This is a genomic window from Sphingobium sp. IP1 (assembly GCF_002708645.1).
In the GTDB taxonomy this organism is placed as follows: Bacteria; Pseudomonadota; Alphaproteobacteria; order Sphingomonadales; family Sphingomonadaceae; genus Sphingobium; species Sphingobium yanoikuyae.
The window spans coordinates 1-54861 of record NZ_NOIW01000019.1; the positions used below are offsets into that span (position 1 = coordinate 1).

Annotated in this window: 59 protein-coding genes (1 of these 59 only partly in view); 29 read left to right on the forward strand and 30 right to left on the reverse strand. The window is 65.8% G+C overall.

From position 1 onward, the window contains the following. Window positions 1-143: 143 nt before the first annotated feature. The 5 genes from CG471_RS08790 to CG471_RS31210 all read left to right on the forward strand — a co-directional run bounded on the left by CG471_RS08790 (window position 144) and on the right by CG471_RS31210 (window position 4352). Window positions 144-473 carry an SMR family transporter gene (locus CG471_RS08790; RefSeq protein ID WP_066675293.1) on the forward strand — a complete coding sequence of 110 codons (330 nt, stop codon included), beginning with the start codon at window positions 144-146 and terminating at the stop codon, window positions 471-473. Window positions 474-974: 501 nt separating this feature from the next. After that, the gene (gene typA, locus CG471_RS08795) at window positions 975-2792 is read left to right on the forward strand and encodes a translational GTPase TypA (protein ID WP_004210140.1); all 1818 of its coding nucleotides are present in this window, start codon (window positions 975-977) and stop codon (window positions 2790-2792) included. 107 nt (window positions 2793-2899) lie between these two features. Then, window positions 2900-3070, forward strand: a complete 171-nt coding sequence (locus tag CG471_RS30580) for a hypothetical protein (protein ID WP_004210141.1) — start codon at window positions 2900-2902, stop codon at window positions 3068-3070. 107 nt (window positions 3071-3177) lie between these two features. After that, window positions 3178-3960, forward strand: coding sequence for a hypothetical protein (locus tag CG471_RS31205; protein ID WP_257211479.1), 783 nt, complete (start codon window positions 3178-3180; stop codon window positions 3958-3960). Further along, complete coding sequence (locus CG471_RS31210; protein WP_257211480.1) at window positions 3957-4352, forward strand: hypothetical protein; 396 nt, start codon at window positions 3957-3959, stop codon at window positions 4350-4352. Before CG471_RS31205 ends, CG471_RS31210 begins: the two co-directional genes overlap by 4 nt. Here the strand turns inward: CG471_RS31210 and CG471_RS08805 are convergent. The 4 genes from CG471_RS08805 to CG471_RS08820 form a co-directional block, all read right to left on the reverse strand. Next, complete coding sequence (locus tag CG471_RS08805; protein ID WP_099231656.1) at window positions 4349-5701, reverse strand: cell wall metabolism sensor histidine kinase WalK; 1353 nt, start codon at window positions 5699-5701, stop codon at window positions 4349-4351. The two genes, CG471_RS31210 and CG471_RS08805, sit on opposite strands and share 4 nt — an antisense overlap. Before the next feature lie 8 nt (window positions 5702-5709). Further along, complete coding sequence (locus CG471_RS08810; protein WP_257211481.1) at window positions 5710-6471, reverse strand: response regulator; 762 nt, start codon at window positions 6469-6471, stop codon at window positions 5710-5712. A 14-nt stretch (window positions 6472-6485) separates the two neighbouring features. Next, window positions 6486-7388 (reverse strand): intradiol ring-cleavage dioxygenase, encoded by a 903-nt coding sequence (locus tag CG471_RS08815; protein WP_099231613.1) that lies wholly within the window; start codon window positions 7386-7388, stop codon window positions 6486-6488. A gap of 114 nt (window positions 7389-7502) precedes the next feature. Further along, window positions 7503-8783: an MFS transporter gene (locus tag CG471_RS08820; protein ID WP_257211482.1), complete on the reverse strand. Its 1281-nt coding sequence runs from the start codon at window positions 8781-8783 to the stop codon at window positions 7503-7505. A 128-nt stretch (window positions 8784-8911) separates the two neighbouring features. Between CG471_RS08820 and CG471_RS08825 the strand changes: the two genes are divergently transcribed. The 3 genes from CG471_RS08825 to CG471_RS08835 all read left to right on the forward strand — a co-directional run bounded on the left by CG471_RS08825 (window position 8912) and on the right by CG471_RS08835 (window position 12141). After that, window positions 8912-10225 (forward strand): NupC/NupG family nucleoside CNT transporter, encoded by a 1314-nt coding sequence (locus CG471_RS08825; protein ID WP_004210148.1) that lies wholly within the window; start codon window positions 8912-8914, stop codon window positions 10223-10225. 66 nt (window positions 10226-10291) lie between these two features. Continuing rightward, complete coding sequence (locus tag CG471_RS08830) at window positions 10292-11347, forward strand: DUF1176 domain-containing protein (RefSeq protein ID WP_099231615.1); 1056 nt, start codon at window positions 10292-10294, stop codon at window positions 11345-11347. A gap of 83 nt (window positions 11348-11430) precedes the next feature. Beyond that, a complete protein-coding gene (locus CG471_RS08835; RefSeq protein WP_010339284.1) occupies window positions 11431-12141 on the forward strand; it encodes an HAD family phosphatase in 711 nt (236 codons plus the stop codon). 18 nt (window positions 12142-12159) lie between these two features. Here the strand turns inward: CG471_RS08835 and CG471_RS08840 are convergent, their stop codons facing one another. The 8 genes from CG471_RS08840 to gluQRS form a co-directional block, all read right to left on the reverse strand. Beyond that, window positions 12160-12465 (reverse strand): type II toxin-antitoxin system RelE/ParE family toxin, encoded by a 306-nt coding sequence (locus tag CG471_RS08840; protein WP_099231617.1) that lies wholly within the window; start codon window positions 12463-12465, stop codon window positions 12160-12162. Further along, window positions 12462-12710 (reverse strand): type II toxin-antitoxin system ParD family antitoxin, encoded by a 249-nt coding sequence (locus tag CG471_RS08845; protein ID WP_099231618.1) that lies wholly within the window; start codon window positions 12708-12710, stop codon window positions 12462-12464. The genes CG471_RS08840 and CG471_RS08845 overlap by 4 nt, the downstream gene beginning before the upstream one ends. A gap of 357 nt (window positions 12711-13067) precedes the next feature. Beyond that, entirely contained in the window at window positions 13068-14024 is a 957-nt protein-coding gene (gene egtD / locus CG471_RS08850; RefSeq protein WP_099231619.1) for an L-histidine N(alpha)-methyltransferase, read from the reverse strand. Between the two features lie 5 nt (window positions 14025-14029). Beyond that, a complete protein-coding gene (gene egtB, locus CG471_RS08855; protein ID WP_099231620.1) occupies window positions 14030-15298 on the reverse strand; it encodes an ergothioneine biosynthesis protein EgtB in 1269 nt (422 codons plus the stop codon). 93 nt (window positions 15299-15391) lie between these two features. Further along, window positions 15392-16246 carry a GGDEF domain-containing protein gene (locus tag CG471_RS08860; protein WP_099231621.1) on the reverse strand — a complete coding sequence of 285 codons (855 nt, stop codon included), beginning with the start codon at window positions 16244-16246 and terminating at the stop codon, window positions 15392-15394. A 126-nt stretch (window positions 16247-16372) separates the two neighbouring features. Beyond that, complete coding sequence (locus tag CG471_RS08865) at window positions 16373-16948, reverse strand: cob(I)yrinic acid a,c-diamide adenosyltransferase (protein WP_099231622.1); 576 nt, start codon at window positions 16946-16948, stop codon at window positions 16373-16375. Between the two features lie 6 nt (window positions 16949-16954). Continuing rightward, window positions 16955-17188, reverse strand: a complete 234-nt coding sequence (locus tag CG471_RS08870; RefSeq protein WP_004210155.1) for a twin transmembrane helix small protein — start codon at window positions 17186-17188, stop codon at window positions 16955-16957. Between the two features lie 9 nt (window positions 17189-17197). Continuing rightward, complete coding sequence (gene gluQRS, locus CG471_RS08875; protein WP_180275652.1) at window positions 17198-18103, reverse strand: tRNA glutamyl-Q(34) synthetase GluQRS; 906 nt, start codon at window positions 18101-18103, stop codon at window positions 17198-17200. A gap of 93 nt (window positions 18104-18196) precedes the next feature. On the opposite strand from gluQRS, the gene CG471_RS08880 reads away from it, so the two are divergent. Beyond that, complete coding sequence (locus CG471_RS08880) at window positions 18197-18763, forward strand: HNH endonuclease (RefSeq protein WP_037506283.1); 567 nt, start codon at window positions 18197-18199, stop codon at window positions 18761-18763. Window positions 18764-18774: 11 nt separating this feature from the next. Here the strand turns inward: CG471_RS08880 and CG471_RS08885 are convergent, their stop codons facing one another. After that, window positions 18775-19512 carry a Crp/Fnr family transcriptional regulator gene (locus CG471_RS08885; protein WP_004210159.1) on the reverse strand — a complete coding sequence of 246 codons (738 nt, stop codon included), beginning with the start codon at window positions 19510-19512 and terminating at the stop codon, window positions 18775-18777. A 208-nt stretch (window positions 19513-19720) separates the two neighbouring features. Between CG471_RS08885 and murA the strand changes: the two genes are divergently transcribed. Then, window positions 19721-21004, forward strand: a complete 1284-nt coding sequence (gene murA / locus CG471_RS08890; protein WP_004210161.1) for a UDP-N-acetylglucosamine 1-carboxyvinyltransferase — start codon at window positions 19721-19723, stop codon at window positions 21002-21004. Then, window positions 20997-22514: a PAS domain-containing protein gene (locus CG471_RS08895; RefSeq protein ID WP_099231623.1), complete on the forward strand. Its 1518-nt coding sequence runs from the start codon at window positions 20997-20999 to the stop codon at window positions 22512-22514. Before murA ends, CG471_RS08895 begins: the two co-directional genes overlap by 8 nt. Here the strand turns inward: CG471_RS08895 and CG471_RS08900 are convergent. From CG471_RS08900 to CG471_RS08930, 7 genes are all read right to left on the reverse strand, one after another. Then, window positions 22459-22896, reverse strand: coding sequence for a response regulator (locus CG471_RS08900; RefSeq protein WP_037515798.1), 438 nt, complete (start codon window positions 22894-22896; stop codon window positions 22459-22461). The two genes, CG471_RS08895 and CG471_RS08900, sit on opposite strands and share 56 nt — an antisense overlap. A 69-nt stretch (window positions 22897-22965) precedes the next feature. Beyond that, window positions 22966-23196 (reverse strand): DUF2188 domain-containing protein, encoded by a 231-nt coding sequence (locus tag CG471_RS08905; protein WP_004210167.1) that lies wholly within the window; start codon window positions 23194-23196, stop codon window positions 22966-22968. Between the two features lie 25 nt (window positions 23197-23221). After that, the gene (gene ruvC / locus CG471_RS08910; protein WP_004210168.1) at window positions 23222-23713 is read right to left on the reverse strand and encodes a crossover junction endodeoxyribonuclease RuvC; all 492 of its coding nucleotides are present in this window, start codon (window positions 23711-23713) and stop codon (window positions 23222-23224) included. 84 nt (window positions 23714-23797) lie between these two features. Next, complete coding sequence (locus CG471_RS08915; protein WP_004210169.1) at window positions 23798-24541, reverse strand: YebC/PmpR family DNA-binding transcriptional regulator; 744 nt, start codon at window positions 24539-24541, stop codon at window positions 23798-23800. A 94-nt stretch (window positions 24542-24635) separates the two neighbouring features. Beyond that, complete coding sequence (locus CG471_RS08920; RefSeq protein ID WP_004210170.1) at window positions 24636-24962, reverse strand: heavy metal-binding domain-containing protein; 327 nt, start codon at window positions 24960-24962, stop codon at window positions 24636-24638. A gap of 123 nt (window positions 24963-25085) precedes the next feature. After that, window positions 25086-25328 carry a DUF2312 domain-containing protein gene (locus CG471_RS08925; RefSeq protein WP_004210171.1) on the reverse strand — a complete coding sequence of 81 codons (243 nt, stop codon included), beginning with the start codon at window positions 25326-25328 and terminating at the stop codon, window positions 25086-25088. Window positions 25329-25493: 165 nt separating this feature from the next. Further along, window positions 25494-25793: a DUF1244 domain-containing protein gene (locus tag CG471_RS08930; RefSeq protein ID WP_099231624.1), complete on the reverse strand. Its 300-nt coding sequence runs from the start codon at window positions 25791-25793 to the stop codon at window positions 25494-25496. Window positions 25794-25897: 104 nt separating this feature from the next. Here CG471_RS08930 and pyk point away from each other — a divergent pair, with 104 nt between their 5' ends. Beyond that, the gene (gene pyk, locus CG471_RS08935; RefSeq protein WP_080726918.1) at window positions 25898-27370 is read left to right on the forward strand and encodes a pyruvate kinase; all 1473 of its coding nucleotides are present in this window, start codon (window positions 25898-25900) and stop codon (window positions 27368-27370) included. 184 nt (window positions 27371-27554) lie between these two features. Here the strand turns inward: pyk and ykgO are convergent, their stop codons facing one another. After that, window positions 27555-27680, reverse strand: coding sequence for a type B 50S ribosomal protein L36 (ykgO, locus tag CG471_RS08940; RefSeq protein WP_004210176.1), 126 nt, complete (start codon window positions 27678-27680; stop codon window positions 27555-27557). Between the two features lie 196 nt (window positions 27681-27876). Here ykgO and CG471_RS08945 point away from each other — a divergent pair, with 196 nt between their 5' ends. From CG471_RS08945 to CG471_RS08955, 3 genes are read left to right on the forward strand one after another with little or no spacing between them, the layout of a single operon-like run. Further along, window positions 27877-28467, forward strand: coding sequence for a DUF4136 domain-containing protein (locus CG471_RS08945; RefSeq protein WP_004210178.1), 591 nt, complete (start codon window positions 27877-27879; stop codon window positions 28465-28467). Then, window positions 28464-29594 (forward strand): M14-type cytosolic carboxypeptidase, encoded by a 1131-nt coding sequence (locus CG471_RS08950; protein WP_017499327.1) that lies wholly within the window; start codon window positions 28464-28466, stop codon window positions 29592-29594. Before CG471_RS08945 ends, CG471_RS08950 begins: the two co-directional genes overlap by 4 nt. Window positions 29595-29632: 38 nt before the next feature. After that, window positions 29633-30997, forward strand: a complete 1365-nt coding sequence (locus tag CG471_RS08955; protein WP_257211483.1) for an amidase — start codon at window positions 29633-29635, stop codon at window positions 30995-30997. Here CG471_RS08955 and CG471_RS08960 read toward each other — a convergent pair. From CG471_RS08960 to CG471_RS08970, 3 genes are all read right to left on the reverse strand, one after another. Continuing rightward, complete coding sequence (locus CG471_RS08960) at window positions 30994-31713, reverse strand: dienelactone hydrolase family protein (RefSeq protein ID WP_099231626.1); 720 nt, start codon at window positions 31711-31713, stop codon at window positions 30994-30996. The two genes, CG471_RS08955 and CG471_RS08960, sit on opposite strands and share 4 nt — an antisense overlap. Before the next feature lie 32 nt (window positions 31714-31745). After that, entirely contained in the window at window positions 31746-32744 is a 999-nt protein-coding gene (locus CG471_RS08965; protein ID WP_004210185.1) for a 50S ribosomal protein L11 methyltransferase, read from the reverse strand. A gap of 196 nt (window positions 32745-32940) precedes the next feature. Beyond that, on the reverse strand, window positions 32941-34272 hold the full coding sequence (locus tag CG471_RS08970) for a methyl-accepting chemotaxis protein (RefSeq protein WP_180275653.1): 1332 nt from the start codon (window positions 34270-34272) through the stop codon (window positions 32941-32943). Window positions 34273-34507: 235 nt separating this feature from the next. Here CG471_RS08970 and sdhC point away from each other — a divergent pair, with 235 nt between their 5' ends. The 4 genes from sdhC to CG471_RS08990 all read left to right on the forward strand — a co-directional run bounded on the left by sdhC (window position 34508) and on the right by CG471_RS08990 (window position 37794). Next, window positions 34508-34840, forward strand: coding sequence for a succinate dehydrogenase, cytochrome b556 subunit (gene sdhC / locus CG471_RS08975; protein WP_004210189.1), 333 nt, complete (start codon window positions 34508-34510; stop codon window positions 34838-34840). Then, a complete protein-coding gene (gene sdhD / locus CG471_RS08980; RefSeq protein WP_004210192.1) occupies window positions 34840-35229 on the forward strand; it encodes a succinate dehydrogenase, hydrophobic membrane anchor protein in 390 nt (129 codons plus the stop codon). The genes sdhC and sdhD overlap by 1 nt, the downstream gene beginning before the upstream one ends. Beyond that, window positions 35229-37043, forward strand: a complete 1815-nt coding sequence (gene sdhA / locus CG471_RS08985; RefSeq protein WP_010339302.1) for a succinate dehydrogenase flavoprotein subunit — start codon at window positions 35229-35231, stop codon at window positions 37041-37043. Before sdhD ends, sdhA begins: the two co-directional genes overlap by 1 nt. Window positions 37044-37167: 124 nt before the next feature. Continuing rightward, window positions 37168-37794: a hypothetical protein gene (locus CG471_RS08990; protein WP_099231628.1), complete on the forward strand. Its 627-nt coding sequence runs from the start codon at window positions 37168-37170 to the stop codon at window positions 37792-37794. A 9-nt stretch (window positions 37795-37803) separates the two neighbouring features. On the opposite strand, the gene CG471_RS08995 is transcribed toward CG471_RS08990, so the two are convergent. Together CG471_RS08995 and CG471_RS09000 are read right to left on the reverse strand one after the other, a co-directional pair. Further along, window positions 37804-38268, reverse strand: a complete 465-nt coding sequence (locus tag CG471_RS08995) for a vgr related protein (protein ID WP_099231629.1) — start codon at window positions 38266-38268, stop codon at window positions 37804-37806. Continuing rightward, window positions 38265-38750, reverse strand: a complete 486-nt coding sequence (locus tag CG471_RS09000; RefSeq protein ID WP_037506266.1) for a copper chaperone PCu(A)C — start codon at window positions 38748-38750, stop codon at window positions 38265-38267. Before CG471_RS09000 ends, CG471_RS08995 begins: the two co-directional genes overlap by 4 nt. A gap of 177 nt (window positions 38751-38927) precedes the next feature. Here CG471_RS09000 and dnaK point away from each other — a divergent pair, with 177 nt between their 5' ends. Next, the gene (gene dnaK / locus CG471_RS09005; RefSeq protein ID WP_004210200.1) at window positions 38928-40826 is read left to right on the forward strand and encodes a molecular chaperone DnaK; all 1899 of its coding nucleotides are present in this window, start codon (window positions 38928-38930) and stop codon (window positions 40824-40826) included. A 103-nt stretch (window positions 40827-40929) separates the two neighbouring features. After that, entirely contained in the window at window positions 40930-42066 is a 1137-nt protein-coding gene (gene dnaJ, locus CG471_RS09010; RefSeq protein WP_010339306.1) for a molecular chaperone DnaJ, read from the forward strand. Window positions 42067-42084: 18 nt separating this feature from the next. Here the strand turns inward: dnaJ and CG471_RS09015 are convergent, their stop codons facing one another. Continuing rightward, window positions 42085-43383 (reverse strand): amino acid permease, encoded by a 1299-nt coding sequence (locus CG471_RS09015; protein ID WP_099231630.1) that lies wholly within the window; start codon window positions 43381-43383, stop codon window positions 42085-42087. 122 nt (window positions 43384-43505) lie between these two features. Here CG471_RS09015 and CG471_RS09020 point away from each other — a divergent pair, with 122 nt between their 5' ends. Continuing rightward, window positions 43506-44390, forward strand: a complete 885-nt coding sequence (locus CG471_RS09020; protein ID WP_099231631.1) for a DUF3617 family protein — start codon at window positions 43506-43508, stop codon at window positions 44388-44390. A 6-nt stretch (window positions 44391-44396) separates the two neighbouring features. On the opposite strand, the gene CG471_RS09025 is transcribed toward CG471_RS09020, so the two are convergent. Then, window positions 44397-46199 (reverse strand): acyl-CoA dehydrogenase C-terminal domain-containing protein, encoded by a 1803-nt coding sequence (locus CG471_RS09025; RefSeq protein ID WP_048936367.1) that lies wholly within the window; start codon window positions 46197-46199, stop codon window positions 44397-44399. Window positions 46200-46256: 57 nt separating this feature from the next. Further along, window positions 46257-46664 (reverse strand): MerR family DNA-binding transcriptional regulator, encoded by a 408-nt coding sequence (locus tag CG471_RS09030; RefSeq protein WP_004210206.1) that lies wholly within the window; start codon window positions 46662-46664, stop codon window positions 46257-46259. 118 nt (window positions 46665-46782) lie between these two features. Between CG471_RS09030 and CG471_RS09035 the strand changes: the two genes are divergently transcribed. From CG471_RS09035 to CG471_RS09055, 5 genes are all read left to right on the forward strand, one after another. Beyond that, complete coding sequence (locus CG471_RS09035) at window positions 46783-48405, forward strand: NAD(P)/FAD-dependent oxidoreductase (RefSeq protein ID WP_099231659.1); 1623 nt, start codon at window positions 46783-46785, stop codon at window positions 48403-48405. Window positions 48406-48523: 118 nt separating this feature from the next. Further along, complete coding sequence (locus CG471_RS09040; protein WP_099231632.1) at window positions 48524-49555, forward strand: phosphoribosylglycinamide synthetase; 1032 nt, start codon at window positions 48524-48526, stop codon at window positions 49553-49555. Beyond that, window positions 49555-50361, forward strand: coding sequence for an NTP transferase domain-containing protein (locus CG471_RS09045; protein WP_099231633.1), 807 nt, complete (start codon window positions 49555-49557; stop codon window positions 50359-50361). The genes CG471_RS09040 and CG471_RS09045 overlap by 1 nt, the downstream gene beginning before the upstream one ends. A 3-nt stretch (window positions 50362-50364) precedes the next feature. Then, a complete protein-coding gene (locus CG471_RS09050; RefSeq protein WP_099231634.1) occupies window positions 50365-51456 on the forward strand; it encodes a sugar-transfer associated ATP-grasp domain-containing protein in 1092 nt (363 codons plus the stop codon). After that, the gene (locus tag CG471_RS09055) at window positions 51453-52550 is read left to right on the forward strand and encodes a glycosyltransferase (RefSeq protein WP_099231635.1); all 1098 of its coding nucleotides are present in this window, start codon (window positions 51453-51455) and stop codon (window positions 52548-52550) included. Before CG471_RS09050 ends, CG471_RS09055 begins: the two co-directional genes overlap by 4 nt. Here CG471_RS09055 and CG471_RS09060 read toward each other — a convergent pair. Further along, window positions 52547-53596, reverse strand: coding sequence for an AraC family transcriptional regulator (locus tag CG471_RS09060; RefSeq protein ID WP_099231636.1), 1050 nt, complete (start codon window positions 53594-53596; stop codon window positions 52547-52549). The genes CG471_RS09055 and CG471_RS09060 overlap by 4 nt on opposite strands. A 125-nt stretch (window positions 53597-53721) precedes the next feature. Here CG471_RS09060 and CG471_RS09065 point away from each other — a divergent pair, with 125 nt between their 5' ends. Together CG471_RS09065 and CG471_RS09070 are read left to right on the forward strand one after the other, a co-directional pair. Further along, window positions 53722-54699, forward strand: a complete 978-nt coding sequence (locus CG471_RS09065) for an enoyl-CoA hydratase/isomerase family protein (RefSeq protein ID WP_099231637.1) — start codon at window positions 53722-53724, stop codon at window positions 54697-54699. 14 nt (window positions 54700-54713) lie between these two features. Continuing rightward, window positions 54714-54861 carry the 5' portion of an AraC family transcriptional regulator gene (locus tag CG471_RS09070; protein WP_099231660.1) on the forward strand. The gene runs 836 nt beyond the window's last position, so the window shows 148 of its 984 coding nt (coding positions 1-148); it begins with the start codon at window positions 54714-54716; the stop codon falls past the right edge of the window.

A 54861-nucleotide genomic window follows, 5' to 3' on the forward strand; every position in this document is an offset into this window, starting at 1 on the left:
GACCGGCACGAACGAAATAACAACAGACGTAGCCAGCACGGCCCTGTCTCCGGGGGGGCGACATCATCTCGGAACGAAGGGGCGCAATCATCTCGGAAACGAGGGGCGGCTTCATCGGAATCGGCAGGAAAAACGGAGCGCACATGAATTACGTCCTACTCGCGGTGGCGATTGTGTCTGAAGTGATCGGCACAACTTTCATGAAGCAGAGCGAAGGTTTCACCAAACTAGCGCCCAGCCTTCTCACTGCCCTCTCGTACATCGTGGCTTTCTACTGCCTGTCGCTGACATTGAAGACCATTCCCACCGGGATAGCTTACGCAATTTGGTCGGGCTGCGGCATCGTATTGATCGCAGCCGTTGCCTGGATCATTCAGGGGCAAAAGCTGGACTTACCGGCAATGGCGGGAATGGGTTTGATCGTGACTGGTGTCATCGTGATGAACGTGTTCTCGCAGACTGCTGCTCACTGATCGGTCGGGGTCGGCAGCTTCCGGGGATTGCGGTGCATCGGCTGAGCGACCGGAATGGGCGCGTAACAGACATTTCCCAATCTGTCGGCGCAACGATCAAGGCCGCATCAGCAAGTCCCGACGGGCAATGGCAAGTCAGTTTCTTCCGCTCAGCAAAGTCATTCCGGATGCCGCCGCGACGAGTCGCACCGCCTTCGGCGGTTGCGCTCGGGACAGTTGCAAAGTGCAGTAGCGCTTTGCAACTGTCCCGAGCGCTTCAATGGCCTCGGATCGTCTCAAACGGCGGATAATTTTGTAGCCCATAAATAAAGGGTTGCGGTGAGACGAGACACCATCTGCAAACATAACAACCAACATCATAACATGACAGGATATTCATCTGCGCTCCGGCCGATCCTTCCGCTCCCCTTGCCGCATCGCGTCATTTCCTGTAGGGGCGCGCCCGAAGCCTCTGCGCGGCCTTGTGTCGGCCAGGGGAGCCCCATATCCCAAAGGCAAGACATGTCCCTGCGTAATATCGCGATCATCGCGCACGTCGACCATGGCAAGACCACGCTCGTCGACCAGCTTTTCCGCCAGTCCGGCACCTTCCGCGACAACCAGCGCGTCGAAGAGCGCGCCATGGACTCGAACGACCTGGAAAAGGAACGCGGCATCACCATTCTGGCGAAGCCCACCTCGGTCGAATGGAACGGCACCCGCATCAACATCGTCGACACGCCCGGCCACGCCGACTTCGGCGGCGAAGTGGAGCGCATCCTCTCGATGGTCGACGGCGTGATCCTGCTGGTCGACTCGTCGGAAGGCGCGATGCCGCAGACCAAGTTCGTGACCGGCAAGGCGCTGGCGCTCGGTCTGAAGCCGATCGTCGTCGTCAACAAGGTCGACCGTCCCGACGAGCGCATCCAGGAAGTGCTGGACGAAGTGTTCGACCTGTTCGTGACGCTCGACGCCACCGACGAACAGCTCGACTTCCCCGTCCTCTACGCATCGGGCCGCAACGGCTATGCCAGCGAGGATTCGCAGCGCCGTGAAGGCACGCTGGAGCCGCTGTTCCAGAAGATCGTCGACCATGTTCCGCCGCCGTCGCTGGACCAGGATGCGCCGTTCAGCTTCCTCGTCACGCTGCTCGATCGCGACAACTTCCTGGGTCGTATCCTGACCGGCCGCGTCCAGTCGGGCACGGTCAAGGTCAACCAGCCGATCCACGCGCTGGACGCTGAAGGAAACGTGATCGAAACCGGCCGTGCGTCGAAGATCATGTCGTTCCAGGGCCTGGACCGCGTGCCGGTCGAGGAAGCCAAGGCAGGCGACATCATCTCGCTCGCCGGTCTGACCGTCGCGACCGTCGCCAACACCATTTCCGACCCGCAGGTCAGCACCCCGATCAAGGCCCAGCCGATCGATCCGCCGACCCTGTCGATGCGCTTTGCCGTGAACGATTCGCCGATGGCGGGCCGTGAAGGCAGCAAGGTGACGAGCCGCATGATCCGCGATCGTCTGGCCCGCGAAGCCGAATCCAACGTCGCCATCAAGGTGACGGAATCGGACGACAAGGACAGCTTCGAAGTCGCCGGCCGTGGCGAACTGCAGCTGGGCGTGCTCATCGAAACCATGCGCCGCGAAGGCTTTGAACTGGGCATCTCGCGTCCGCGCGTGCTGTTCGGCGAAGACGAGAATGGCGGCAAGACCGAGCCTTATGAAACCGTCGTCATCGACGTGGACGATGAATTCTCCGGCACGGTCGTCGACAAGATGAACATCCGCAAGGCCGAGATGACCGACATGCGTCCCTCGGGCGGTGGCAAGACCCGCATCACCTTCTCCGCGCCCTCGCGCGGCCTGATCGGCTATCATGGCGAATTCCTGTCCGACACGCGCGGTACCGGCATCATGAACCGCCTGTTCGAGAAGTACGGCCCCCACAAGGGCAAGATCGAAGGCCGCAAGAATGGCGTTCTGATCTCGAACGGCGCCGGCGAAGCCAATGCCTACGCGCTGGGTCCGCTGGAAGATCGCGGCATCCTGTTCGTCGGCGTGGGTGAAGCCCTCTATGAAGGCATGATCATCGGCGAAAACGCCAAGCCGGAAGACCTCGAAGTCAACCCGATGAAGTCGAAGGCGCTGACCAACTTCCGCGCCAGCGGCAAGGACGACGCCGTCCGCCTGACCCCGCCGAAGAAGATGACGCTGGAACAGGCGATCGCTTACATCGACGACGATGAAATGGTCGAAGTCACGCCCAAGACCATCCGTCTGCGCAAGCGCTACCTCGATCCGAACGAGCGCAAGCGCATGAGCCGTTCGAAGGCCGCCTGATTTATCAGGGTGGCCCGTATGCAGGCTGCCTGATTTTCGGCTAGACAAGATATGAAAGGGCCGGTGTCGCGAGGCGCCGGCCCTTTTCCTTTATCCAGGAGGCTGCAATGGCCGATCTCTATCTCAAGGCGCTGGAATCCGAACGGCGCAAATTATGGGCCGAATGCCGCCTCAAGGGCCTGCCCAAGGGCACGCCGGAACGCGAGCGGATCGTCGAGATCGACGCGCTGCTCAAGGCGCACAAGGCCAAGAAGGACGGCAAGTCCGCCAACCCGTGAAGGCCGCCATTTTCCGGTCGGCTCAGCATAAATCCCGATAGGCGGGAAGGGCATGCTTCCTATCGTCGCGGTTCGGATGAGCCGAGGCGAAGCGGAAGGGCGTGCATGTGACCAACGAAGCGGAGGCGGAGGGGCACGACCTGTTCGAATGGGGGCCGCCGCGCGGGCTGCCCAGCCTCGTCCGCCTGTCGGTGCCGGCCCTGCCCACGGTGCGCGCCCGCGCCCTGCTTGCGCTGGCGGTCGGCTGGCTGCCGCTCCTGCTGCTCATCCTCATCCTGCCGGGCCATGACCGGGCCGGCGACCTGCGCCATTTCCTGCGCGACATCGGGGCGCATGCCCGCTTCGCCTTTGCCGTGCCGCTCCTGCTGGTCGCCCATGTCGAAACCGCGCGGCGGCTGGGCGCGGTGGTGCGCCATTTCGCCATTTCCGGGCTGATCCCGCCCGAAGCCGGGGACGGACTGAAGGCTGAACTGGCCAGGGCGCGCGCGGCGGTGCGTGCGCCGGTCGCCGAACTGCTGGTGCTGCTCGCCGCCTATGCGATCATCCTGTGGCTGTTCGCGACCGGCATTTCGAACCATGGCCTGCCGGCCTGGACCATCGCCGGGCCGGGGCGGCTATCGGCGGCCGGCTGGTGGCATATGCTGGTCAGCCTGCCGCTGCTGCTGACGCTGCTCATGGGTTGGCTCTGGCGCATCCTCATCTGGACGCGGCTGCTGCACAAGGTCGCGGCCATGGACCTGCGGCTGGTCGTCGCCCATCCGACAATGCCGGCGGCCTGGGCTTTCTGGCCCAGTCGGTCCGGGCCTTCGGCACCTTTGCGCTGGGGATCGGCTGCATCACTGCGGGCCGTTTCGCCAACGTCCACCTGCACGGCGACGCGACGCCGATGACCGGCGGCTTCCTGATCGGCGGCACGGTGGTGCTGGTGCTGCTGCTGTGCGTTGCGCCGCTGGGCGTGTTCCGCCCGGTCATGGCACGGGCCTGGCGGCGCAACGCGATGCATTATGGCGCGCTGGCGGTGGCGCTGGGCCGGTCGTTCGAGGATCGCTGGTTCGACGGCAGCGCGAAGGAACAGCCCGATCTTCTCTCCGCGCCGGATTTTTCGGCGGCGGCCGACCTCTATGGCGTGGTCTCCAACGTCTATGCCATGCGCTTCCTGCCGGTCGACCTGCGCAGCCTGCTGATCCTGATCGCGGCGACGCTGGCACCTTTTCTGGTGGCGATGTTCCTGTCGATGCCGACCGCGATGGTGCTGCAGGAGCTGAAGGGAATGATGCTCTAGCGGTCGAGCGGCAGGATCACCGTCGCCCGCAATCCGCCCTCGGCCCGGTTGGCAAAGCCGATGCTGCCCTCATGCCCTTCGGCGATGGTGCGCGCGATCGACAGGCCCAGGCCCACGCCGCCGGTCTCGCGATTGCGCGACGCTTCGCCGCGATAGAAAGGCTCGCACAGCCGGTCGAGAATCTCGGGCGGAACGCCGGGGCCGGAATCGACCACGTCGACGATCGCCCGGCTACCCTCGACGCGCAGGCTGACCCGCGCCGATCCGCCATAGCGCACCGCATTCTCGACCATGTTGCCGATGCAGCGGCGCAGCGCGAGCGCGTCCCCCTCTATCACCGCGCGCTGGCTGGCGGTGACGACGACGTCATGGCCCATGTCGGCCAGATCGTCGGCCAGCGTCTCGACGATCGCCGACAGGTCGATGCGCGCGCGCTGGCGCCCTTCGGTCCCTTCGCGCATGAAGTCGAGCAGGTCGGTGACCATCGCCCGCATCTCCTGCACATCCGCCTGTGCCTTGGCGCGCGGGCCGTCGGGCAATTGTTCCAGGCGGAAGGACAGGCGCGTCATCGGCGTGCGCAGGTCATGGGCGATCGCCACCAGCATGGCGGTGCGTTCCGACACATAATCGGCAATCCGCGCGCGCATGTGATTATAGGCGATGCCCATGGCGCGCACTTCGGGCGGGCCGCCGATCGGCAGCGGCTCGGCCCGTTCCGGCCGCTCGCGCGCGGCCCCTTCGGCCAGCAGGCGGATCGGCTGGGTGATGCGCCGCGCCACCCAATAGGCCGGCAGCAGCAGCAGGATGAAGATACCCGCCATCAGCGACAGGGTGATCGCATACCAGCGCCAGTTCGGCCCCTGCCGGCCCAGCAGCACCGACCAGTTCCTGCCATCCTCGCGCACGGCCAGGGCAAAGTTGCCGCGCAGCATCATCCGGCCGGGGTCGAACTCCATGCCCATGTCGGGCCGGGGCTCGCCTTCCGGTCCGGGACGCGGCATGCCGATCGGCGGCCGTTCCTGGATCAGCGCCACCGCATTGGCGGGCACGCCCAGCAGGCCGGCAATGCGCTCGGCCCCCGCACGGTTGCTTTCCTGCCCCGCGTCGGGCGTGGGCGCGCGATCGGATTGATAGCGGCTGATCTGCCAGCTTCCGGGCGGCTGGGTGCCGCCGCGCAGCAGCCCGGTCGCCTCCACCAGCATCATCGGCCGGGCATGGGGCGGGGGGCCGCGAAAGGCGACCAGCATCATCGCGCCCAGCGCCAGCAACAGGGTGGCGGCGACCAGAAAGACGATCCGGGTCAGGATCGAGGGATTGTAGCGCCCCCGCTCGCCGGCGCCCGGCAGCATCGCCGGGCTCACGCCGGGCGGACCTCGGCGGTGAACATATAGCCTTCGTTGCGGATCGTGCGGACCAGTTCGTCGCCCATCTCGCCACGCTCCAGCTTGCGGCGCAGCCGGCTGACCTGGACATCAATCGCCCGGTCATAGCTTTCCGCGTCGCTGCCGGCCGAATAGTCGAGCAACTGGTCACGGCTCAGCACCCGGCGCGGATGCTCGATGAAGGCGCGCAGCAGGCGGAACTCGCCATCGGTCAAGGTGACGACGACATTGTCAGGGTCGGTCAGCAGGCGCACGCCCATGTCGACCTGCCAGCCGGCAAAGCGCAGCCGCTGCCCGGCGGGCACCTGCGGTTCCGATGTCTGGCGGCGATTGCGGCGCAGCACGGTGCGGACGCGGGCGAGCAGTTCGCGCGGATTGCACGGCTTGGGCAGATAATCCGCCGCCCCCATTTCCAGCCCGACGATCCGGTCGATATCGCCGCCGATCGCCGACAGCATGATGATCGGCAGGTCGCCGCTCGCGGCCAGCCGCCGCAGGATCGACAGCCCGTCCTCGCCCGGCATCATCACGTCCAGCACGGCGATGTCGAACGTCTGCGCGGCGAGCGCCTGATCCATCGCCACGCCGTCCGCGACCGCGGTCACGGCAAAGCCATGCTGCTCCAGAAAATCCGACAACAGGATGCGGATGTCCGCATCATCGTCGACCACCAATATGCGCGATCCGTCCATATTGGCGGTCAGCATATCGATTGAAGGCGATCCCTGCAAAGTCATCCGCATAATTCCTGTCAGATGGCGATGCCGACCGTCACCGTGCCGGTGAAGCCATTGGTCGCATCGCCGGTCATGGTGGGCGTCATCGCCGCGACCTGGGCCGACGTGTTGTCGCCGAACACATTGTCGCTGCTGGTGGTGATCTTGGCGAAATTGGTCTTGCTGCTGGAATAGCCGCTGGTCGCATAGACCGTGTTGCAGGCCGCCGTCGGCATCGCGAACTGCGACGTCAGCACGCGATTGGCATAGCTGGTCGCCTTGGCAAGGCTGGGATAGACCTCGAAATGGATATGCGGGTAGCGCCCGTCATAGCAGCCGGGGAAGATGCTGGTGAAGGTCACCTGGCCATTGGCGTCGGTCACGCCCACGCCGCGCAGGTAATTTTCGCCCGGCACGGTGTAGAGCGAGTAGAGGCCGTCGCGGGTGCAGTGCCAGATATAGACGGCATAGCCCTCCAGCGGCGCGCAGCTGCCATTGACGTTCACCACCGTGATGGTCAGCTGCATATAGATGCCCTCGGCGGTGCCGCTCGACGATCCGAAGCTCGAACGGATGTCGGTGCGCACGATGCCGGTGTCGTCCAGCACATTGACCACGCTGCCATTGCTGCTGTTGGATCCGTCCGCCGGATAGGGGCCGTTGGTCTCTTCCGGATCGGCGATGCAGCTGCTCGACGTCGGGGTCGGCGTGGGTGTGGGCGTCGGGGTAGGGGTGGGCGTCGGCGTGGCGGTCGACGTGTCACTATCGCTGTCACTGCCGCCGCCACCACAGGCGGTGATCAGCGCGGCACTGCCGGCCGAAAAGAGCAGGCGCAACGTGCGGCGCCGGCCCATCGCCTCGCCGGCCAGCTTGCGCATCTGCGCCAGGTCATCGGCCAGGCCATGGCCATGGTCGTCATGCGCGCCATCCTGCATCATCTCGCTCTACCCTTCTGTCGTCTGTGGACTGTCAGAAGGGCAGGACTAGGCGCGCCATATATCCTCGCGATGTCTCGACGTGGCGGCTTTGTAGCGCTTTATGTCAATGCCCCCTCAATGGCCTCGCGGCCGGGCAAAGGCCGGGCGCGGCAGGCTGGCAAGCGCCAGGCTGCTACCGACCATCAGGACAAGCGTTATCCACAGGAAGGGCGCATAATTGCCGAAGCGGTCGAAAATCGCCGACGCGCCCAATGGCCCGGTGGCGGTGCCGACCGACAGTGCCATCAGCAGCCCGCCATAAAGGCCGCCAAAGGTCTTGAGGCCGAAATGCTGGGTGGTGAGATAGACGATCACGTCGACTTCCGCGCCCAATGTCAGGCCGATCAGCGCGGCCGCCGCGATCAGCAGCGCGACATTGTTTCCGGCGCCCAGCAACAACAGGCTGGCGGCCGCCGGCAGCAGGAAGACGCCGGCACCGACCAGCGATCCGCGGAACCGGTCGAGCAGCAGCCCGGTCGCCAGCCGGCCGATGATCGAGCAAAGGCCCACGACCGAGGCTATGCCGGCCGCCCGCATCGGGTCCGCGCCGCGATCGGTCAGGATCGGCACGAAATGCACGACCAGCGCGATGATGGTGAAGGTGAAGAGCAGGCTGGCGAGCAGCAGGCGATGATAGATGGAGGAGCGCACCCCTTCGGCCAGCGTGGCACCGATCGTGGGCGCTGCGGCACTGGCGGTCACTGCCTCGCCGCGCCGCCGATCACGCGCGCCACGAAAGAAGAGGAAGATCAGCGGAAAGCTGCACGCCGCCCAGATTGCCGCCTGGATCGGCGCGGCGCGTTGCCAGCCATAATGGCCGATCAGCCAGCTGCCCATCAGCGGAAAGATGGCGACCGCGATCGATGCGCCGCACAGGGTGATGGCAAAGGCCAGGCCGCGTGACGCCTCGAACCGGGTGGCGACGGCGCTGGTCCAGATCGTCGCCTGCACCGGCAGGGTCGCGAGCGCCAGCAGCGCCCAGAGCAGATACCATTGGCCGGGGCTGCCGGTCGCCGTGCCCAGCAGGGCAAAGGCGCCGCAGGTCAGCAGCACGCCGACCAGCCCGAATATGCGCGGGCCCAGCCGGTCGACCATCAGGCCGATCGGCACGGAAAAGACCGCCTGGACCAGGGTAGAGAGGGTCAGGCCCACCGTCACCTGCGTTCGCGTCCAGCCGAACTGGTCGCTGATCGGCTGGATGTAGGGGCCAAGCCCATAGATATGGATGACGCTGGTGGCATAGCCGAGCGCGGCCGCGATCGGCAGCATATGATGACGCCGCCATTCCGTAGCGGCACCGGGCTTGTCGGTTTCCATCAGCATCGCCTCTCCCCATCGCATCTTCTGTGTCCTCATGGTTCTGATCGATTTGCCGACAAAAAGCGAGGCTATCTCATTTATATCGCGGAGCGGGATTCCCTGCTGGTTTCCGCGCGCTGGGCCTGTATAGTCGCGCGGTTTGCCCATTCCCGCGAAAGCGCTTCATGCATCTTCTTATCGGCCTCGCCGGCATATTGCTGATTCTTGCCATTGCCTTTGCCCTCTCTTCCAACCGCCGCGCGATCCGGTTGCGCGTGGTCGGCGCGGCCTTCCTGCTGCAGGCGGGCATCGCTCTGCTGGTGCTCTATGTGCCGGCCGGACGCGCCATCATCGCGGGCATGTCGCACGGCGTCGCCAATCTGCTGGGCTATGCGCAGGCGGGGACCAATTTCATCTTCGGCCCGCTGGCCAAGCCCGAAATCGGCGGCGCCAGCTTTGCCATCGCCGCACTGCCGGTGATCATCTTCTTCGCCAGCCTGGTGTCGATCCTCTATTATCTGGGCATCATGCAGTTCATCGTCCGCTGGGTTGGCGGCGCGATCGAGAAGGTGACGGGCGTGTCGAAGGTGGAAAGCCTGTGCGCTGCCGCCAACATCTTCGTCGGCCAGAGCGAAAGCCCGCTGGTGATCCGTCCCTATCTCGCCGGCCTCAACGGGCCGCAGCTGTTCGCGGTGATGACCAGCGGCATGGCGGGCGTCGCCGGCACGATCCTGGCGGCCTATGCCTCGATGGGGATCAAGATCGACTATCTGCTCGCGGCCAGCTTCATGGCGGCCCCCGGCGGCCTGCTGATGGCCAAGATCATGATGCCCGATGAGCCGGAATGCGAACCGGAACTGCCGCTGGAGGATGATATCCACCTGCCCGAAACGCGCCGTGCGGCTGCGGTCGCGGCGGTGCTGAACGCGGAAACCACGCCGGGCGAACCCATGCCCGTCGCCACCCATGACGAGGAAAAGCCCGCCAACATCATCATGGCGGCGGCGCAGGGCGCCCAGACCGGCGTCAAGCTGGCCGTCGCGGTCGGCGCCATGGTGCTGGCCTTCGTCGCGCTGGTGGCGCTCGCCAACGGCATCCTGGGCGGCATCGGCGGCATCTTCGGCTATCCCGAACTCAGCTTCCAGCAACTGCTCGGCTATGTCTTCTCGCCGGTCATGTATCTGCTCAACATCCCCTGGAACGAGGCGCAGGTGGCTGGCGGCCTGTTCGGCACCAAGGTCGTGCTCAACGAATTCGTTGCCTATATCAACCTTGGCCAGGTGCAGGACGGCCTGTCGCCCTCGACCATCGCCATCATCACCTTCGCGCTGTGTGGTTTCGCCAATTTCAGCTCGATCGCGATCCAGATGGCGGTGACCGGCAACCTTGCCCCCAATCAGCGGCCGATGATCGCCAAGCTGGGGCTGAAGGCGCTGGTCGCCGGCAGCCTGGCCAATCTGATGAGCGCCGCGCTGGCCGGGTTGATGTTAAGCCTTTAACCAAATCATTTCGATTACTTAACAGAGGCTCTACCCCCGGCTTAACAAATCGGTTATGGTTAACCGATGGGGGAACTTAGATTTTTCGCGGCCGTCTTAACGGCCATCGGCACCATTGGCATGGCAACGGCGCAGACCAACGCGCCTGCGCCCAAGCCGGGTACGCTTGAAACTTACAAGGACTGGACCATCGGTTGCGACAATCGCAACCGGTGCGAGGCGGTGTCGCTGCTGCCCGGCAGCGACTGGCCCGACAATCCGGTGATGGTCGGCGTCGCCCGTTCGGCCGGTCCCGATGCCGCGGCCGAAGTCTGGGTCAGCCGCGATGCCAAGGGTTCTTCCGACGTCAGCTTCCTGGTCGATGGCCGCAAGGTCGCGACGGTGACCGCGCGCGATGGTGACGCCACCCTGCGCGGGCCGCAGGCGTCGGCGCTGGCGATTGCGATGGCGCGCGGCAGCACGATGGAAGTGCGCACCGGCAACCGGTCGCTCGGTCGTCCCTCGCTCGCGGGTGCGGGCGCGGCGATCCGCTACATGGATGCGCGCCAGGGCCGGGCCGGCACCACCACCGCGCTGGTTGCGACCGGGCCGCTGGGTCCGCTCGCCGTGCGCGTCGCGCCGCCGACGCCGGCGATCCATCGCGCGATCATCGCGGCGGGCGATGCCCCGGCCGCGCTGTGGCGCGAGGAGCGGACCGCGCTCGGCAAGTTCACCGGCTGCACCGACGAGATGGCCAATAGCCAGTCCGAACTGCATCGCCTGTCAAAGAATGACACGCTGATCCTGGTCCCCTGTGGCTCTGGCGCCTATAATTTCACTACCGTGCCGGTGATCGCCAGCGGCATTCCGGGCCGCCGCAGCTTCCGCTTCGCGCCGTTCGACTATGCACCCGGCTGGGGCACGGAGGAGATCGGCCATCCCACCCTGGTCAATGCCGGCTGGGCGCCCGAAAAGTCGCTGCTGCAAAGCTTCGCCAAGGGGCGCGGCATCGGCGATTGCGGCACCAGCCAGACCTATGTCTGGGATGGCAGCCGCTTCCGCCTGACCGAAGCGACCAGCATGGGCGAATGCCGTGGCGCCTGGCGCTGGATCCCCGTCTGGACCGCGCAGGTGGTCGAATAGGACGCGGCTGCAATAGGAAAATTGCAGCCCCGATGGCGCGCTTTGCAATGGCAATATTGCAGCGCACACACCATATGACGGGCATGGCAAGCACCGCATCCCTTTCCGACGCGCCGCCGCAAGCCGCCGCTGCGCTGCCCAACCCGATCCGCGCCGTCATCTTCGACATGGACGGCACGCTGCTGGATACGGAGGCCGCGCATCGCGACGCCTTCGCCCGCACCGGCGCGGCGATGGGCTGGCCGATGTCGGACGAGATGCTGCTGTCGATGGTCGGCATCCATCGCGACGAGAATCTGCGGATGCTGGCCGACCGCATGGGGCCGGACTTTCCGGTCGATCAATTCTATGCCGACAGCGACGCGCTGTTCGTCGCCGCGCTGGAGGCCGGCATTCCGCTGCGGCCGGGTGCGGAGGTGATATTGGATCATCTGGCCAGGGCCGGCATCCCGATGGCGATCGCGACCTCGACCATGGCCCCCTATGCCCAGCAGCGGCTGGAGAAGGCGGGGCTGCTTCCTTATTTCCAGACCGTCGTCACCCGCAATGACGTCGACCGCCCCAAGCCCGACCCGCAGCCCTATCTGCTGGCGGCCGAGCGGCTGGGCGTCGATCCGGCCGATTGCGTCGCGGTGGAGGACAGCCATGCCGGCGTCCGCGCCGGGGTGGCGGCGGGCATGGCGACGGTGATGGTCCCCGACCTCCTGCCGCCGACCGAGGAACTGGTCCTGGCGGCCAGCGCGGTCCTGCCCAGCCTGCACGACCTGCGGGACCTGCTGCTCGCGACGGAGTAGGCTGGGTAGGCGCCGGCTTCAGGGTGTCTGAAGCATCGGCCCCAGATCGCGCACCGCATGGATGACGCGCTGGATGGTGACCATCTCTCCGTCCACATGATAGGCAATCAATAGCCGGCGCTCGAAGGTCAGTGTCCTCAGGCCCGCGATCAGATCATCGCGCGGAGATCCGCGATCGGGGAAGTCGGACAGTGCGGGAACGCGCTCCTCGATCCGGGCCAGATAGCGATCGGCCGTGGCGAGGTCGGCTTCCGCACGCACCCAATGGTGGATCGCAATCAGATCCTCGATCGCCAATGCCGACAATTGGACATGATGGCTCATGCCTTGTCGATCGCGGCCCTGACCTGCGCAAATGCCTTGTCGAGCGGCATAGGGGGGCGCGGATCGGCCAGCGCTTCTGCCACGCGGACGCGCACCAATTCGTCCAGCACAGCCTCTTCCCGATCCAGCGCGCGCAGACCGGCGCGCATGACTTCACTCATGGATGCATAGCGGCCGGACGCCAGATGGCGCTCGGCATGGGATGTCATTTCGCCCAGCGTCACGGTGATTGCTTTCGCGGCCATGCCTGCCTCCAGTCGATATGATTTTATCATATCGCATCTTCGGTTTCGATGCCAGTTGCCGGGCCGCGGCAAGAGCGCCGCCCTCGCTTTCCTACTCGGCCTTTCTCTGATCTATCCTGGGCGATGGAAGCCGTGCCCAGTCCTGCCCCCGCGCCGTTGCGTTTCAACTGTCAGATGGCGCTTCGCTGTCGCCTGAGTGTCGCCTTGCTGGCGCGTCGAAGGCGCGTCGCCCTGACCCGATTGTCGCACCAGTGTCGCTTCATCGGCGCGTGGTAGGCGCATAGCAGGGGCATTTGGCCGGAATCGGCCCCACGACACTGTGAACTTCGACTGTCGCGTGAAATTCCCCGGCCGTTTCTACCCCGCCTTCGCCAGTACCAGCGCGAACAGGCCGTCCGGGTCCATCCATTCGGCCGTGGGTTCCCATCCGCCCGCGCGCAGCAGCAGCCGTTCATCGCGCGCGCCATATTTATGGCTGCTCTCGGTATGGATCGTCTCGCCCGTCTTCATGTGGAAACATTGGCCGGCGACATGGAAATGCAGCGGCTCGGTCGCTTCCAGGTGCATCTCGATCCGCGCCTTCTCGTCATTCCAGATGGCGCGATGGGCAAAGGCATCGACCGGCAGGTCGCCCTCCAGTTCGCGGTTGATCCGTACCAGCAGGTTGCGGTTGAAGGCGGCGGTGACACCGGCTTCATCGTCATAGGCGGCGATCAGCCGGTCGCGATCCTTGATCCGGTCCATGCCGATCAGCAGCATCGCCTCGTCACCCAGTAGCCGGCGCATCGCGCGCAGCAGGTCGACGGCGGTGTCCGGTTCGCTGTTGCCGATGGTGGAGCCGGGGAAGAAGCCGAGCCGCGGCAGGCCATCGATCGCATCGGGCAGAGCCAAAGCGCCGGTGAAATCGCCGACCAGCGGCAGCACCGGCAGGCCGGGAAAGGCGCTCGCCAGTTCGGCGCTGCTGGTGCGCAGGAAATCGCCACTGATGTCGATCGGCACATAGGCGGCTGGGGCGATCGCGCGCAGCAGGTGCGGCGTCTTGCGTGCGCTGCCGGCGCCGAATTCCACAACCGCCCGGCCGGGGCCGATCGCGGCAGCGAAATCATTGCCATGTCTGGCCAGAAGCGCGGTTTCGGTGCGGGTCGGATAATATTCGGGCAGGTCGGTAATATCCTCGAACAATTCCGATCCGCGCCGGTCATAGAACCAGATGGGCGGGGTCGCCTTGGGCGATCGGGCAAGGCCGGCCAATATGTCGCGGCGGAATGCCGGGTCGATGGTGCGGGCGGCGGGCATGTCGTGTGTCAGCAGCATGGGGCTTACAGATCCTTGGCCAGCCGCAGTCCCGTGAACTGCCAGCGTTGATGGGGGTGGAAGAAATTGCGGTAACTGGCGCGGACATGGCCGCGCGGGGTGGCGCAGCTGCCGCCCTTCAGCACGAACTGCCCGGACATGAACTTGCCATTATATTCGCCGACCGCGCCGGGAGCGGTGCGAAAGCCGGGATAGGGGCGATAGGCGCTGCCAGTCCATTCCCATACATCGCCGAACATCTGGGTCAGGCTGGTGCCGTCTTCGGCGGCGCGGGGGCGGGGGCAGGCGGCGCCGTCCAGCTGTTCGCCACTGGTCGGCGCGATGTTGAGCGCCGCGCTTTCCCATTCCGCCTCGGTCGGCAGGCGCGCGCCCGCCCAACTGGCATAGGCGTCGGCCTCATACAGGCTGATATGGCAGGCGGGGGCAGCGGGATTGACCGGCTGGCGTCCGTCCAGGCCGAAACGGGTCCAGCCCTTCTCGCCGCGCTGCCAATAGAGCGGCGCCTCTATCCCTTCCGCCTGGACCCAGGCCCAGCCATCCGACAGCCAGAGCGCCGGGTCGCGATAACCGCCATCCTCGATGAAGCTGATCCATTCGCCATTGGTGATCGGCCGGTGGGCCAGGGCGTGGGGGCGCAGGAAGACCTTGTGGCGCGGCCCCTCGCAATCGAAGGCGAAACCGGCCTTGCCGTCGTCGCCGATCTCCACCAGCCCCTCGCGCCCCTCGATCCAGTGCAGCGGTCCGGGCACCGGCGCGGGCATCGCCCTGGGTGCGTCGAACAGGGCAGGGGCGATGGGATTGAGCGAAAAAAGATGCTGCAGGTCGGTCAGCAGCAATTCCTGATGCTGCTGCTCATGTTGCAGGCCCAGCGTCACCAGCGTGCAGGCGGCCTCCGGCAGATGCGGCATGGCGGCCAGCAGCGCGGCATCGACATGGGCGCGATAGGCGCGCACGTCGGTCAGGCTCGGCCGGGTCAGCATGCCGCGCATCGGCCGGGCATGGCGCGGCCCTTCCGCCTCATAATAGCTGTTGAACAGATAGGCGAAGCGGTCGTCGAACGGGCGATAACCCTCGACATGATCGCGCAGGACAAAGGTTTCGAAGAACCAGCTGACATGGGCCAGATGCCATTTGGCGGGCGATGCGTCGGGCATCGATTGCACCGTGGCATCCGCGTCGGACAAAGGCGCGGCCAGCGCCTGCGTCAGGGCGCGGACGGCGCGATAGCGTTCCGCCAGCGCCTCCTGTCCGGGCTGGATCCAGATTTTGGCCATGCACGCCCCTTTCGATACGGTTGCACCGCTCTCGCAAGGGGTAAGCGCATGACCGGGCAGGTCGGTTCCTTGCCGGCCCGCTGCGGCGCAGAATCAGGCGGCGGTGCGCTCCGGCCGAGCACGGCGCAACTGGTTGCGGCCATTGGCCTTGGCTTCGTACAGCGCCTGGTCGGCAAGGCGCAGCACCTCGTCCATCTCCTCGCCCTTCCAGCGACAGATGCCGGCGGAAAAGGTGATCGGGCGGCCATCGACATCGCCCAGCGGATGCTCGCGAATCTGTTCGGCCAGGCGGGCCAGCGACCAGCTCGCCTCATCCTCGATGCAATTCTGGAAGAAGACCGCAAATTCCTCGCCGCCCCAGCGCGCGACCATGTCGATGCGCCGGATCTGGGCGGACAGGCGGGTGGCGAAATCGCGCAGCACCCGGTCGCCCTCGTCATGGCCCAGCCGGTCATTGACCTGCTTGAAATGGTCGATGTCGATGATCGCGATGCAGCCCTGGCGCTTCTCGACCGGCAGGTCTTCGATCTGCGCTAGCAGGCCGCGCCGGTTGGCGATGCCGGTCAGCGGATCCTCATGCGCCGCTACCTGCAATTCGTCCATCTGCGCGCGGGTCGATGTCGCGGCGCGGTGAACGCCGGCATAGAGGGTGCGGATCACGTCGCCGACTTCGGGGAGGACCGGTGCCTCGGGACTGTCGGGGCGCAGCGTATCGGCCAGCGCATGGATCGGGCTCAGCAGCGCGCCGATCCCCATCAGTGCCATGATCGTGCCGACCAGCGTGGCGCCAAGCAGCAGCAGGAACTCGGCCAGTGCGATCCGACCGGTGGCCATGCCCCAGCTGATATAGCCGATCAGCGGCAGATGGGTCGCGACGAAACAGAGTGCGAACAGGCGCAGGCGCAGGCTGCGCGGAAAGATGAAGGATGTTGCCAGATAGAATTGCATCTTGGCCCTCTCACTAATTGCGAATAACCCGCAAATTTGGAGAATTGGCTAAACGCGCTCTGAATGAATAGGGTTAATGTTGCGGTGCAAGGCAAAGCGTGGCCGATGGTAGCCAGGCCGTTGAAATCAGACCTGTCTTGATGCGCCCGGCACCCATTTAACATCGCGCGTGCCATTGTCGTTCAGCCGGCGGGCGAGCACGAACAGCAGGTCGGACAGGCGGTTGAGATAGGCCAGCGCCTGCGGATTGAGCGCGACATCGGCGGCGGCGGCCGTCGCGCTGCGCTCGGCCCGGCGGGTAATCGCACGGGCGAGGTGGACCGCGGCGGCGGCCGGACTGCCACCCGGCAGGATGAAGCTGTCGAGCGGGGCCAGATCGGCATTCATGTCGTCGATCTGCTGTTCCAGTCGCGCGACCTGGCCGGCAATGATGCGCAGCGCCCAGGGCTCGTCCGCGCCGTCCGGGATCGGGGTGGCCAGGTCCGCACCCAGATCGAACAAATCATTCTGGATGGTGGTCAGCCAGGCCGCCTCGGGCAGGTCGCCGATCGCCAGGATAGCGAGGCCGATCGCGCTGTTCGCCTCGTCCACGTCGCCCACCGCCTGCATGCGCGGCGCGTGTTTGGGCAGGCGCGATCCGTCGACCAGACCGGTCGTGCCCGCGTCCCCGGTGCGGGTGTAGATCTTGTTGAGCTTGACCATCAGCCCTCAGCCATTGCCCTTCATCATCAGCAGCAAGGCGATGATGATGACGGCGCCGGCCTGGAACAGGATGCGGTTCATCATCATCCGGTTCTGCTTCAGGCTGGACGGGCGCGGCGCCCCCTCCGGCAGGTTCAGTTCCTCCTTCGTCGCCTGGAGGAAGGCGATGATGCCGCGGACAAGCGCGAACAGGGTCGCGGCCATGGCAAGGATCAGGGCGATGACGAGCACGGTGGTCATAAGGCGATGCTAGGCCGCTCCGGCGGTGATGCCAACCGGAAAGCGCCCGGCGCGCAGATCATCGGCCAGGCGCTGCGGGTCCATGCCGGCGCCACGCAGTTCGGCGAGCGCAATCGCGCCGTCCCGCTTCGCCAGCCGCTTGCCATCGGCGCCCAGCAGCAGTGGGTGGTGGATATAGGCGGGGCTGGGCAGGTCGAGCAGCGCCTGCAGCAGGCGATGGATATCGGTCGCGGCGCGCAGGTCATTGCCGCGCAGCACATGGGTGACGCCCATAGCCGCATCGTCCAGCGTGCAGGACAGATGATAGCTGGCCGGCGCATCCTTGCGCGCCAGCACGACATCGCCCGCCGCCGCCGGATCGGCAGGGCTGTCGATGGCGTGCGCATCCAGGTCGATGGGATAGGGCAGGGTGGCCCAGCGGAGTGGCCCCGCCCGTGCGACCGCCGCCTGCATGTCGATCCGCCAGGCATGGGGCATGCCCGCCGCGATGCGCTCCGCGCGCACGGCGTTCGGCAGGGCGCGGCAGGTGCCGGGATAGACCGGGCCTTCCGGGCCATGCGGCGCGGTCAGGCTCGCCTGGATATCGGCGCGCGTGCAGAAGCAGGGATAGAGCAGGTCCATCGCGCGCAGTCGGTCGAGCGTGGCATCATAGTCGGCCAGGCGCTGCGACTGGAAGATGATCTCCCCATCCCATGCCACGCCCAGCCAGCGCAGATCCTCGATTATCCCGTCGACATGTTCGGGCCGGCTGCGGGTGCCGTCGATATCCTCGATCCGCAGGCGAAAGGCGCCACCCGCGGCCCGTGCCAGGTCCATCGCCATCAGCGCCGACCAGCCATGGCCGACATGCAATCGACCGGTGGGGCTTGGCGCGAAACGACTCACAAGATGCTGTGGTGCGGTGGATTGAGTCATACAGGCTCTTGACGGCGGATATTCGTTAATGCTGTCATGCTCTTGTCACGTTGTTGGTCGATCAGCGGCGTCGGCAAGGGGGTAGAGGCGACTATGTACCATCCCGACCTGATACGGCATCCGGAAAACTGCCCGGCGCTGGTTTTGAATGCGGACTATACCCCGCTCAGCTATTATCCCCTGAGCCTGTGGCCCTGGCAGACCGCCATCAAGGCGATTTTTCTGGAGCGGGTGGATATCGTCTCTTCCTATGAGCGGGAAGTCCACAGCCCCAGCCTGCAGATGCGCATCCCCTCCGTCATCGCGCTCAAGCAATATGTGCGGCCCTCGGAGCATCCGGCCTTCACCCGGTTCAACCTGTTCCTGCGCGATCGTTTCAGCTGCCAATATTGCGGCACGACGCACGACCTGACCTTCGACCATGTCGTGCCGCGGCGCGCCGGTGGCCGCACCACCTGGGAGAATGTCGCGACCGCCTGTTCGCCCTGCAATCTCAAGAAGGGCGGGCGCACCCCGCGCGAAGCGGGCATGCAGTTGCATGTCCAGCCGATCCGGCCGACCAGTTGGCAGCTGCAGGAGCATGGCCGTGCCTTCCCGCCCGGCTATCTCCACGAAAGCTGGCACGACTGGCTCTATTGGGATGTCGAACTGCTGGCCTGACGCGCGGCGCGTCAGCTCATTGCGGGCAGCCAGTCCAGGTCCATATGCTTGTGCCGGTTGGTATAATGGCCGATCTCTTCCAGCCGGGCCATGTCGACCAGCGTGATCCGGCCATTGGCACGGCTGATCAGCTTTTCCTGCTCCATCTGTCGGATCATCCGGTTCACATGGACGGATGTCAGGCCGATCGCGTCGCCAATCTCTTCCTGCGTCAGCTTCAGGTCGAAACTGTCGGTGATGCTGTCGTCCGTGACGCGCAGCCGATCGAACATGTCGAGCAGGAAGGAGGCGACCCGCGCCCTCGCCGATGTACGGCCCAGCGAGGCAAGCCGATCGGTCATCGCCACCCGCTCCGCATTGGACAGCAGGAACAGCAGGGCGGCGACGCGCGGATATTCCTCCAGCAGCCGGCGCAGCGCATGCTTGTCGAACGGGCAGACGATGGCGTCCGACAGGGCGACCAGTGATTCCGGGGCCTTGCTGTAGATGGTGCTGGCCGAACCGATGAAATCGCCGGGGAAGTAGACGCGCAATATCTGGCGGCTGCCATCGGGCAGGATGACATAGCTCATGACCCGGCCTTCGCGCAGCACGAACAACTCAGTGATCGTCTCGTTGACGCGCTGGATCATGGCCCCGCGCTTGATCTTGCGGGGATTTTCTTCCAGCCGAGCCAATGCTGCTTTTTCTGCGTCGGACAGGGGAACCGTCTTGGCCAGTCTTTCCGCGAAACAGCTCGTCGCCACCAATACACCTTCTTCTTGAAATTGTTGTTACGATGGCAGAACGCCCCAACCTCCTTTTGGCTGCATTTCGGCAAGGCGCACTAAACTCGATCAAGGTTGCGGCGATCCGCGAAAATAGTCTTCCGCTACGCCCGGCTCCGCCCGTTTTTCACGCCGAACGACCGCGCGCGCGCCTTGCACGGCGCGCAATAGACGCTATGAAACCTGGCCAATGGACCGCATTCACATTCGCGGCGGCAAGCAACTCAATGGCCGCCTTCCCATCTCCGGCGCTAAGAACGCTGCCCTGACGCTGCTGCCCTGCGCGTTGCTGACCGACGAGCCCGTCGCGCTGCGCAATCTGCCGCGCCTGGCCGACGTCGACAGCTTCGGTCACCTGCTTAACCAGCTTGGCGTGTCGACCATGATCGAGGGCGCCCGTCCGGAGGATTTCGGCCGCGTCATGACGATGCGCGCCGGTCGCGTGACTTCGACCGAGGCGCCCTATGACATCGTGCGCAAGATGCGCGCGTCGATCCTGGTGCTCGGCCCGCTGCTCGCCCGCGCCGGCGAGGCACGGGTGTCGCTGCCCGGCGGCTGCGCGATCGGCAACCGGCCGATCGACCTGCACCTCAAGGCACTGGAAGCCTTTGGCGCGATCATCGAGATCGCGGCCGGCTATGTCCGCGCCAGCCTGCCCGATGGCGGCCTGCCCGGCGGCATCTATACCTTCCCGGTGGTGTCGGTCGGCGCGACCGAAAATGCGCTGATGGCGGCCTCGCTTGCAAAGGGCACCTGCATCCTGGAAAATGCCGCGCGCGAGCCGGAAATCGTTGATCTCTGCAAGCTGCTGATCGCGATGGGCGCCGATATCGAGGGCGTGGGCACCGACAAGCTGGTGATCCACGGCCGCGATCGTCTCCACGGCGCGACCTACAGCGTCATGCCCGACCGTATCGAGGCGGGCAGCTATGCCTGCGCTGCGGCGATCACCGGCGGTTCGCTCGACCTGATCGGCGCCAATGCCGACGATATGCACGCCATCCTGGCCGCGCTGCGCGACGCTGGCGTGCAGGTCGACGAGCATCGCGACGGCATCCGCGTTTCGTCCGACGGCAAGCTCAAGCCGCTGACCCTGTCGACCGCGCCTTTCCCGGCCTTCCCGACCGACATGCAGGCGCAGTTCATGGCGATGCTGACCAAGGCGGAGGGCGCGTCGGTCCTGACCGAGACGATCTTCGAAAATCGCTACATGCATGTGCCCGAACTGGCGCGCATGGGTGCCGACATCAGCGTCAACGGCCGCACTGCGGTCGTGCGTGGCGTCGACAAGCTGGTCGGTGCGCCGGTGATGGCGACCGATCTGCGCGCCTCGATGAGCCTGATCCTGGCCGGCCTTGCTGCCGAAGGCGAGACCATCGTCAGCCGCGTCTATCATCTCGATCGCGGTTATGAGCGGCTGGAGGAAAAGCTCTCGGCCGTTGGCGCCGACATCGAGCGGGTCAGCGATGGCTGACGGACGCGGCTTGGCAACGGATCGGGCGGCGCTGCTGGCGCTTTATGATCTCGACGCCGGCGGTTTCCGTACCCTTGACGACATCACCAGCTTCGCCGCGCAACTATGCGGGGCGCCGATCGCGCTCGTCAGCATTGTCGAGGATGTAAGGCAGCGCTTTCTGGCGCGGGTCGGGCTGGATGCGGAGGAGACGCCGCGTGACGTCTCCTTCTGCGCTCTTGCCATGCTGGGCGATAATATCTTCGTCGTGCCCGACGCGACGCAGGATGCGCGTTTCATCGACAATGCGCTGGTCACCGGTGCGCCGTATATCCGCTTCTATGCCGGGGCGCCGCTGGTCGGCGGCGATGGTGAGCCGCTGGGCGCGCTCTGCGTCATCGACACGGTGCCGCGCGATGATCTGACCCCGCTGCAGCGTCAGGGGCTTTCGCTGTTGGCGCGGCAGGTGATGGTGGAACTGGAAGGGCGGCGGCGCGACCGCGATGTCATCGCCCAGCAGCGGCTGGATGCAGAGGCAGTGGCGGACAGCGATCGCATGTTCCGCACCCTGGCCGACACCATGCCGCAAATGGTCTGGTCGACCCTGCCGGACGGCTATCATGATTATTATAATGCGCGCTGGTATGAATATACCGGCGTGTCGGCGGGATCGACCGATGGCGATGCCTGGAACGGCATGTTCCATGCCGATGACCAGCCCAAGGCCTGGGAGAAATGGCGCCATTCGCTGGCGAGCGGCGATCCCTATGAAATCGAGTATCGGCTGCGGCACCGCGACGGCCTCTATCGCTGGACGCTGGGGCGCGCCCTGCCGATCCGCGATGCGCAGGGGCAGATCATCCGCTGGATCGGCACCTGCACCGAGATTCACGAACAGAAGCTGATGCTCGAAGAGCGCGAGATGATCGCGCATGAACTGTCGCATCGGATCAAGAATATCTTTTCCGTCATCGCCGGCCTCATCGGCCTGTCGGCGCGCGAGCGACCGGGCATGCAGGAAGGGGCGGATGATCTGCGCGACCGCATCCTGGCGCTGGGACGGGCGCATGACTTCGTTCGGACCCATGGCGGCGGCGTCAGCATGGCGGAGGAGCAGGCATCGCTGCATGGCGTGCTGGAGGAGATTTTTGCGCCCTATGGCGGCCGGGAACGACTGCAATTGTCGGGCGACAATCCGCCGATCGATGATCGCTCGGCGACGCCGCTGGCGCTGCTGTTTCATGAGCTGGCGACCAATGCCGCCAAATATGGCGCGCTATCGACGCCTGATGGCTTCATCGCGCTGCATGTGGTGACGCAGGATGAGGATATCCGGCTCGACTGGCGTGAGGAGGGCGGGCCGAGTGTGGCGCCGATCGCCAGCGAAGGCTTTGGCAGTCGCCTGATCGCGCTCAGCGTCGAGCGTCAGCTGGGTGGTCAGCTCGAACGGCAATGGTGCCCCGAAGGGCTTCGGCTCAGCCTGCGGATACCGCGACGCTCGATGCACCGCGCTGCGGCGGGAAGGGCGTAAAGCCGGCAATCTCCGCCGTGGCGAGGTCGGCTGCTTCGGTGGCGGCCAGGCGCACGGTCTGGGCAATGCTCTGTGCGCGGAAGGGCTTGGTGACGACGCCCAGCGCGGCAACGGAAGCCGTGCCGATCTGCGCCGGATTGGCGGTCACATAGATGACCTTGATGCCGAAGCGGCTGGCCAGTTCCATGCCGATGGCAGGACCAGTGGGGCCATCACGCAGGTTGAGGTCGACCAGGGCGATGTCGCAGGATTCGGCGGCGGCCATCGCCGCCTCGCGATCAGCCGCGATGCCGCCGACGTCGAAGCCGGCATCCTGCACAATCTGTTCGATTTCCAACGCGACGAAAATCTCGTCCTCGACGATCAGAATCTTCTTGCTCATCCCTGCGCCCGCTTATGCTGGTGTCGATAAATGCGGAAAGGGACGAAGAGTTCCCGAAATATGTAAAAATCAGGTGTCGTCGTTTTCGATGCTGGTCCAGGCGGTGTCGAACGCGGTGCCGTTCATCAGCAGGACCGATGCGGGATAGCCGCCTGCCGCCGCCTTCTTCGCCGTTTCGGTAGCGCTGTCGATCGCCGCCTGCTGCGTCGCGAAGGGGCCGTAATAGCTGTTGTTGAGGTTGATCTTCCACGCGCCGTCATGCGGGACGATGATGTAGCGGGCGTGGGGCAGGTCGGTCATGGTCGCGATGGTCTCCGATGGCAGGTCAGCGCGCGGGCATCCGCCGGGCGCTCGCCAGATGATGGGCATGGGTGATCGCCACCGCAAGGGCGTCGGCCGCGTCCGACCCGACGATCTTGGCGCCGGGCAGCAGCCGCTGGACCATGGCATGGACCTGGTCCTTCGACGCGTTGCCGACGCCGACGACCGATTTCTTGACGAGGCGAGCGGCATATTCGCCCACTTCCATGCCGGATCGGGCCGCATTCAGCAGGATGACGCCGCGCGCCTGGCCCAGCTTCAGCGTCGATTGCGGATTGACGTTGACGAACACCTCCTCGACCGCGGCGCCATCGGGCCGATGTTCGAGGATCAGGTCGGTCAGCGCCAGATCGAGCGCCATCAGCCGGGTCGCCAGCGACATCGCGCTGTCGGTCTTGATCTGGCCGTTGCCGACATGGGTCAGGCGATTGCCGTCGGCGGCAATCAGGCCCCAGCCGGTGGTGCCGAGGCCGGGGTCGAGGCCAAGTATGATCATGGGTGCAGGATCGTCCGCATCGGGCAAGACCGGCGCGCATCGGCGCTGCGCGATCTCGCCCGAAGCGAACGGGAGCCGGGCATCTTAGCCCAGCTTCTCCATCACGGCGTCGGAGACTTCATAATTGCCCCAGACGGTCTGGACGTCGTCATCATCTTCCAGCGTGTCGACCAGCTTCAGCAGCGTTGCGGCATTGGCTTCGTCGACTTCCAGCGTGGTCTGCGGCTTCCAGGCGAGCTTGGCGCCCTCTGCCGGGCCCAGCTTGGCTTCCAGCGCCTTGGCGACTTCGTGCAGCGCGTCCATCGCGGTCCAGATCTCATGCTCGTCTTCGTTCGACGAGACATCGTCCGCACCCGCTTCCAGCGCGGCTTCGAAGACGGCGTCGGCATCGCCGGCGCTGGCGGGATAGGTGATCAGGCCCAGGCGGTCGAAGCCATGGCTCACCGCGCCCGACGCGCCCAGATTGCCGCCATTCTTGGCGAAGGCAGTGCGGACATTGGTCGCGGTGCGGTTGCGATTGTCGGTCAGTGCCTCGACGATGATGGCGACGCCGCCGGGGCCATAGCCCTCATAGCGGATTTCCTCGTAATTCTCCATGTCGCCGCCGATCGCCTTGTCGATCGCGCGCTGGATATTGTCCTTGGGCATCGACTGGGCTTTGGCGGCGTTGACCGCCAGGCGCAGGCGCGGGTTCATGTCCGGATCGGGCATGCCCATCTTGGCCGCGACGGTGATTTCGCGCGACAGCTTGGAGAACATCGACGAGCGCTTCTTGTCCTGCGCGCCCTTGCGATGCATGATGTTCTTGAATTTGGAATGGCCGGCCACGGCCTTCTCCTGACATTTTCTGTGAAACCGAAGCGCGCTCTCTAGCGAGCGCGTCGCCATCCTGCAACGCTAGAGGATGGCGGAGGCGCGGCGATCAGTAGCGGATCGCGGTGCCCGAGGCGGAGACCATCAGCATGGAGCCATTGGCGCCGATCACCTCATAGTCGAGGTCGACGCCCACCACCGCATTGGCGCCGAGCTTGCGGGCATTGCCCTGCATCTCCTCGATCGCTTCGCTGCGGGCGCGTTGCAGCACATCCTCATAGGCGCCCGATCGGCCGCCGACGATGTCGCGCACGCTGGCGAACAGGTCGCGGAAGAGGTTGGCGCCGACGATCACTTCGCCGGTGACGATGCCCAGATAATCCTGGGCGGGACGGCCTTCCAGGCGGCTGGTGGTGCTGACGATGATGTCGGTCATAAGGGGCGTCCTCTCATTTTGGTGGCGCCCCTGGCGCGAGGGGGCTGGACCAGATGTAGGTCGACAGCACCCCTCGGCAAGGTCCGGTGGCATGCACCGGTCGGGAATATGGCGTGGACCGCCTTATTCCATGCCCAGCGCGGACAGATAGGTCTGCAGGATCGCTTCCATTTCCTGGCGGTCATGCGGCTGCATCTTACGCAGGCGGATGATCTGGCGCATGATCTTGGGGTCGTAACCGGTCGCCTTGGCTTCCAGATAGACGTCCTTGATGTCGTCGCCGATGCCCTTCTTTTCTTCTTCCAGGCGCTCGATGCGCTCGATCAGAAGGCGCAGCTGGTCGGCTGCGATATTGCCCTCGCTCATGGGAATCTCCGTGTCAGTGTGAATCGGTTGGTGGACGCTCCTAGAGCCTGATCGGGCGAGGTGGAAGCGCTTTGCGCGTCCGCCGATACCGTGAATCAGGCTCCATTCGCGAAATTCGGACTGCGTTTCGCGCGCGGCGCCGGTCTGGCAGGATCTGCCGAACGCTTAATGGTTGTCCGCGATCTTCGCCACACTCTCCTGCATCTTCGCGATCTGCTGCGGCGTCGCCTCGCCCTGATGGCGGGCCTTCCATTCGGCAAAGGGCATGCCGTGGACGATTGCGCGGGCCTCGTCGCGGGTCAGATCGCCGTCGGCCTCTGCAATCCAGTCGGCCAGACAGTTGCGGCAGAAGCCGGCGGTGCCCATCAGATCGATATTCTGCACGTCGGTCCGATGCTGCAAATGCGCGATCAGCCGACGGAAGGCGGTTGCAGCGACGGCGTCACTGAGTATGGTAGCGGACACAGGCGGAACCTTTCGCTTAATCTACATCATCCTGTCGTGCAGCACGGATAATCGATAACGACGCCCTGGCAAGCCAGAGGCGATCAATACGGCCAGGAGAAGACATGACACGACTATCGCCCCGCTCGCGCAAGGTTCGCATCCTCGCGACCCTCGGTCCCGCCAGCGAGAGCGCAGAGATGATCCGCGCATTGTTTGTCGCGGGTGCCGACGCCTTTCGAGTCAATATGAGCCATGGCGCGCATGAGGATCATGCCGCCCGCATCGCCACGATCCGCGAGCTGGAAAAGGAATTTTCCCGGCCGACCACGATTCTGGCCGACCTTCAGGGCCCCAAGCTGCGCGTCGGCACGTTCGAGAAGGGGCTGGTGGTGCTGGAAACCGGAGCGGCCTTCGTCCTCGATCGGGATGACACGCCGGGCACCGTCGAGCGCGTGAACCTGCCGCACCCCGAAATCTACGCCGCGCTGGTTCCCGAGACCCGGCTGCTGCTGGATGACGGCAAGCTGGTGCTGCGGGTGAAGGCGGTCACGGACACGCGAATCGATACCATCGTGGAAATCGGCGGCACCCTGTCGAACCGCAAGGGCGTGAATGTGCCCGACGTGGTCGTGCCGGTGCCGGCGCTGACCGACAAGGATCGCCGTGACCTGAGCTTCGCGGTCGATCAGGGCTGCGACTGGATCGCCTTGAGCTTCGTCCAGCGGCCCGAAGATCTGGCCGAGGCGCGCAAGCTGATGGGTGGTCATGGCGCGCTGATGGCCAAGATCGAGAAGCCTTCGGCCGTGCAGCGGCTGGAGGAGATTATCGAGATGGCCGACGGCGTGATGGTCGCGCGTGGCGATCTGGGCGTGGAACTGCCGCCGCAGGCGGTGCCGCCGCTGCAGAAGCAGATCGTCGCCACAGCGCGCCGCATGGGCCGTCCGGTGGTGGTTGCGACCCAGATGCTCGAATCGATGATCAAGGCGCCGACCCCGACCCGCGCCGAAGTGTCGGACGTGGCGACCGCGGTCTATGACGGCGCCGACGCGATCATGTTGTCTGCCGAAACGGCGGCGGGCGACTGGCCGGTCGAGGCAGTGTCGATGATGGACAGCATCGCCCATAGCGTGGAGCGCGATCCGGGCTATTTCGCCCGTCTGCACTTCACCGAAACGCGGCCCGACCCGACCACCGCCGACGCCCTGGCGGAGGCTGCCGCCGGCATCGTGCCGGTCGTCGGCGCCAGCGTCATCACCTGCTTCACCTCATCGGGCAGCACCGTGCGCCGCGTGGCGCGCGAGCGGCCGTCTGCACCGATCCTGGCGCTGACGCCGCGATCCGATACCGCGCGCAAGCTGGGCCTGACCTGGGGCGTCCATGCGATCCGCACCAAGGATATCGGCAATTTCGAGGAAATGATCGGCAAGGCGCGCCGCATGGCGTTGCGCCACGACATGAGCGCCAAGGGCGGCAAGATCGTGGTGCTGGCCGGCGTGCCCTTCGGCACGCCCGGTTCGACCAATGTGCTGCATGTGGCGACCGTGCGCGGCGACGAGCTGAAGGGGCGCGACGAGACACCCAGCCTGCCGGCCTGACGGCTTTGGCATGATCGATTCGGCGCGGCCGCCCCATTCGGGCGGCCGCGCTTTTTTTCATGGCCGCGAATCGATTCGCGTGAAAATGCCGCGCCAACACGTTGAGCGCCCGATCCATGGGATCGGGCGCTCAATAAGACCTTTGGAAGGTCCGGAGGATCGGCGAGCCGATCCGTCCGCGCTTTTAGCCCTGGCGGGCCTTGAAGCGACGGTTGGTCTTGTTGATGACGTAGGTCCGGCCACGACGACGGATCACGCGGTTGTCCCGGTGGCGGCCCTTGAGCGACTTGAGCGAGTTGCGGATCTTCATTGTCAGCCTTCTGGAATCATGTCTGATTGGAAAAATCGAAGCGCAGCCCCTATGGGGGAGGCGGCCGAAAGTCAAGCGCAGGCCACCGCCTTTTGCCACCGTTCATCCTGCATGCAGCCAAGTCATGGCTTCACCCGTTGGAAGGGAATGCTATGTCGGCGGCGTGTTGGACATAGTCCCGTTGGAGTGCAATCGCATGTTGAAACAGATCATCCTCTCCTCCTGCCTTGCCCTGTCGCTCGCCGCCTGCGCGACGGTGCCGTCGGTGGAGGTGACGCGATTCCACAATGGCAGCCCGGCACAGACCGGATCGATCGCGGTACAGGAAATCCCCGGCAATCCGGACGTTGGCCTCGAATTCCGCACCTATGCCGGGGCGGTGAGCCAGGAGTTGCAGCGGGTCGGCTTCACCAATGCGGGCGATGCAGGCAGCGACTATGTCGCGCTGGTCGGCTTCCGCCGCAGCTTCCGCCCGACCGGCACCGCGCGCAATGACAAGCCGGTCAGCGTCGGCGTTGGCGGGGCGCTGGGCAGTGGCGGCTATTCCGGCCTGGGGCTGGGCGTCGGCATCAACCTGTCGGGCAAGCCCAAGGATATCGTCTCCACCGAATTGCAGATCCAGATTCGCCGTCGCAGCGATCAGGCCGCCATCTGGGAGGGCCGCGCCTCGACCGAATCGCGTGAAGGCACGCCCGAGTCGCAGCCGCGCGCCGTCGCGCAAAAGCTCGCCGCTGCCCTCCTCGGGGGCTATCCGGGCGAATCCGGGCGCACTATAACGGTCAAATGACCATCTCCATTTCGAGCGCCTTCGACAGCGGCAACATCCGCGTCCTTTCCATCACCGACAGTCCAGAAGGCGTCCGCGCCGAGCTGGAAATCGTCAAGGACAAGGACAGCGACTTCTATCAATGGTTCCATTTCCGTCTGGCGGGCGCCGCCGGACGTGAAGTGGAACTGGCGATCGTGAACTGCGCGGGTTCGGCCTATCCCGACGGCTGGCCGGGCTACAAGGCGCGGATGAGCGAGGATCGCGAGAATTGGCTTCAGGCCGATACCGATTATGCCGACGGCACGCTGACGATCCGCCTCTCGCCCGACAGCAATGCCGTCTGGCTTGCCTATTTCGCGCCCTATTCGATGGAGCGCCATCATGATCTGGTCGCCTGGGCCGCCTGCCAGCCGGGCGTCGAGCATCGCGAACTGGGCCTGACGCTGGACGGCCAGCCGCTCGACATGCTGAGCGTCGGCGAAGGCCCCAAGAATGTCTGGCTCTATGCCCGCCAGCATCCCGGCGAGAGCATGGCCGAGTGGTGGATGGAAGGCGCGCTGGAGCGCCTGACCGACGACGAGGACGCGGTGGCGCGCTATCTGCGTCAGAAGGCGACCTTCCACATCGTCCCCAACATGAATCCCGACGGCAGCCGGCGCGGTCATCTGCGCACCAATGCGGCGGGCATCAATCTCAACCGCGAATGGCATGAGCCATCGATGGACAAGAGCCCGGAAGTCTATCTGGTCCGTGCCGCGATGGATGAAACCGGCGTCGATTTCGCCATGGACGTGCATGGCGACGAGGCGATCCCGGCGGTGTTCCTGGCCGGCTTCGAGGGCATTCCCTCGATCACCGACCGGCAACTCTCGCTCTATCATCGTTATCGCGACACGCTGGCGGCCCGGACGCCCGATTTCCAGACGCGCCTCGGCTATCCGGTGGCGGGTGGCGGCAAGGCCAATCTCGCCATGTCGACCAACCAGCTGGCCGAACGCTTCGGCGCGGTCGCGATGACGCTGGAAATGCCGTTCAAGGATAATGACGATCTGCCCGACGCCGATTTCGGCTGGTCGCCGGCCCGTTCGGCGCAGCTCGGCAAGGATTGCCTGGCGGTGCTGGCGGAGATGATCGAGGATATCTGACCGGGCTGATCGGGGGGCAATAGATGGAGCATGGCGGCGTGACGCGACGGACGATCCTGCACGGCGCCGGTGGCGCCATGGCGCTCGGCACCGTCGGCGCGCCGGCCATCGCCAAATCCCGTCCGTCGCGCGAGCGTTTGGAAGCGGCGCTCGCGCGCATCGCCGACCCGGCGGGGGAGGGCAGGCGCACCTATCTCACCCTCTATACCGACAGCGCACGGGCGGCGGCGGACGCGGCCGATGCCCGCGCCGCTTCGCCGCTCTCGCCGATCGACGGCGCGATCGTCAGCATCAAGGATCTGTTCGATGTCGCGGGCGAACCGACCCGCGCCGGTTCGCTGATCCTGGCCGACGCGCCGCCCGCCACCGCCGATGCGCCGGTCGTTGCTCGGCTGAAGCAGGCCGGCGCGGTGATCGTCGGCAAGACCAACATGGTCGAATTCGCCTTTTCCGGCGTCGGCGTGAATCCCCATTATGGCACGCCGGGCAATCCCGCTGACCGGACCCGCGTACCGGGCGGATCGACCAGCGGCGGCGGCGGCGCGGTGGCCGATCAGATGTGCGAGATCGCGATCGGCACCGATACCGGCGGTTCCTGCCGCATTCCCGCCGCGCTGTGCGGTGTCGTCGGCTACAAGCCGACCAAGGCGCGGGTGCCGACCGATGGCGCCTTTCCGCTGTCGCCCACGCTCGATTCGATCGGACCGATCGCGACCAGCGTCGATGCCTGTTTCCGCACCGATGCGATCTTGGCGGGCGAGGCGCCCCGCCGGCTCGACCTTGCGCCGCTCAAGGGGCTGCGCGCCGGGATTCCGCAGGGTCTGCCGCTGGCCGATCTGGACGCGACCGTGGCGGCGCGTTTTGCCGATGCGCTGGCGCGGCTGGGCCGGGCGGGCATGACGCTCAGCGACGAGGTTTTCCCGCAATTCGATGCGATGCAGGCGCTCCAGTCACCGGTGCCGATCGCCTCGGTGGAGGCCTATGCCATTCATCGCGATCGAATCGCGACCCGTGCGCAGGATTTCGATCCGATCGTGCTGGCACGGATGCAGGCGGGCCGCGACGTGACGCCCGAACGCCACCGGCAGATGCTGGTGGAGCGCGCTGCGCTGGTGCGGTCGATGGACGCGCGTCTGGCCGGACTGGACGTCCTCGTCCTGCCGACCACGCCGATCGTCGCGCCGACTCAGGCCGAAGTGGCGAATGCCGACGCCTTCGTCGCCCGCAACCGGCTGCTGCTGCGCAATACCGGCCTCGGCAACAGCTTCGACCTGTGCGCCATTTCCCTGCCGCTGCCGCGCGAGGGCGGCCTGCCGGTCGGCCTGATGCTGATGGCGCGGTCCGGTCAGGACCAGCGCCTGTTCGCGATCGCGGCAGCGGTGGAGCGGCTGCTCGCAGTTTAGTCGAACAGTTCCTCCAGGAAATTCACCATCGCGCGGAAACTGCGCCGGTCGGCGTCGGCGCTATAGGCCAGCCCCTTTTCGGGCATATGGACGCTTTCGTCGGTGAAGGCGTGGCCGGTATGGCCATAGGCATGAATCTGCCAGTCGCAGCCCGCCTCGGTCAGTTCCTTCGCCAGGCCAACGGTCGCCTCGGGCGGGGCGATCGGGTCTTCCCAGCCATGGCAGACCAGCAGCTTCGCGGTGATCGTGGCGTTGGGGAAGGGCGGTGCCTCATAGACCCCGTGGAAGCTGACGCCGCCGGCAATGTCGGCGCCCGCGCGGGCCAGGTCGAGCACGCATTTGCCGCCGAAACAGAAGCCGATCGCGGCCGTGCGGGCGGCATCGACCGCCGGCATATCCTTGAGCAGCGCGTGGGCGCCCAGCATCCGATCGCGCAGCAGCGCGCGGTCGGCGTTGAGTTCGTTCATGTAGCGCCCGGCATCGGGATCTTCGCGGGTGGTGCGCTTGCCTTGCCCAAAGACGTCGGCGACCAGCACCGCATAGCCCAGCGCCGCGACCTTCTCCGCATAGAGGAAGTCGGCTTCCTTGGTGCCCAGGACATTGGGCACCAGCAGAATGCCCGGCATCGGGCCGGCGGCGGCATCGTCGACCACGGCGACGCTTTCGAACGGGCCGCCCGGACCGTCATGGATGATCGTCTGGCGGGTGAGGACCATGAAAGCGTCTCCTGTGGATAAGTCGGGGAAAGTCAGATGCTGCCGAAGCCGGGGGCTTCGCCACGCGCGGCGGCATTGATGCGGCGGGGGCGTTTCCAGCCGATCTGCGGGCGCTTGCGCAGGCGCAAAGTCGGCCAATGGCCGCGATCGCTGCGTTCGGCGAGGCGCATGCCCTGCGCGCGATAGGCGGCGATCACCGCATCGGCCTGTTCGTTGAGCAGGCCGGCGAGCACGATCGTGCCGCCATCCTCCACCAATGCGCAGAGCGAGGGTGCCAGTTCGATCAGCGGTCCGGCCAATATGTTGGCGATCAGCAAATCATAGGGCGCGCGACCGACCAGCGCGGGATGGTCCACGCCGGCGGCGGTGCAGAGCGCCAACTGGCCGGCGCCCCCGCCCAGGGCAATGCCGTTCGCCACGGCATTCTCGCGGCTGATGTCGACCGCCACCGGATCGATGTCGGAAGCAATCGCATGGGCGCGCGGCCACAATGTCATCGCGGCAAAGGCGAGCAGGCCGGTGCCGGTGCCGATATCGGCGACATTGCGGAAGCGCATGCCGACGCTGCGCATCCGGTCGATCATCGCCAGGCAGCCGGCGGTGGTCTCATGCTGGCCGGTGCCAAAGGCGCGACTCGCCTCGATCAGGAAATTGACATGGCCGGGCTGTTCGGGATCGCTGGCGACATTGCGCACATGGAACCGGCCGGCGGTGACGGGCTCCAGCCCCTGCTGGCTCATCGTCACCCAATCCTCGTCGGGCAGCGCTTCCACCTGCGGCTTGATGCCCGATGCGCTGGGCACCAGGGTCTTGAGCAGCTTGATCGCCGCCGGGCTCGGCTTGCCTTCGAAATAGGCGTCGAGCTGCCACTTATTCTCGTCGTCCGGCTCCGCCTCGCTGGTCATCAGCACCGGCGGATGCTCCATCAGGGCGAAGGCGGCGATGTCCCCGTCCAGCGCCTCCGCTTCGGCGCGGGTGCAGGGCAGGGTGACTTTCCAGCTCTGGGCGGCTGGCGCAGCGACATCATTCATGCCGCCGCCTTTAGACCAGCAGAGGGAAGAGGGGAAGCATCTGGCAATTGTCAGATTGGCTCAGGCCGGAGCGAAAATAGTGACTTTCGAGAACCTCGGACCGAGTCACGTGCCTCGGTCCGACGCAGCGTGCTTGAAGCACGTGAGCACCGGAAGCGCAGAAAGGCGCTATTTGCAGCCCGGCCTCAGCCCAGTCTCAGGCGACCTGGCGGCCGAAGTCGCTGGAGGCATGCCGCAGGCTGGACAGCTTGCCCTCGACGCTCATGAAGCCGCGTTCCAGCTGGTCGATTTCCGATGCGACCACTTCGGTGTCCTGGCGGATCGCCGAAATGGTGGTCGACATCGAGTCGGCGGCCAGCGCGGTCTCGTCGACGGCGGCGGTGATCATCGTCACGGTCTGGGCCTGGGCGTCCATGGCGTGGCGGATGCGCTGGGCACTGGCCTGCACTTCGCCGACGGTGTCGCGGATGCGCTCGTTGGTTTCCACCGACTGGCGGGTCGATGCCTGGATGGCGGCGATCTTGCCGGCAATCTCGTCGGTGGCGCGGGCGGTCTGGTTGGCCAGGCTCTTCACTTCCTGCGCCACCACGGCAAAGCCGCGACCGGCGTCACCGGCACGGGCGGCCTCGATCGTGGCGTTGAGCGCCAGCAGGTTGGTCTGGCCGGCAATGTCGCGGATCAGGCCCAGGATCGATTCGATCGACTTGGCATGGTCCGACAGGGTGGCCGACATGGAAACGGCGTCGCCCGATTGCGACGCGGCGCGCTGTGCCACTTCGGCGGCGCTTTCCACTTCGGTGCGCGCGTCCTCGATGGCGCGGATCAGGCCGGCCGAGGTGCGGGCGGCCTCGCGCATCGCAAGGGCGGATTGTTCGGCGGCGGCGGCGACTTCCGACGCCTTGCCCAGCATGCCGCGGGTCGCGGCGGAGGCATCCTTGGCCTGTTCGCGCAGCGATTCGCCCAGCTGCGACGCGCCGTCGATCTCGCCCATGATGCGCTGCTCGAACAGGACGCCGAACTGCTGGCGCGCATTGCGCTGGCTTTCGGCATCGTCGATCGCGATCACATTGGCCATCAGCCCGGCATCGACCATGCCGACCTGCGCCATGATGTCGACCAGCCGGCGCCGGGTGGCGTCGTCGGCTGCGCGTTCCCAGATGATATCGGTCAGTTTCTCGTTGGCGGCGGCGACGGGCAGCAGCACGCCGCGCACGGAAATGCCGTGCTTGCGGGCGTGGCGGACGCAGGCGGTGGAGGATAGCGCCCAGTCGCCGGCGCTGTAATGGCGCAGCTTCTGGCGGATATATTCATGCGCGGCGGTCTCGATCTTCGCCAGCGTCGTGGGCTGCAACCGGTTTCGCAGGCCCGAACTGTCCATATAGGTGGAGAAGAAGGTGCGCGCGGCGACGACCGCATCGTCGGCAACCAGCTGCTCGATTTCGGCCATGCCACGGGCCAGATCACCGCGGGGGTCCACTTCGGCCAGCATCTGGGCGATGGCGTTCCTGGGCGTGGTGGCGGAAGTCATGGATTGCAGAACCCCAAATAGGTGTCAGGACGAACCAGGCGGTGATAGCGCCATTTGGTTAATCACTTCTTATTTGGGCGCGCGCATCGACATGGTCCGCGCGGCTTGCCCTTCGGCGTCTTCGCTCCTAAGGGGAGCGGACTCAAAGGACATAGCAGGGACCTGGGTAGACATGGCGCGAACCACAAGCCGGCCGCTCTCGCCGCATTTGACGATCTGGAAATGGGGGCCGGCAATGGCCGTCTCCATCATTCACCGCGTGACGGGCAATGGCCTGGCCACCGCTGGTGCTCTTGGCCTCATCTGGTGGCTGATGGCCGCCGCGACCGGCCCGGAAGCCTATGCCACCTTCGTCACCTGCGCGACCTCGCCGATCGGCTATCTGGTCATGGCGGGCCTGTCCTGGTTCTTCTTCCAGCACCTCTTCTCGGGTCTGCGCCACTTCGTGCTCGACATGGGCGCGGGCTATGATCTCAAGACCAGCAAGACCTGGTCGATCCTGACCTTCGTGCTGTCGACGATCGCCACCGCCGCCTTCTGGGCCGCGATCTGCCTGGGGAAATTCTGATGGGTACCGGAACCGGAATCGGCCGCGTCCGCGGTCTTGGCTCGGCCAAGCATGGCGCGCACCACTGGCTGGCACAGCGCTACACCGCCATCGGCAATCTGCTGCTGGTGCTGTGGCTGCTCTTCAGCCTGATCGCGCTGCCCGGCCTCGATTATGAGAGCGTGGTCAACTGGATCCACAATCCGCTGGTCGCCGTGCCGCTGATGCTGATGGTCGTCAGCATCTTCATGCATCTGCGTCTGGGCATGCAGGTCATGCTGGAGGACTATGTCCACGACAAGGGCCTGGCCTTCTTCTCGATGCTGCTGCTGAACTTCTATGCCTATGCCGGCGCTGCCGCGGGCGTCTTCGCGATCGCCAAGATCGCCTTCATCGGGGTCGTCAAGTAATGAGCGAAGCCTACAAGATCATCGACCATACCTACGACACCGTCGTCGTGGGTGCCGGCGGCTCGGGCCTGCGCGCCACCATGGGCAGCGCCGAAGCGGGTCTCAAGACCGCCTGCATCACCAAGCTGTTCCCGACCCGCAGCCACACCGTGGCGGCGCAAGGCGGCATCGCCGCCTCGCTCGGCAACAACAGCCCCGACCACTGGACCTGGCACATGTACGACACCGTCAAGGGGTCGGACTGGCTGGGCGACCAGGACGCGATCGAATATATGGTGCGCGAAGCGCCGGCGGCCGTGATCGAGCTGGAACATGCCGGCGTGCCGTTCAGCCGCAACCAGGACGGCACCATCTATCAGCGTCCCTTCGGCGGCCACATGCAGAATATGGGCGCCGGCCCGCCGGTGCAGCGCACCTGCGCCGCCGCCGACCGCACCGGCCACGCCATGCTGCACGCGCTCTATCAGCAGAGCCTGAAGTATGACGCCGACTTCTATATCGAATATTTCGCCATCGACCTGATCATGGAAGATGGCCCGAACGGCAAGGAATGCCGCGGCGTCATCGCCATCTGCATGGAAGATGGCAGCATCCACCGCTTCCGCAGCCATGCCGTCGTGCTGGCGACCGGTGGCTATGGCCGCGCCTATTTCTCGGCCACCTCGGCCCATAGCTGCACCGGCGACGGCGGCGGCATGGTGCTGCGCGCCGGCCTGCCGCTGCAGGATCTGGAGTTCGTCCAGTTCCACCCGACCGGCATCTATGGCGCGGGCGTGCTGATCACCGAAGGCGCGCGCGGCGAAGGCGGCTACCTCACCAATTCCGAAGGCGAGCGTTTCATGGAACGCTATGCCCCGTCGGCCAAGGATCTGGCGTCGCGTGACGTCGTGTCGCGCTCGATGGCGATGGAAATGCGCGAGGGCCGTGGCGTCGGCGAGCACAAGGATCATATCTTCCTGCACCTCGACCATATCGACCCCAAGGTTCTGGCCGAGCGCCTGCCGGGCATCACCGAAAGCGGCAAGATCTTTGCCGGTGTCGACCTGACCCGCCAGCCGCTGCCGGTGACCCCGACGGTCCATTATAATATGGGCGGCATCCCCTGTAACTATCATGGCCAGGTGGTGACCAAGGTCGGCGACGATCCGGAAGTCGTGGTGCCGGGCCTGTTCGCGGTCGGTGAAGCGGCCTGCGTGTCGGTCCATGGCGCGAACCGCCTGGGCTCCAACTCGCTGATCGACCTTGTCGTGTTCGGCCGCGCGACCGGCCTGTTCCTCAAGGACAATCTCAAGCCCAACACCCCGCACAAGCCGCTGCCGGCCAATGCGGCCGATCTGGCGCTGTCGCGCCTCGATCACTATCGCAACGCCAACGGCACCACCTCGACGGCGGACATCCGCATGGACATGCAGCGCACCATGCAGAAGCATGCCGCCGTGTTCCGCGACAGCGAATTGCTGGCCGACGGCGTCGTCAAGATGCAGGCGGTCAACAAGCGCCTGCAGGACGTCAAGATCGCCGACCGTTCGCTGATCTGGAACACCGATCTGATCGAGACGCTGGAACTGGACAATCTCATGAGCCAGGCCATCTGCACGATGGAAGGCGCCGAGGCCCGCAAGGAATCGCGCGGCGCCCATGCGCATGAGGATTTTCCGAACCGCGACGACGAAAACTGGATGAAGCACACCATCAGCTGGTTCGAAGGCTGGGGTGGTTCGGGCGGCAAGGTGACGCTCGATTATCGTCCGGTCCACGACTACACGATGACCGACGAGGCCGAGTATATCAAGCCGAAGGCGCGCGTATACTAAGCCTCTGGCATCATGCCGGAAATCCGAAGAGGGCGGGCCATCTGGTCCGCCCTTTTTCTTTGCCCATTGCGCGCGCGCGATCAGGCTCTAGCTTGGGTGCCGATCGATCAAGGAGGTGCCGGCGATGCGGAAACCTGTTGGACGTCAGGGGATGATCCTGCTGCCCTTGCTGCTGACGGCTGCGGCTCCCCCTAAAGATGTGGACGCGGTGCTGGCGCTGACGCGGACAACGAAAGCGACATATGCGGTCTGTACCTGGAATGTGGTGACGCCCAGCGAGGAAGTGCAGCTCAAGGAATGGGCGGCCGAATATCATCAGGGCGACCGTCACCGGGTCGAAACCCCGCGCGAGCGCATCGTCGCCAATTGCGCCACGGGGGAGGCGCAGCATCTCGACGTGCGCACTGGTGAAGTGTCAACTTCGCCGTCACTCGCGGCCGCCGCCTGTGGCGTCAACGCCAACCGCAAGCTGGTCGCCAAGGAATTTCTGGGGCGGGAGACCGGCGGTCGCTATGGCCCGGTTTCGCGCATCGCGGTGGCCGATGACGGCAATCTGCGCACCTATGATGTGCTCGACGATGGCGCGATCATCGCGGCGACGATCCATGACGCCAATGATGACGCGACGGAGCGGCTGACCAGCGCGGTCCTCACCTACAGCCACAGCCTGCCCGAAGCCGATATCTTCTCCACCGCCTCGCTCAGCCGCAGCGTCGTTCCTGATGGCTGTCGCAGCGGCCATGGTGGGTGAAGGGAGCGATCAGGTCACGGTAAACGGCAACAGCGCCTGATAAACCGCGATCCCCGGCTTGCCGTCCACCCGGCCACCCTGGCGCAGGATGAAGGCATGGCGGACGATCTCGGCCTGCTGCTCGATGCCATATCGGGCGAAGGGCTTGCCCGGCTCGATCGCATAGTCATAGCGGCAAAAGGGGTGGCGCATCAGCGGCAGCCAATATTTGCCCGACCGCTGCGCCTGCCAGACATGGGTCATCTCATGGATGAACAGGCCCTGCAGGCTGAGCGGGCTGGCGCAGAAATCGTCGCAGAAGAGGCCGCCTTCGGGATGAAACCACAGGTCGCCGTCGGGCGCCATGGTCACCGCGCGCGGCTGGAAGGGCCACCATTTCCGGTTGTGGACCCGCACCCGGTCATAGGCGATCGCGCCGCCGAACATCGTCCGGGCGAGCGCGGCCTCCTCAAATGTCAGCGGGCGGCTGGTCAATGCGCCTTATGCTCTTCCGTCGCATTGCCCGCAGCAGGCGCCGCCGGTGCGCTGCCGTCGGGCTTGCGGATCACCGCATCGACCAGCAACCGGTCGCCGTTCGACATCAGGAAGGTAAGCTGCATCTTGCCCCGGCTGATCGCGGTATCGTTGACGCCCCAGATCATCAGATGCTTGCCGCCCGGCGCGAAGGCCACCGTGCCCTTGGCCGGCACATCGACGCTTTCGATCGGCTGCATCGACATCATGCCGTCCTTGCCGACGCTCTCATGCATCTCGACCTTGAGTGCATAGTCGGTCATCACCCCGCGCAACTGCACCCCGGCATCGCCGCCATGCGCGACGAAATAGCCGGCCGACGGCGTATCCTTGTTGGGCGACAGCCGGACCCAGGCCTGGTCGACATAGCTGGGCGCGGGGTCGCCGCAGCCGGCAAGGGCCAGCGGCGCGGCGAGGGCAATAAGGGCAAGGGGCGCACGCATGGATCAGGGCTCCGTGACTGTCTCGTTTCCGGTCAATGCCTGACTAATCGCGCCTGATCCTTGTGCCAAGCGAAAGCGCGCCTATATCCCTTGCGCAAACCGGCCTTGCCTTGGCGCTTACGTGAGGTATGGGGCCGTCAACCGCTGAATTTATTTTGGGGTTCAAAGAGGACACAAATGGCAAAAGTTATCGGTATCGACCTTGGCACCACCAACAGCTGTATCGCTGTGATGGACGGCGGTAAGCCCAAGGTGATCGAGAATGCGGAAGGTGCGCGCACCACGCCGTCGATCGTCGCCTTCGCCAAGGATGGCGAACGTCTGATCGGTCAGCCGGCCAAGCGCCAGGCTGTCACCAATCCGGACAACACGATTTTCGCGGTGAAGCGCCTGATCGGCCGCCGCTTCGACGATCCCATGACCAAGAAGGACATGGAACTCGTCCCCTATGACATCGCGAAGGGCCCGAATGGCGACGCCTGGGTCAAGGCCGGTGGCGAGGAATATAGCCCGTCGCAGATCAGCGCCTTCATCCTGCAGAAGATGAAGGAAACCGCCGAGAGCTATCTGGGCGAAACCGTGACGCAGGCGGTCATCACCGTTCCCGCCTACTTCAACGACGCCCAGCGCCAGGCGACCAAGGACGCCGGCCAGATCGCGGGCCTCGAAGTGCTGCGCATCATCAACGAGCCGACCGCGGCCGCGCTCGCTTATGGCCTCGACAAGCAGGACGGCAAGACCATCGCCGTCTATGACCTTGGCGGCGGCACCTTCGACATCTCGATCCTGGAGATCGGCGATGGCGTGTTCGAAGTGAAGTCGACCAACGGCGACACTTTCCTGGGTGGCGAAGATTTCGACGCCAAGCTGGTCGAATATCTGGCTGCCGACTTCAAGAAGGCGGAAAGCATCGACCTCACCAAGGACAAGCTGGCCCTCCAGCGTCTGAAGGAAGCCGCTGAAAAGGCGAAGATCGAGCTGTCCTCGGCCCAGTCGACCGAAGTCAACCTGCCCTTCATCACCGCGGACCAGAATGGTCCCAAGCATCTGGTGAAGACGATCACCCGCGCCGATCTGGAGCGTCTGGTAGCCGACCTCATCAAGCGCACGATGGAGCCCTGCAAGAAGGCTCTGGCCGACGCCGGCGTGACCGCCAGCGAAATCAGCGAAGTCGTCCTGGTCGGCGGCATGACCCGCATGCCCAAGGTGCGCGAAGCCGTGAAGGAATTCTTCGGCAAGGAACCGCACACCGGCGTGAACCCGGACGAAGTCGTCGCCATGGGTGCCGCCATTCAGGCCGGCGTGCTGCAGGGCGACGTCAAGGACGTGCTGCTGCTCGACGTGACCCCGCTGAGCCTCGGCATCGAGACGCTGGGTGGCGTGTTCACCCGCATGATCGACCGCAACACCACCATCCCTGCCAAGAAGTCGCAGGTCTATTCGACCGCCGACGACAATCAGCAGGCGGTGACCATCCGCGTGTTCCAGGGCGAGCGTGAAATGGCGGCGGACAACAAACTGCTCGGCCAGTTCGACCTGGTCGGCATCCCGCCGGCACCGCGCGGCGTGCCGCAGATCGAAGTCACCTTCGACATCGACGCCAACGGCCTGGTCAACGTGTCCGCCAAGGACAAGGGCACCGGCAAGGAACAGCAGATCCGCATCCAGGCCTCGGGCGGCCTCAGCGACTCCGACATCGACCAGATGGTCAAGGATGCCGAGCGCTTCGCCGAAGAGGACAAGAAGCGTCGTGAAGCGGCCGAAGCCAAGAACAACGCCGAAAGCCTGGTCCACACGACCGAGGCACAGCTGGCCGAACATGGCGACAAGGTCGACGCGTCGCTGAAGGGCGAAATCGAAGCCGCGATTGCCGAAACCAAGTCGGCGATCGAAGGCGGCGACGCCGAAGCCATGAAGGCCAAGGCGCAGGAACTCGCGACCGTCGCGATGAAGCTGGGCCAGGCGATCTACGAGAAGGAGCAGGCTGCTGCAGCCTCGCCGGAGGCAGAAGCGCCGAAGGCCGATGACGGCGTCGTCGACGCCGAATTCTCCGAAGTGGACGACAACAAGGCGTAAGCCCCATGAAACGCTTCTCGACTTCGCTTCGGGCGGACATGCTGGTTTCTGACCAGTGCATCCGTTCGGAGCGAGGCCGGGGACCGTGCGCGCCGAGGGCGAGATGACGACCGAAATCGACTATTACGAACTGCTCGAAGTAGAACGCACAGCCGACGGGGCCGCGATCAAGAGCGCCTATCGCAAGCTGGCGATGAAATATCACCCGGACAAGACCGGGGGCTGCACCGACAGCGAGGCCAAGTTCAAGGCCGTTTCCGAAGCCTATGACTGCCTGAAGGATCCGCAGAAGCGGGCGGCCTATGACCGGTTCGGTCATGCCGCGTTCAAGCAGCAGCAACAGGGCGGCGGCGGCGGATTCCACGGCGGTGCCGGTGGTTTCTCCGACCTTGGCGATATTTTCGAGACGATCTTTGGCCAGGCCGGCTTTGGCGGCGGTGGTGGCGGACGCCAGCAGCAGCGCCGTGGCGCGGACCTGCGCTATGATCTCGAAATCACGCTGGACGAAGCCTATCATGGCAAGAAGACCGAGATCCAGATCGAGGTGTCGGCCGCCTGCGACAGCTGCGAAGGTTCGGGCGCCCAGCCGGGTACCGGGGTCAAGACCTGCGGCACCTGCCATGGCCATGGCCAGGTGCGGGCACAGCAGGGCTTCTTCGTGGTCGAGCGGACCTGCCCCAGCTGCCATGGCGCGGGCCAGGTGATCGAAAGCCCCTGCAAATCCTGTCGCGGCGAAGGCCGGGTCGATCGGCCCAAGACGCTGTCGGTCAATATCCCGGCGGGCGTCGACGAAGGCACCCGCATTCGCCTGTCGGGCGAGGGCGAGGCCGGTGCGCGTGGCGCGCCGGCGGGCGACCTCTACATCTTCCTGCATGTGAAGCGGCACAGCATCTTCGAACGGGATGGCACCACGCTATTCTGTCGCGTGCCGGTCAGCATCACGACGGCGGCGCTGGGCGGGATGATCGAAGTGCCGGGCCTCGATGGCCAGCGGCATGAGATCAAGATCCCGAGCGGCATCCAGTCGGGCAAGCAGATCAAGCAGCGCGGCGCCGGCATGCCGGTGCTGAACGGCCGCGGTCAGGGCGACCTGGTCGTCCAGGTCGATGTCGAGACGCCGACCAAGCTGACGGCCAAGCAGCGCGAACTGCTGGAGGCCTTCCGCGAGACCGAGACCGGCGAGGAATGCCCGCAATCGAGCGGCTTCTTCGGCAAGCTCAAGGAATTGTGGGGGGATTGATCCTCCCCACTTGGCTGGTCAGGGCGTGGCGCTGGTGCGCCGCGCCCACCAGTAGAAGGGCAGGCCGCCCGCCATCAGCAGGAAGCTGGCGCCGCTGGGAATGAGACCCGCGCCCCATAAAGTCCAGCAGGCATAGGCGAGGCCGACCGCTGCGGCGGGTACGGCAATCCGCAAGCGCAGCGCGGCCAGCGCACAACCCACATAGAGCCACAACGTCGCCGATGTCGCGAGCAGCGCCATGGCGGTGAACAAGGCCACCAGCCCTTGCAGGCTGTTGGCGACCAGCAGCAGGCTGGCAAGGATGCTCGACAATATCAATCCGCGCACCGGCGTACCGCGCGCATCCGTGCCCGCCAGCCAGGCCGGCAGTTCGCCCGCGCGCGCCATCGCCAGCGGCACCTCGCCCTGCAACAGGGTCCAGCCATTGAGCGCGCCAAGGCAGCTGATAACCACGAAGGTCGCGATCAGGCTGGCGGGACCGGCCGACCAATAATGGGTGACATAGGCGCCGAAGGGCGACCCGGTCTGGCTTTCCGCGCCGGGCAAAGTGAGGGCGATGCCGGAACAGACGAACAGATAGAGCAGGCCGGTGACGGCCGTGCCGATCATCGTTGCGCGCGGCACGGTGCGGGCGGGATCCTTGACCTTGTCGGCCGCGACCGAGGCGGATTCGAAGCCGAGCAGGGCCCACAGCGTCAGTGCCGCTGCTGCCGTGATGCCGCTGCCGGTAAAGCCCTGGGCCGGGAAGGGCACGATTTCCGCCGTGCCGCGCCCGATCGTCAGCGCCAGCAGCACCAGCACGACCAGGATCGGAATAACCTTGATGATCGTCGTCACCAGTTGCGCCGTGCCGGCGGCATGGGCGCCGCGCAGGTTGATCGCGGTGGTCAGCCAGATGAAGCCGATCGAACAGAGCGCGCCCATGCCCGGCCGGTTCAGCACCGGCAGCAGGCTGGACAGGTTGGCGGTGGCCGCGACCGCGATCGTCACATTGGTGATGATGATCGACAGCCAGTAGATCCAGCCGATCGCAAAGCCGGCCAGCGGGCCATAGGCGCGCGCGCTCATCTGCGCGGCATTGGCGTCGGGCATGGCGACGGTCAGCCGGGCGATCACGAAGGCCAGGATCAAGGAGCCGGCGATGGTGAAGACCCAGGCGGCGACCGCATCCCAGCCGAAGGGCGCGAGTGCAGCGGGCAGCAGGAACACGCCCGATCCGATCATATTGCCCATGACCAGCGCGATGCAGGCGGCCAGCCCCAGCGTCCGCACCGGGCGGTGGGGGATCACATCCTGTGCCGGCGGCGGGCTGTCCATCATCCCTGTCTATCGGTGAAAAGGGGGCAGGGCCAGAGCGGATCGTTGCGCCTTCGTTCGGACTTGCATGGCGGCGCGCTTCGGGTGATCCTTGGCCAAGGAAAGAGCAGGAGAGGCGGGACATGCGATCGATCGCGACAGGCGCGTTGATGCTTCTGTCCTCGTTGCTCGTCGCGGCCGATGCGGACGATCCAATCGTCGTCACCGCCGCCAAGCTGCGCAAGGTGGGCATCGACTATGATGTGCGCGGCCGCGACCTTGTCCGCTGCACGATCACGCGCAGTAGTGGCGAGGATCGGGTCGATCAGGCGATGTGCGAGTTCGTGCGCCAGTGCGTAGCCGATGGTCATGGCCGACGGCGCGAGGCGCAGGCCTGCGTCAGCGACCGGATCGCGGCGTTGGTCGATGCGGATATGGAGGCGGAGAATGTGGTCCTCGTTCGTCCCGCTGCGCTGGAGCAGGCGCGACAACCGGTCGCTTCGGTCGCGCTGCCCGGTCCGCAGATCAGCCTGCCGCCGGCCGAGCGGGATGCGGACATCCTCGTCACCGGATCGCGCTACCGGATCAGGCCGGGTCTGTGGGAGATCGAGAAGGGGCGGATGTTCAGCCAGACGCGGGGTCTTCCAACGACTGGCCCCCGCCCGTCACGGGCGCCGCCGCCGCCGCCACCGGGCTATCGCTATCAGCTATGCCTCAGCCGCAGTGATGCGGAGACATTGCGGCAATTTGTCGACGATCATTTCGAGCGCGAGGGACACCAGGGCTGCATGATGGCGCGCATGGAGGTGGAGGAGGGGCGGCTGAGTGTCACCCGCTCCTGTCCTTCACGTTATGGCACGATCGATATGCGATTGAGCGCGCAGTTGACGGCCGAGCGGATTGAAGGGTTGATGCTCGCCAACACCGACACCGGGCGTTTTCAAACCGAGGACCGCTATCTGCTCAACGGCCGCCGCATCGGCGAATGCCCGCCCTCCCGGCCCGAAAGCGCGGCAGGGCGGGATTAAGGCTGATTAGGCTGCCAGGAACATGTCCGGGTCGAGCGCCATCAGCGTGTCGGCGCCGCCCTCGATCTTGCGGCGGAGCGAACCGGCGTCGGGCATGATGCGTTCGGCGAAGAAGCGCGCGGTGACCAGCTTGGCTTCCAGGAAGCCGGCATCGCCCTCGCCCGCGTCGAGCAGGCCGGTGGCCGCCTTCGCCATGCGCAGCCACATCAGGCCGGTGGCGACGATGCCCAGGATGTGCATGTAATGATGCGCGCCAGCCCCGGCATTGTCGGGGTTCTTCATCGCGTTCTGCATCAGCCACATGGTCGCCGCTTCGAGCTGGCCCTTGGCCTTTTCGAGCGCATCGGCGAAGCTCGCCAGCTTCTCGTTGGTCTTGGCCTCGGCGATTTCGGTGGCCAGGATCTTGAGGAAGGCCTGGAGCGCGCGACCGCCATTCATCGGCAGCTTGCGGCCGACCAGGTCCATCGCCTGCACGCCATTGGTGCCTTCGTAGATCTGGGCGATGCGGGCGTCGCGAACATACTGCTCGACGCCATTTTCCCAGATATAGCCATGGCCGCCGAACACCTGCTGGCTCGACACCGCAACGTCGAACCCCTTGTCGGTGCCATAGCCCTTGATCACCGGGGTCAGCAGCTGCAGCAGATCGTCGGCCGCCTGGCGCTCTTCCTCGGTCGCGGCGCTGTGCGACAGGTCATGCTGCAGCGCCCCCCACAGGATCAGCGCGCGCAGGCCCTCGGTCAGCGCCTTGCCTTCCATCAGCATGCGGCGGACATCGGGGTGGACGAACAGCGTGTCGGCCTTTTCTTCCGGCTCCTTGGGGCCGGTGAGCGCGCGGCCCTGGCGACGGTCCTTGGCATAATGGACGGCGTTCTGGAACGCGATCTCGCCCTGGCCCAGCCCCTGCAGGCCGACGCCCAGGCGCGCGGCATTCATCATGATGAACATGGCAGCCAGGCCCTTATTCTCCTCGCCGACCAGCCAGCCCTTGGCGCCGTCATAGTTCATGACACAGGTGGCGTTGCCGTGGATGCCCATCTTGTGTTCGAGCGAGCCGCAGGACACGGCATTGCGGTCGCCCAGCGAGCCGTCTTCATTGACGATGAACTTGGGCACGACGAACAGCGAGATGCCCTTGCTGCTGTCGGGCGCGCCCGGCGTCTTGGCGAGGACGAGGTGGATGATATTCTCCGCCAGGTCATGTTCGCCGGCCGAGATGAAGATCTTGGTGCCGCTGATCGCGAAGCTGCCATCCCCGTTCGGCACGGCCTTGGTCTTGATGAGGCCGAGGTCAGTGCCGGAATGCGGCTCGGTCAGGTTCATCGTGCCGGTCCAGACGCCCGACACCATGTTGGGCAGATAGGTGGCCTTCTGTTCGTCGCTCCCCTTGGCGATCAGCGCGGCGATCGCGCCGGCGGTCAGGCCATGATACATTTCGAACGCTTGGTTGGCCGACAGCACATATTCGGTGACGGCGGTGGCGACGACATTGGGCAGGCCCTGGCCGCCAAATTCGGTCGGCGCGTGCAGCGTGGTCCAGCCGCCTTCGACAAACTGGTCATAGGCCGCCTTGAAACCGGTCGGCGTGGTGACGCTGCCGTCGGCATGACGGGTGCAACCTTCCTTGTCGCCCACGGCGTTGATCGGGAACAGCACTTCCGACGCGATCTTGCCGCCTTCGGTCAGGATCGCCTCGACCAGATCGGGGGTCGCATTCTCGAAACCGGGCAGATTGGCGTAGCGCTCCAGCCCGACGACATGGTCGAGCACGAAACGGGTGTCGCGGACAGGGGCGTTGTAGCTGGGCATGAATCTTCTCCAGGCGTTTTTGTTCTGCTGCGGGGGAGCCGACGATGCGGCTCCGGCTTATTTCTCGATCGTTCCGATGAAGCTCGCCAGTTCGGCGATGGCGGCATCGATATCGTCCTTCTGGCGGGTCAGAAGGTCGATGCGCGCGCGACACTTGTCGATCGTCACGCGGCGCTGTTCCTCATGACCCTCGTCGGCGTCATAGAGGTCGATCATCTCGCGAATATCGTTGAGGCTGAAGCCCACGCGCTTGCCGCGCAGGATCCAGGCAAGGCGGGCGCGGTCGCGGCGCGAATAGACGCGGGCCAGGCCCTGGCGCTCCGGTGCGATCAGTCCTTCATCCTCATAGAAGCGCAGGGCACGGGCGGTGACGCCGAACTCCTCGCTGAGGTCGGTGATGCTGTAGCTCTGCTGGTCACGGTCATCGGGAAGCTCGATGCCGGCAATGCTGGTGCGCGTGTTCATGAGCAAAGACTATGACGGGTTTACGTTTACGTCAAGGTCAGAAGATGCGCAGGACGATCGGCCGTGCCACGGCCTGCGGGAATAGCATTTCGGGCGATTTGCGACTATGGGCGGCGCCATGATCCGTCTTTCCGGTTTGAAACTGCCCCTCGACCATCCGGCCGAGGCGATGCCCGTCGCCATCTGCGAACGCCTGGGGCTGGAGCCGCAGCAATTGCTTGGCCACAGCGTCGTGCGGCGCGGCAATGATGCGCGTCGCCGCAGCGCGATCCAGCTGGTCTATACGCTCGATATCGACGTGGCCGACGAGGCGGCAGTGCTGGAGCGTTTTGCCAACGACCATGATGTCCGGCCGACGCCCGACACCAGCTACAAGTTCGTCGCCCATGTGCCCGACGGCTGGCAGGGCAAGCGCCCGGTGGTGATCGGGGCGGGGCCGTGCGGCCTGTTCGCCGGCCTGATCCTGGCGCAGATGGGGTTCAAGCCGATCATCCTGGATCGCGGCAAGGTGGTGCGCGAGCGGACCAAGGACACCTGGGGCCTGTGGCGCCGGGCCGAACTCAACCCCGATTCCAACGTCCAGTTCGGCGAGGGCGGCGCCGGCACCTTCTCCGACGGCAAGCTCTATTGCCGGGTGAAGGATCCCCGCTTCCTGGGCCGCAAGGTGCTGGAGGAGTTCGTCGCCGCCGGCGCGCCTGACGATATCTTGTGGGAGGCGCACCCCCATATCGGCACTTTCCGCCTGGTTTCGATGGTCGAAGCGATGCGCAAGCAGATCGAGTCGCTGGGCGGCGAATATCGCTGGCAGCACCGCGTCGACGATCTGGTGCTGGAACGGCAGGGCGACGGCACGCAGAAGCTGCGCGGGCTGGTCCTGCACGACGGCAGCGTGATCGAGGCGGATCATGTGGTGATGGCGGTGGGCCACAGCGCTCGCCCGACCTTCGAGATGCTGCACGGCAAGGGCGTGCATATCGAGCCCAAGCCCTTCTCGATCGGCGTGCGGATCGAGCATCCGCAAGGCTGGGTCGACAAGGCACGCTATGGCAATTGCGCCGGTCATCCCGATCTTGGGGCGGCCGCCTACAGCCTTGCCCATCATTGCGCCAATGGCCGGACCGTCTACAGCTTCTGCATGTGTCCGGGTGGCCGGGTGGTCGCCGCCACTTCGGAGGAAGGGCGCGTCGTCACCAATGGCATGAGCCAGTATAGCCGCGCCGAATTCAACGCCAATTCGGGGTTGGTCGTCGGCATCGATCCGGCGCGCGATTTCCCGGAGGGGCCATTGGCCGGGATCGAACTGCAGCGCCATTGGGAAAGCCTGGCCTATGTCGCGGGCGGTTCCTCCTACTGGGCGCCGGGGCAGACGGTGGGCGACTTCCTCGCGCGTCGACCTTCGACCCAGCTGGGATCGGTCGTGCCCTCCTACAAGCCGGGGGTCACGCCGACCGATCTATCGCTCTGCCTGCCCGATTATGTGATCGAGGCGTTCCATGAGGCGCTGCCCGCCTTTGGTCGCCAGATCGCCCGCTATGATGATCCCGACGCGGTGATGACCGGCGTGGAAACCCGCACCTCTTCGCCGATCCGCATCACGCGCGGCAAGGATTTTCAGAGCCTCAACGTTGCCGGCCTCTACCCGGCGGGCGAGGGCGCGGGCTATGCCGGCGGCATCCTTTCGGCGGCGATCGACGGCATCAAGGTGGCCGAGGCGGTGGCGGTTCAGATGGTCCAGTCCTGATCTGCGACGGGTTTGACATCGCCCGGTCATGAAGCCGTCACGGCCCTGACCCGTCTTCGTCCCTTCGGCGTCATCGCACCGTCAATCCAGCGTAACGGGCGGGCGCTATTGCGGCACCATGCTGAACCCGATCGACCGTTGCATGCGCATCTCCCCGGCCGACAAGGCCCGGCTGCGCCTCCTGTTCCTGGCCAAGCATGCCTGCAAGGGCGGCGGGGCCGACAGCGTGGATGGCAATCATGCCGTCTATCATCATGAGATGCGATCGACGCTGGAGGCGATCGGCCTCCATGTCGCGGTCGCCGACAGCTATGATGCGCTGTTCGACAAGCCGGATGTCGACTTCGTCGTCACCCTGCTCAATCGCGGCGGCTTCCAGAATAGCGAGATGCTGGCGCCGCTCCTGCTGTCCTGGCGCGGCGTGCCGTTCCTGGGCGCAAGCCCGATCGTGCGCGGCGTGTCCGACGACAAATATCTTTCCAAGCTGATCGCCCGCGCCCATGGCGTGCCGACCATGCCGGCGCGAATCCTGCGCCGGGGCGCCATGCCGGCCGGCCCGGAATTCCAGGCGGAACGGCTGGTGGTGAAGCCCAACGCCTCCTCGGCCTCCTGGGGCCTCGCGATGGTCGACAGCTGGGCGGAGGCCCATGCGCATGCCGATCATCTCCATGGCCTGGGCCATGATGTGCTGGTCGAGGCCTGGGCGCCCTTGCTCGACGTGGCCGTGCCGGTCGTCGGCGGCAGCGGTGGCCAGCCTTGGATCTTGCCGCCGATGCTATATGTGCCGGCCGATCCGCATCGCGAACGCAGCTATGAGGAGAAGCGCGGCCTGATCGACGCCGGAGACGATCCGCTGATCCTGGTCGAGGATCGCGACCTGCGCGCGCGGCTGGAGGACATGACCCGCCGCCTGCTGCCCGAACTCTGGCCGTTCGACTATGGCCGGTTCGAGTATCGCTATGATCCGGCGTCGGGCGAGTTGCTGTTCATGGAAGTGAACCTGTCCTGCAATCTCTGGTCGAAGAAGACGATCTCGCGCTCGGCCGCGTCGATCGGCGTCGATCATCAGAGCCTGGTCGAAACCATCGTCGCGCACAGCCTGGCCCGCCATGGCCTGCTGACCGAAATGCCGGTGCTGGAGGCGGCCTGATGCCCGGCATGGCAACGGCGCTGGTGCTTGCCGGCAAGCGCGACGGCGCGACCGATCCGCTCGCGCAGGCGGCGGGCGTCACCCATAAATGCCTGGTCCCGGTGGTCGGCCAGCCGATGCTGGTCCATGTGATCGAGGCGCTGGCGGCCAGCCCGCGCATCGGCGAAATCCGGGTCGCGATCGAGGATGTGGCGGTGCTCGACGCCCTGCCGCAACTGCGCGGGCTGCGGAATACGGGGCGTCTGGTCGCGATTCCGGCCCGGCCCAATCTGGTCGATTCCGTGCTGGCGGCGGCCGATGGCGCCCGCTTCCCGTTGCTCATCACCACCGCCGACAATGTGCTGCTGACGCCCGATGCCCTGGCCGAGATGCTGGACGGCTGCGCCGCGCAGGGGGCGAACGCCGCCGTCGCCTTCACGCGCCGCGCGTCGGTGCTGGCGGCGCATCCGCAGGGGCAGCGCAAATTCTATCGCTTTGCCGACGACGAATTTTCCAACTGTAACACCTATTGGCTGAAGGATGCAAAGGCGCTGGCGGCGGCCGAAACCTTCCGCTCGGGCGGGCAGTTCGTGAAGCATCCGATGCGGATCATCGGCGCCTTCGGCCTGATTAACCTGATCCGTTTCCGCTTCGGCATCGGCACGCTGGGCCAGGCCTTTGCGCGCTTCTCCCGCCGCTTCCGCATGGTGATCGCGCCGGTGATCCTGAGCGACGGCGCGGTCGCGATCGACGTCGACAATGCGCGCAGCCATGGCGTGGCAAGCGAATTGCTGGAGCGGCGGCTGGCGCGGGTCGAGGCGGCCTGATCCTTGTTCACGTTGCGCGCGTTGCCCCCGGCCGACGGCAATGTCCTGCTGGCGGCCTATCATGACGGATTGCGTCGCCACTGGCCGCTGGGCCGGCGAACGGTTGCGCGGCTGATCGCGGCGAGCGGGCGCAGTGGCTGGGCGGCATCGGAACGGCGCCTGCTGTGCGATGCGGTGCGGGCGCAGGGGCTCAGCATGCGCGATCGCAAGGGGCTGCATCGGCTGCTCAATCCCGGCGCTTTCCCGGCCGAGGCCAATCCGCTCAAAAACAAGCAGCTTTTCGCCCGCCATGCCGCTGCCGCCGGCCTGCCGCTGCCCGACAGCTTCGCGCTGGAGACGAGAGATATCGCCAGTTGGCTGCACGGCCAGAGCGTCATCATCGCCAAGCCCAGTTACTGCTCCAAGGGGCAGGGCGTGGTGCGTTTCGAGAAGAAGGGCGGACGCTGGGAAGGCGCGGAAGGGCCGATCGCCGACGATACGCTGCGCACGCGCCTGCTGGCGCTCTGGGCGGCCGGCGGGGTGATCCAGCGCTGCCTGGCCACCCATGACGCGCTGGCGGACATGTCGCCGGGCGCGCTGCCGACCTTGCGCGTGGTCACCTGCCTGGACGAGGTTGGCACGCCCGAGGCCTGCGCGCTGGCGCTGCGCCTGTCGGCCGGCGGCGGGCGCCCTGTGGATAATTTCAACGCCGGCAATCTGGTGCTGTCGGTCGATGCCGATGGGCATTGCGGGCCGGTGTGGCAGGCGGGACCGGATGGCGCGCCGATCCGCTGTGACCGGCATCCGCTGACCGGCGCACTTATCAGCGGCCGGCCGGTGCCCGATCTGGATGCCGCCGTGGCGCTGGCGCTGCGGGCGCATCTCGCTTTCCGATCGGGCTTTACCGTGATCGGCTGGGATATTGGCCTGACGCCGGACGGCCCCGTGCTGGTCGAGGGCAACTGGAACCCCGGCACCGACATCATGCAACTGGTGAGCGGCCGGGGGCTGGCCGACAGCCGGCTGGGCGCGCTTTACTGCCATCATCTGCGCCATCTGCCGCCGCAGCGCTGGCAGGCGGCCGGCGCGATCGAGCGCGACCCGCGCCGGGCGTGATCATCCTCTATGTCCATGCGCTGGCCGCGACCGGCGTGGTGCGCAATGTCCGTATCCTGGCCGCCGAACTGGCGGCGCGCGGTCTGGCGGTCGAACTGGTGACGGCGCTGCCGGGCGGCGAGGGCGTGACCGGCGTGCCGCATCACGCGCTGCTGGCCGGGCCAAATCCGTCGCGCGCGCGTGAAAAGGTGCAGGCGATCGCGGCGCTGCGGCGGCATTTGCGATCGCGGGGGCGGGCGACGCTGATTTCGGCGGGCAATCATGGCCATGGCACCGCCTGGGCGGCGAGCCAGGGGCTGCGCGACGTGCGGCGCATCTATCGCATCAGCAACGACATCATGCGCAATGCGGCGGGGGCGCCATCAGGTGGGCTCGGGCGCCTCAGCCGCACCGCGATGGCGCGGCTGCTGGCGCGCGACGCCGATCATCTGGTGCTGGTGTCGCCGACCTTGGCGGATACGCCTGCTTTTGCCGGCGCGGCGCGGGCGGGCAAGGTGGCGGTGATCCCCAATGGCATCGACGCCGATGCCGCCCGCTTCCTGGCGGACGGGCCGGTGCCGCATCGCTGGATGGGGCGCTCGCCGCCGGTGATCCTGGCGATCGGCCGGCTGGCACCGCAGAAGAATTTCGCCACCCTGCTTGCCGCCTTCGCGATCCTGCGGGGGCAAAGGCCGGCGCGCCTCATCATCCTAGGCGAAAGTCGCGACCGGGCCTGCGACAGCCTGCGCGCGCAGGCGGCGGCGTTGGGCGTGGCCGCGCATATCGACCTGCCCGGCACGGTCGACAATGTCTTTCCCTGGCTGGCCCATGCCGATGCCTTCATCCTGCCCAGCTGGTGGGAAGGATCGCCCAATGTGTTGCTGGAGGCGATGGCCGTGGATGTGCCGATCGTTGCGTCGCGCAGCGCGGGCAATGCAGCCGACCTGCTCGATGATGGACGGTGCGGCCTGCTGGTGGACCCGGCCGATACGGCGGCGATGGCCGATGCGCTGGCACGGCAACTGGATCTTGCCACCGCGATCCGTCCCGGCGACCGGATCGATCATTTCGGTCTCGACGCGCTGTCCGATGCCTGGGTGCGCCTGCTGCGCTAGCCTTGTCGGAATTGCCGTGGCGTCTGCCCGGTCCAGCGTTTGAAGGCACGGCCGAAGCTGGTCTGTTCGGCATAGCCCAGCCGCTCCGCCACCTCGTCGATCGGCATCGGCGTCTGGCGCAGATAGATGCGGGCGAGCTGTTCGCGCTGTTCCTCGACCAGATCGCTGAAATGCAGGCCATGGGCGGCCAGCCGGCTTTGCAGCGTCCGCACCGACAGGCCCATCCGGTCGGCGCAGCGCTCGATCGCACATGTCCCTGCCGGCAGCGCGCCGCGCACATAGGATCGCGCCCGTTCCGCCATGTCGGCATGGTTGAACAGGCGCAGCCGGCCCAGATAGCCGCCGACCAGCCGATAGGTCAGCCGATTGGCCGTCGCGATCGGCAGGTCGAGCAAGGCGGCGGAAAAGCCGATGGCGCTGCCCGGCGCGCGCGGGCGGACAGTCGTGCCCAGCAGGGCCTCTATCTCGATCAGTTCGCGCGGGCTGGGGGAGGCGGAAAATTGCACCCAGGCGGCACGGAAGCGCTGGCCGCTGACGGTCCGCAACAGCAGCAGGATCAGCATCATCGCCTGATAATTGGCCTGGTCGTTGAAGCCGAGATCGGCGCCGACCACCCAGCGCAGTTCGGCCATGCCGCCATCGTCCACCAGTTCCAGCTGCGCCTCGGGCGAATGGGCGACCGGCAGGTAGCGGATCAGGCTGGCGATCGCGGCGCGCAGGTCCGGCGCGGCGCGGCAGACGGCGGTGACGCTGCCGAAAATGTCGGCATCCTGGGTGGCGGCAAGGTGCAGGCCGAACAGCGGATCGTCGAACAGCAGGCTGCAATATTCGAACATTGCCGCCACCTGCTGGCAGGCGATATGGCTGTCGGGATCGGCCAGCACCATCGGGTCGAGGCCATGCTGGGCCAGAATGCGGCGCGGCGCCCCGCCGCGCGCGCGGACATAGTCGGAAAAGCCGCGCAGATTGGCCGCGCGCATCTGGCCGGCGGCCGGCACCGCCTCCAGCGGGCCTTCCAGCCCGAAGAAAAAATCCTGCTCCTCCATCGCGCGCCTGTCTGCCTCGTCGTCGCTTTGCTGCGTATCATATCGATAAAGCTGCGCCTAATGCCAATACGCCATCGCCGCCCCATGCCAGCCTGCCGGGCATAAGAGAGATGGGAGAGTGCGGCATGGCCAGGGCAAGCGCGGCAGCGCTCAAGCGCGAGGCGGCGCAGTTCGTGCATTATGGGAAGGACCGGGCGCGCAAGATCGCGACCGTCACCTTCGACCGGCCGGGCAAGGCGAACACGACCACGATCGGCATGCGCCTGCTGTTCGGCGAGATCGTCCACAAGGCGAATATCGACGATGACGTGAAGGTGCTGGTGATCCGCGGCGCCGGCCAGGATCTGGGATCGGGCGGCGATATCAACGAACATGGCGACATGTATCTGCATCCCGGCGCGGAGGATGACTTCCTGCCCGACCTGGAGATTGACGATCCCGATGTGCGCTATCCGCCGCACGGTTCCTATCGCTTTCTCCATGGCCTGACCGACCATTATGCCAAGGGCTATGCCGGCAACCGGCCGCTGCAGGAATTCAAGAAGATCAGCATCGTCGAGGCCAAGGGCTATTGCTATGGCTGGCATTTCTACCAGTGCGCCGATGCCGACCTGATCGTCTCGTCCGACGATGCGCTCTTTGGCCATCCCTCCTTCCGCTATGCCGGCTGGGGGCCGCGCATGTGGCAATGGCTGGAAATGGTCGGCATTCGCCGTTTTTCCGAAATGCTGTTCACCGGCCGGCCCTTCACCGCCGCCGAGATGATGGACTGCAATTTCGTCAACAGCGTCGTGCCGCGCGACGCGCTGGAGGCGGAGACCGACAAATATGCCGATGCCTGCGCCCGCACCCGGCCGCTCGACGTGGTGGTGGCGCAAAAGACCTTCATCGAGGCCTATAAGCAATATCGCGGCGAATATATGGGCAGCCTGCTCACCGGCTGGCTGGAAGGCATGCTGCCACTGATGAAGAGCGACCGGCCGACCGACATCGATCTGGGCGCTGGCGGCTTCGACCAGGGCATCGCCCATACCGTCAAGAATAACGACCTCAACTACCCCCCGGAATGGCGGCTGAGCCGCGCCGGTCGGGCGCAACGTTGAAAGGCGCGGATGCGATGATCGAGACGCTCTTCAGCCTCGACCGGGGCAATTATCGCGAATGCCAGCAGCTGTTTCGCGGCGAGCGCGAGCAGGAATATTATCGCGGCGACTATTGGATGGAGGAAGGCTCCATCATCGACGTGGAGGCACGGCGCAAGCCCG

Coding starts and splice junctions, on each gene's coding strand:
- ykgO (WP_004210176.1), bottom strand. CDS start 27,680: ATGAAGATCCGCAACTCGCTCAAGTCGCTCAAGGGCCGCCACCGGGAC.
- CG471_RS08970 (WP_180275653.1), bottom strand. CDS start 34,272: ATGACTTCCGCCACCACGCCCAGGAACGCCATCGCCCAGATGCTGGCC.
- CG471_RS08815 (WP_099231613.1), bottom strand. CDS start 7,388: ATGATGCAGGATGGCGCGCATGACGACCATGGCCATGGCCTGGCCGAT.
- CG471_RS08965 (WP_004210185.1), bottom strand. CDS start 32,744: ATGAATGATGTCGCTGCGCCAGCCGCCCAGAGCTGGAAAGTCACCCTG.
- CG471_RS09030 (WP_004210206.1), bottom strand. CDS start 46,664: ATGAACACGCGCACCAGCATTGCCGGCATCGAGCTTCCCGATGACCGT.
- CG471_RS08920 (WP_004210170.1), bottom strand. CDS start 24,962: ATGACCGACATCATCGTCAGCACCACCAGCCGCCTGGAAGGCCGTCCC.
- dnaJ (WP_010339306.1), top strand. CDS start 40,930: ATGACGACCGAAATCGACTATTACGAACTGCTCGAAGTAGAACGCACA.
- CG471_RS09015 (WP_099231630.1), bottom strand. CDS start 43,383: ATGGACAGCCCGCCGCCGGCACAGGATGTGATCCCCCACCGCCCGGTG.
- CG471_RS09060 (WP_099231636.1), bottom strand. CDS start 53,596: ATGGAGGAGCAGGATTTTTTCTTCGGGCTGGAAGGCCCGCTGGAGGCG.
- CG471_RS08820 (WP_257211482.1), bottom strand. CDS start 8,783: ATGAGGACACAGAAGATGCGATGGGGAGAGGCGATGCTGATGGAAACC.
- sdhC (WP_004210189.1), top strand. CDS start 34,508: ATGGCCGTCTCCATCATTCACCGCGTGACGGGCAATGGCCTGGCCACC.
- CG471_RS09065 (WP_099231637.1), top strand. CDS start 53,722: ATGGCCAGGGCAAGCGCGGCAGCGCTCAAGCGCGAGGCGGCGCAGTTC.
- CG471_RS09025 (WP_048936367.1), bottom strand. CDS start 46,199: ATGCCCAGCTACAACGCCCCTGTCCGCGACACCCGTTTCGTGCTCGAC.
- CG471_RS08950 (WP_017499327.1), top strand. CDS start 28,464: ATGACCATCTCCATTTCGAGCGCCTTCGACAGCGGCAACATCCGCGTC.
- CG471_RS09045 (WP_099231633.1), top strand. CDS start 49,555: ATGCCCGGCATGGCAACGGCGCTGGTGCTTGCCGGCAAGCGCGACGGC.
- CG471_RS08790 (WP_066675293.1), top strand. CDS start 144: ATGAATTACGTCCTACTCGCGGTGGCGATTGTGTCTGAAGTGATCGGC.
- CG471_RS09040 (WP_099231632.1), top strand. CDS start 48,524: ATGCTGAACCCGATCGACCGTTGCATGCGCATCTCCCCGGCCGACAAG.
- CG471_RS08835 (WP_010339284.1), top strand. CDS start 11,431: ATGGCAAGCACCGCATCCCTTTCCGACGCGCCGCCGCAAGCCGCCGCT.
- typA (WP_004210140.1), top strand. CDS start 975: ATGTCCCTGCGTAATATCGCGATCATCGCGCACGTCGACCATGGCAAG.
- CG471_RS08990 (WP_099231628.1), top strand. CDS start 37,168: ATGCGGAAACCTGTTGGACGTCAGGGGATGATCCTGCTGCCCTTGCTG.
- pyk (WP_080726918.1), top strand. CDS start 25,898: ATGACACGACTATCGCCCCGCTCGCGCAAGGTTCGCATCCTCGCGACC.
- CG471_RS08870 (WP_004210155.1), bottom strand. CDS start 17,188: ATGACCACCGTGCTCGTCATCGCCCTGATCCTTGCCATGGCCGCGACC.
- CG471_RS08925 (WP_004210171.1), bottom strand. CDS start 25,328: ATGAGCGAGGGCAATATCGCAGCCGACCAGCTGCGCCTTCTGATCGAG.
- CG471_RS08945 (WP_004210178.1), top strand. CDS start 27,877: ATGTTGAAACAGATCATCCTCTCCTCCTGCCTTGCCCTGTCGCTCGCC.
- CG471_RS08825 (WP_004210148.1), top strand. CDS start 8,912: ATGCATCTTCTTATCGGCCTCGCCGGCATATTGCTGATTCTTGCCATT.
- sdhD (WP_004210192.1), top strand. CDS start 34,840: ATGGGTACCGGAACCGGAATCGGCCGCGTCCGCGGTCTTGGCTCGGCC.
- CG471_RS08880 (WP_037506283.1), top strand. CDS start 18,197: ATGTACCATCCCGACCTGATACGGCATCCGGAAAACTGCCCGGCGCTG.
- CG471_RS08895 (WP_099231623.1), top strand. CDS start 20,997: ATGGCTGACGGACGCGGCTTGGCAACGGATCGGGCGGCGCTGCTGGCG.
- egtB (WP_099231620.1), bottom strand. CDS start 15,298: ATGGCCAAAATCTGGATCCAGCCCGGACAGGAGGCGCTGGCGGAACGC.
- CG471_RS08845 (WP_099231618.1), bottom strand. CDS start 12,710: ATGGCCGCGAAAGCAATCACCGTGACGCTGGGCGAAATGACATCCCAT.
- sdhA (WP_010339302.1), top strand. CDS start 35,229: ATGAGCGAAGCCTACAAGATCATCGACCATACCTACGACACCGTCGTC.
- ruvC (WP_004210168.1), bottom strand. CDS start 23,713: ATGATCATACTTGGCCTCGACCCCGGCCTCGGCACCACCGGCTGGGGC.
- CG471_RS08860 (WP_099231621.1), bottom strand. CDS start 16,246: ATGCAATTCTATCTGGCAACATCCTTCATCTTTCCGCGCAGCCTGCGC.
- CG471_RS08905 (WP_004210167.1), bottom strand. CDS start 23,196: ATGACCGACCTGCCCCACGCCCGCTACATCATCGTCCCGCATGACGGC.
- murA (WP_004210161.1), top strand. CDS start 19,721: ATGGACCGCATTCACATTCGCGGCGGCAAGCAACTCAATGGCCGCCTT.
- egtD (WP_099231619.1), bottom strand. CDS start 14,024: ATGCTGCTGACACACGACATGCCCGCCGCCCGCACCATCGACCCGGCA.
- CG471_RS08840 (WP_099231617.1), bottom strand. CDS start 12,465: ATGAGCCATCATGTCCAATTGTCGGCATTGGCGATCGAGGATCTGATT.
- gluQRS (WP_180275652.1), bottom strand. CDS start 18,103: ATGACTCAATCCACCGCACCACAGCATCTTGTGAGTCGTTTCGCGCCA.
- CG471_RS09000 (WP_037506266.1), bottom strand. CDS start 38,750: ATGCGTGCGCCCCTTGCCCTTATTGCCCTCGCCGCGCCGCTGGCCCTT.
- CG471_RS08805 (WP_099231656.1), bottom strand. CDS start 5,701: ATGCTGCCGGGCGCCGGCGAGCGGGGGCGCTACAATCCCTCGATCCTG.
- CG471_RS30580 (WP_004210141.1), top strand. CDS start 2,900: ATGGCCGATCTCTATCTCAAGGCGCTGGAATCCGAACGGCGCAAATTA.
- CG471_RS08810 (WP_257211481.1), bottom strand. CDS start 6,471: ATGACTTTGCAGGGATCGCCTTCAATCGATATGCTGACCGCCAATATG.
- CG471_RS08900 (WP_037515798.1), bottom strand. CDS start 22,896: ATGAGCAAGAAGATTCTGATCGTCGAGGACGAGATTTTCGTCGCGTTG.
- CG471_RS08865 (WP_099231622.1), bottom strand. CDS start 16,948: ATGGTCAAGCTCAACAAGATCTACACCCGCACCGGGGACGCGGGCACG.
- CG471_RS09035 (WP_099231659.1), top strand. CDS start 46,783: ATGATCCGTCTTTCCGGTTTGAAACTGCCCCTCGACCATCCGGCCGAG.
- CG471_RS09020 (WP_099231631.1), top strand. CDS start 43,506: ATGCGATCGATCGCGACAGGCGCGTTGATGCTTCTGTCCTCGTTGCTC.
- dnaK (WP_004210200.1), top strand. CDS start 38,928: ATGGCAAAAGTTATCGGTATCGACCTTGGCACCACCAACAGCTGTATC.
- CG471_RS08960 (WP_099231626.1), bottom strand. CDS start 31,713: ATGGTCCTCACCCGCCAGACGATCATCCATGACGGTCCGGGCGGCCCG.
- CG471_RS08830 (WP_099231615.1), top strand. CDS start 10,292: ATGGGGGAACTTAGATTTTTCGCGGCCGTCTTAACGGCCATCGGCACC.
- CG471_RS31210 (WP_257211480.1), top strand. CDS start 3,957: ATGACCGGCGGCTTCCTGATCGGCGGCACGGTGGTGCTGGTGCTGCTG.